The organism is Streptomyces capitiformicae (assembly GCF_002214185.1).
Classification (GTDB): Bacteria; Actinomycetota; Actinomycetes; order Streptomycetales; family Streptomycetaceae; genus Streptomyces; species Streptomyces capitiformicae.
The window spans coordinates 4206612-4264282 of the sequence record NZ_CP022161.1 but is presented as its reverse complement, the minus strand read 5'-3'; the positions used below and the strand labels follow the sequence as shown (position 1 = coordinate 4264282).

The 57671-nt window shown below is 70.5% G+C and carries 44 protein-coding genes and 7 pseudogenes (2 of these 51 cut by a window edge); 32 read left to right on the top strand and 19 right to left on the bottom strand.

Features of this window, described 5'->3' with window-relative positions:
• The 4 genes in view from narI to CES90_RS18960 are tightly spaced (at most 1 nt apart) and all read right to left on the bottom strand, a layout consistent with a single transcriptional unit that may run on beyond the window.
• Window positions 1–587, bottom strand: the 5' portion of a protein-coding gene (narI, locus tag CES90_RS18975; protein WP_189786041.1) for a respiratory nitrate reductase subunit gamma. The gene continues 163 nt to the left of window position 1, outside the view; only the first 587 of its 750 coding nucleotides appear in the window; its start codon is at window positions 585–587; its stop codon lies beyond the left edge, outside the window.
• Entirely contained in the window at window positions 587–1420 is an 834-nt protein-coding gene (gene narJ, locus CES90_RS18970; RefSeq protein ID WP_229914172.1) for a nitrate reductase molybdenum cofactor assembly chaperone, read from the bottom strand. The genes narI and narJ overlap by 1 nt, the downstream gene beginning before the upstream one ends.
• Entirely contained in the window at window positions 1417–2952 is a 1536-nt protein-coding gene (narH, locus tag CES90_RS18965; protein ID WP_189786042.1) for a nitrate reductase subunit beta, read from the bottom strand. The genes narJ and narH overlap by 4 nt, the downstream gene beginning before the upstream one ends.
• Window position 2953: 1 nt before the next feature.
• A complete protein-coding gene (locus CES90_RS18960) occupies window positions 2954–6658 on the bottom strand; it encodes a nitrate reductase subunit alpha (RefSeq protein ID WP_189786043.1) in 3705 nt (1234 codons plus the stop codon).
• Window positions 6659–7370: 712 nt separating this feature from the next.
• Between CES90_RS18960 and CES90_RS49705 the strand changes: the two genes are divergently transcribed.
• The 3 genes from CES90_RS49705 to CES90_RS18950 all read left to right on the top strand — a co-directional run bounded on the left by CES90_RS49705 (window position 7371) and on the right by CES90_RS18950 (window position 9699).
• Complete coding sequence (locus CES90_RS49705; RefSeq protein ID WP_229914173.1) at window positions 7371–7835, top strand: radical SAM protein; 465 nt, start codon at window positions 7371–7373, stop codon at window positions 7833–7835.
• A gap of 503 nt (window positions 7836–8338) precedes the next feature.
• Complete coding sequence (locus CES90_RS51280; RefSeq protein ID WP_268257039.1) at window positions 8339–8470, top strand: hypothetical protein; 132 nt, start codon at window positions 8339–8341, stop codon at window positions 8468–8470.
• Window positions 8471–8646: 176 nt separating this feature from the next.
• On the top strand, window positions 8647–9699 hold the full coding sequence (locus CES90_RS18950; protein ID WP_229914174.1) for an Acg family FMN-binding oxidoreductase: 1053 nt from the start codon (window positions 8647–8649) through the stop codon (window positions 9697–9699).
• Window positions 9700–10008: 309 nt separating this feature from the next.
• Here the strand turns inward: CES90_RS18950 and CES90_RS18945 are convergent, their stop codons facing one another.
• The gene (locus CES90_RS18945; protein ID WP_189786044.1) at window positions 10009–10434 is read right to left on the bottom strand and encodes a pyridoxamine 5'-phosphate oxidase family protein; all 426 of its coding nucleotides are present in this window, start codon (window positions 10432–10434) and stop codon (window positions 10009–10011) included.
• A gap of 297 nt (window positions 10435–10731) precedes the next feature.
• Here CES90_RS18945 and CES90_RS18940 point away from each other — a divergent pair, with 297 nt between their 5' ends.
• Together CES90_RS18940 and CES90_RS18935 are read left to right on the top strand one after the other, a co-directional pair.
• The gene (locus CES90_RS18940; protein WP_229914175.1) at window positions 10732–11970 is read left to right on the top strand and encodes a nitrate/nitrite transporter; all 1239 of its coding nucleotides are present in this window, start codon (window positions 10732–10734) and stop codon (window positions 11968–11970) included.
• 18 nt (window positions 11971–11988) lie between these two features.
• Window positions 11989–12468 carry a hemerythrin domain-containing protein gene (locus CES90_RS18935; RefSeq protein ID WP_189786045.1) on the top strand — a complete coding sequence of 160 codons (480 nt, stop codon included), beginning with the start codon at window positions 11989–11991 and terminating at the stop codon, window positions 12466–12468.
• A 933-nt stretch (window positions 12469–13401) separates the two neighbouring features.
• Here the strand turns inward: CES90_RS18935 and CES90_RS18930 are convergent.
• Together CES90_RS18930 and CES90_RS18925 are read right to left on the bottom strand one after the other, a co-directional pair.
• Window positions 13402–14178 carry a CBS domain-containing protein gene (locus tag CES90_RS18930; RefSeq protein WP_189786074.1) on the bottom strand — a complete coding sequence of 259 codons (777 nt, stop codon included), beginning with the start codon at window positions 14176–14178 and terminating at the stop codon, window positions 13402–13404.
• Between the two features lie 38 nt (window positions 14179–14216).
• Window positions 14217–14678: a cyclic nucleotide-binding domain-containing protein gene (locus CES90_RS18925; RefSeq protein ID WP_189786046.1), complete on the bottom strand. Its 462-nt coding sequence runs from the start codon at window positions 14676–14678 to the stop codon at window positions 14217–14219.
• Window positions 14679–14879: 201 nt separating this feature from the next.
• On the opposite strand from CES90_RS18925, the gene CES90_RS18920 reads away from it, so the two are divergent.
• The 6 genes and pseudogenes from CES90_RS18920 to CES90_RS18895 form a co-directional block, all read left to right on the top strand.
• The gene (locus CES90_RS18920) at window positions 14880–15791 is read left to right on the top strand and encodes a universal stress protein (protein WP_189786047.1); all 912 of its coding nucleotides are present in this window, start codon (window positions 14880–14882) and stop codon (window positions 15789–15791) included.
• Window positions 15792–15952: 161 nt separating this feature from the next.
• On the top strand, window positions 15953–17377 hold the full coding sequence (locus CES90_RS18915) for an APC family permease (protein ID WP_189786048.1): 1425 nt from the start codon (window positions 15953–15955) through the stop codon (window positions 17375–17377).
• Between the two features lie 110 nt (window positions 17378–17487).
• Window positions 17488–18702, top strand: a complete 1215-nt coding sequence (locus CES90_RS18910) for an arginine deiminase (RefSeq protein ID WP_189786049.1) — start codon at window positions 17488–17490, stop codon at window positions 18700–18702.
• A 17-nt stretch (window positions 18703–18719) separates the two neighbouring features.
• The gene (gene argF / locus CES90_RS18905) at window positions 18720–19760 is read left to right on the top strand and encodes an ornithine carbamoyltransferase (RefSeq protein ID WP_189786050.1); all 1041 of its coding nucleotides are present in this window, start codon (window positions 18720–18722) and stop codon (window positions 19758–19760) included.
• A gap of 3 nt (window positions 19761–19763) precedes the next feature.
• Complete coding sequence (locus CES90_RS18900) at window positions 19764–20687, top strand: carbamate kinase (RefSeq protein WP_189786051.1); 924 nt, start codon at window positions 19764–19766, stop codon at window positions 20685–20687.
• Between the two features lie 141 nt (window positions 20688–20828).
• Window positions 20829–21260: pseudogene (locus CES90_RS18895) on the top strand (pyridoxamine 5'-phosphate oxidase family protein); the annotation flags it as partial.
• Window positions 21261–21670: 410 nt separating this feature from the next.
• On the opposite strand, the gene ppdK reads toward CES90_RS18895, so the two are convergent.
• Window positions 21671–24358 carry a pyruvate, phosphate dikinase gene (gene ppdK, locus CES90_RS18890; RefSeq protein ID WP_189786052.1) on the bottom strand — a complete coding sequence of 896 codons (2688 nt, stop codon included), beginning with the start codon at window positions 24356–24358 and terminating at the stop codon, window positions 21671–21673.
• 318 nt (window positions 24359–24676) lie between these two features.
• On the opposite strand from ppdK, the gene CES90_RS18885 reads away from it, so the two are divergent.
• On the top strand, window positions 24677–25369 hold the full coding sequence (locus CES90_RS18885; protein WP_189786076.1) for a response regulator: 693 nt from the start codon (window positions 24677–24679) through the stop codon (window positions 25367–25369).
• Between the two features lie 18 nt (window positions 25370–25387).
• Here the strand turns inward: CES90_RS18885 and CES90_RS18880 are convergent, their stop codons facing one another.
• Window positions 25388–26077 (bottom strand): NADPH-dependent F420 reductase, encoded by a 690-nt coding sequence (locus CES90_RS18880; RefSeq protein WP_189786053.1) that lies wholly within the window; start codon window positions 26075–26077, stop codon window positions 25388–25390.
• A 266-nt stretch (window positions 26078–26343) separates the two neighbouring features.
• Window positions 26344–26928: an Rv1733c family protein gene (locus CES90_RS18875; protein WP_189786054.1), complete on the bottom strand. Its 585-nt coding sequence runs from the start codon at window positions 26926–26928 to the stop codon at window positions 26344–26346.
• A 445-nt stretch (window positions 26929–27373) separates the two neighbouring features.
• Here CES90_RS18875 and CES90_RS18870 point away from each other — a divergent pair, with 445 nt between their 5' ends.
• The 10 genes and pseudogenes from CES90_RS18870 to CES90_RS18825 all read left to right on the top strand — a co-directional run bounded on the left by CES90_RS18870 (window position 27374) and on the right by CES90_RS18825 (window position 37135).
• Window positions 27374–28756, top strand: a complete 1383-nt coding sequence (locus tag CES90_RS18870) for a sigma-54-dependent transcriptional regulator family protein (protein WP_189786055.1) — start codon at window positions 27374–27376, stop codon at window positions 28754–28756.
• 38 nt (window positions 28757–28794) lie between these two features.
• Window positions 28795–30318, top strand: a complete 1524-nt coding sequence (locus tag CES90_RS18865) for an aldehyde dehydrogenase family protein (RefSeq protein WP_373313527.1) — start codon at window positions 28795–28797, stop codon at window positions 30316–30318.
• A 71-nt stretch (window positions 30319–30389) separates the two neighbouring features.
• Window positions 30390–30716 (top strand): annotated as a pseudogene (locus CES90_RS51275) (DUF779 domain-containing protein); the annotation flags it as partial.
• 69 nt (window positions 30717–30785) lie between these two features.
• Entirely contained in the window at window positions 30786–31799 is a 1014-nt protein-coding gene (locus tag CES90_RS18855) for a zinc-dependent alcohol dehydrogenase (protein ID WP_208921876.1), read from the top strand.
• Between the two features lie 58 nt (window positions 31800–31857).
• Window positions 31858–32973 carry an NAD(P) transhydrogenase subunit alpha gene (locus CES90_RS18850; protein ID WP_189786058.1) on the top strand — a complete coding sequence of 372 codons (1116 nt, stop codon included), beginning with the start codon at window positions 31858–31860 and terminating at the stop codon, window positions 32971–32973.
• Window positions 32970–33305: an NAD(P) transhydrogenase subunit alpha gene (locus CES90_RS18845; protein WP_189786059.1), complete on the top strand. Its 336-nt coding sequence runs from the start codon at window positions 32970–32972 to the stop codon at window positions 33303–33305. Before CES90_RS18850 ends, CES90_RS18845 begins: the two co-directional genes overlap by 4 nt.
• A 5-nt stretch (window positions 33306–33310) precedes the next feature.
• Window positions 33311–34726, top strand: a complete 1416-nt coding sequence (locus CES90_RS18840) for an NAD(P)(+) transhydrogenase (Re/Si-specific) subunit beta (protein WP_189786077.1) — start codon at window positions 33311–33313, stop codon at window positions 34724–34726.
• A gap of 1342 nt (window positions 34727–36068) precedes the next feature.
• Window positions 36069–36449, top strand: a pseudogene (locus CES90_RS18835) (N-acetyltransferase family protein); the annotation flags it as partial.
• 17 nt (window positions 36450–36466) lie between these two features.
• Window positions 36467–36595, top strand: a complete 129-nt coding sequence (locus tag CES90_RS51270; protein WP_268257041.1) for a hypothetical protein — start codon at window positions 36467–36469, stop codon at window positions 36593–36595.
• Window positions 36596–36622: 27 nt separating this feature from the next.
• Window positions 36623–37135 carry a flavodoxin domain-containing protein gene (locus tag CES90_RS18825; RefSeq protein WP_189786060.1) on the top strand — a complete coding sequence of 171 codons (513 nt, stop codon included), beginning with the start codon at window positions 36623–36625 and terminating at the stop codon, window positions 37133–37135.
• A gap of 233 nt (window positions 37136–37368) precedes the next feature.
• On the opposite strand, the pseudogene CES90_RS18820 reads toward CES90_RS18825, so the two are convergent.
• Window positions 37369–37778 (bottom strand): annotated as a pseudogene (locus tag CES90_RS18820) (SulP family inorganic anion transporter); the annotation flags it as partial.
• 152 nt (window positions 37779–37930) lie between these two features.
• Here CES90_RS18820 and CES90_RS18815 point away from each other — a divergent pair.
• The 4 genes from CES90_RS18815 (at window position 37931) to CES90_RS18800 (ending at window position 42696) form a co-directional block, all read left to right on the top strand.
• Window positions 37931–38836, top strand: a complete 906-nt coding sequence (locus CES90_RS18815; RefSeq protein WP_189786061.1) for a universal stress protein — start codon at window positions 37931–37933, stop codon at window positions 38834–38836.
• 44 nt (window positions 38837–38880) lie between these two features.
• Window positions 38881–39903 (top strand): zinc-dependent alcohol dehydrogenase, encoded by a 1023-nt coding sequence (locus CES90_RS18810; protein WP_189786062.1) that lies wholly within the window; start codon window positions 38881–38883, stop codon window positions 39901–39903.
• The gene (locus tag CES90_RS18805) at window positions 39900–40799 is read left to right on the top strand and encodes a universal stress protein (protein WP_189786063.1); all 900 of its coding nucleotides are present in this window, start codon (window positions 39900–39902) and stop codon (window positions 40797–40799) included. Before CES90_RS18810 ends, CES90_RS18805 begins: the two co-directional genes overlap by 4 nt.
• Window positions 40800–40971: 172 nt before the next feature.
• Entirely contained in the window at window positions 40972–42696 is a 1725-nt protein-coding gene (locus tag CES90_RS18800) for a sensor histidine kinase (protein ID WP_189786064.1), read from the top strand.
• A gap of 320 nt (window positions 42697–43016) precedes the next feature.
• Here CES90_RS18800 and cydD read toward each other — a convergent pair.
• The 3 genes and pseudogenes from cydD to CES90_RS18785 form a co-directional block, all read right to left on the bottom strand.
• Window positions 43017–45604: pseudogene (gene cydD / locus CES90_RS18795) on the bottom strand (thiol reductant ABC exporter subunit CydD).
• A 42-nt stretch (window positions 45605–45646) separates the two neighbouring features.
• A complete protein-coding gene (gene cydB, locus CES90_RS18790) occupies window positions 45647–46642 on the bottom strand; it encodes a cytochrome d ubiquinol oxidase subunit II (protein WP_189786065.1) in 996 nt (331 codons plus the stop codon).
• Window positions 46643–46677: 35 nt separating this feature from the next.
• Window positions 46678–48222 carry a cytochrome ubiquinol oxidase subunit I gene (locus CES90_RS18785; RefSeq protein WP_189786066.1) on the bottom strand — a complete coding sequence of 515 codons (1545 nt, stop codon included), beginning with the start codon at window positions 48220–48222 and terminating at the stop codon, window positions 46678–46680.
• A 373-nt stretch (window positions 48223–48595) separates the two neighbouring features.
• Here CES90_RS18785 and CES90_RS18780 point away from each other — a divergent pair, with 373 nt between their 5' ends.
• The 3 genes from CES90_RS18780 (at window position 48596) to CES90_RS51265 (ending at window position 51605) form a co-directional block, all read left to right on the top strand.
• A complete protein-coding gene (locus CES90_RS18780) occupies window positions 48596–50167 on the top strand; it encodes an oleate hydratase (RefSeq protein ID WP_189786067.1) in 1572 nt (523 codons plus the stop codon).
• 241 nt (window positions 50168–50408) lie between these two features.
• A complete protein-coding gene (locus CES90_RS18775) occupies window positions 50409–51419 on the top strand; it encodes a Gmad2 immunoglobulin-like domain-containing protein (protein ID WP_229914177.1) in 1011 nt (336 codons plus the stop codon).
• A gap of 51 nt (window positions 51420–51470) precedes the next feature.
• Window positions 51471–51605: a hypothetical protein gene (locus CES90_RS51265; protein WP_268257040.1), complete on the top strand. Its 135-nt coding sequence runs from the start codon at window positions 51471–51473 to the stop codon at window positions 51603–51605.
• 370 nt (window positions 51606–51975) lie between these two features.
• On the opposite strand, the gene CES90_RS18770 is transcribed toward CES90_RS51265, so the two are convergent.
• Entirely contained in the window at window positions 51976–53076 is a 1101-nt protein-coding gene (locus CES90_RS18770) for an ABC transporter ATP-binding protein (protein ID WP_189786068.1), read from the bottom strand.
• Window positions 53077–53965: 889 nt separating this feature from the next.
• Between CES90_RS18770 and CES90_RS49695 the strand changes: the two are divergent.
• Window positions 53966–54229 (top strand): annotated as a pseudogene (locus tag CES90_RS49695) (MBL fold metallo-hydrolase); the annotation flags it as partial.
• Between the two features lie 330 nt (window positions 54230–54559).
• Window positions 54560–54913, top strand: a pseudogene (locus CES90_RS18760) (transposase); the annotation flags it as partial.
• Between the two features lie 313 nt (window positions 54914–55226).
• Here the strand turns inward: CES90_RS18760 and CES90_RS18755 are convergent.
• From CES90_RS18755 to CES90_RS18740, 4 genes are all read right to left on the bottom strand, one after another.
• Window positions 55227–55769: a hypothetical protein gene (locus tag CES90_RS18755; protein WP_189785333.1), complete on the bottom strand. Its 543-nt coding sequence runs from the start codon at window positions 55767–55769 to the stop codon at window positions 55227–55229.
• A gap of 255 nt (window positions 55770–56024) precedes the next feature.
• Window positions 56025–56273 (bottom strand): hypothetical protein, encoded by a 249-nt coding sequence (locus CES90_RS18750; RefSeq protein WP_189785332.1) that lies wholly within the window; start codon window positions 56271–56273, stop codon window positions 56025–56027.
• A 394-nt stretch (window positions 56274–56667) separates the two neighbouring features.
• A complete protein-coding gene (locus tag CES90_RS49690) occupies window positions 56668–56826 on the bottom strand; it encodes a hypothetical protein (protein WP_229914084.1) in 159 nt (52 codons plus the stop codon).
• Between the two features lie 41 nt (window positions 56827–56867).
• Entirely contained in the window at window positions 56868–57104 is a 237-nt protein-coding gene (locus CES90_RS18740) for a hypothetical protein (RefSeq protein WP_149825020.1), read from the bottom strand.
• Window positions 57105–57259: 155 nt separating this feature from the next.
• Between CES90_RS18740 and CES90_RS18735 the strand changes: the two genes are divergently transcribed.
• Window positions 57260–57671, top strand: the start of a protein-coding gene (locus tag CES90_RS18735) for a helix-turn-helix domain-containing protein (RefSeq protein ID WP_229914083.1). 758 nt of this gene lie beyond the right edge of the window; the window shows 412 of its 1170 coding nt (coding positions 1–412); the start codon lies at window positions 57260–57262; its stop codon lies off the right edge, out of view.

Sequence of the window (57671 nt, the reverse complement as noted above, 5' to 3'; positions counted from 1 at the left end):
AGGAAGGCGGTCAGGGCATGGGCCTGGAACAGCAGCGGGGCTCCGGCGATGGCCTCGGGCTTCGGCTGGAGGACGAACAGGCCGCGGAACCAGACGGAGACGGTCGAGCGGTAGTCGTAGCCGGCGCCGAAGACGTTGTGGGCGAAGGTGGCGGTGATGCCCAGCAGGACGGTGGCGGAGAGCAGGGGGAAGAGGAGTTTGTCGCTGCGGTCGGTGCCGAGGCGGATCTGGCGGGTCAGTAGCCGGCGGGCGCACAGCATGCCGAGCCCCGCGACCATGGCGACGCCCGCGACCGAGCCCGCCCAGACGGCCGTGGTGTGGTACGCGTGCTCGCTGATGCCCACGGCCTCCGTCCACGCGTCGGGAATGGCGAGCCCTACGACATGCCCGGCGATCACCATGAAGGCGCCCAGGTGGAACAAGGGGCTGCCCCAGCGCAGCCAGCGGTGTTCGAGGAGCTGGGTTGTGCGGGAGGTCCAGCCGAACTGGTCCTGCCGGTAGCGCCAGACGTGCCCCACGGCGAACACGGCAAGGCAGATGTAGGGAACGGCGACCCACAGGAGCAGGTCGGCTGTGGAGGCGTTCATCAGCGGTCCTCATGACGGTGCGCGGCGGGTGGGACAAGCGTGGGCGGGGCCTGCTCCGGCGGGACGAACGCACCGGGCGGCGCGAACTCGCCCGCTCCGTACGGGTCGAGGCCGACGACCTCATTGGGCGGGCCCTCGGCGGCCAGTTCGGCCACGGCCCGCAAGTCGGCTTCGGTCGGCGGTGGCAGAAGCGCGATCAGCGCGGCGATGACGTGCCGGTAGGGGGAGTCCGCGTCGGTCAGAGCACGGTGGATCAGCTCGATCCCGCGCCGGTGCTGGCGCAAAGGCGCTTCGCCCCGGCCCGGTCCGGCGAGGGCGGCGAACTCGAGGACGACCGGCAGGTGGTCGGGCAGTTCACCCCCGTCGATGTCCCAACCCGCGGCCCGGTAGCGCTGGTTCAGGGTGAGCAGGGCCATGCCGCGGCGGCGGGTGTCGCCGTGCAGGTAGTAGGTGAGGTAGAGGCTGCTCTTGCGGCGCAGGTCGAACATCTCGACGTAGTGCCGCTCCAGCGCCTCCGGTTCCTGTTCGGCGAACCAGGCTGTGAAGGCGGTCAGGTGCTCGGCGGCGGGTGAGGGCGGCAGTGCCACGACGGTGCTGATGAGCACCGGCCGGGTGGCGGCGAGATCGGCGTCCGGGTACTGCAACAGCAGGGACATCAGCCGCAGCAGCAGGGCGCGTGCCTCGGTCTCTTCGAGGGTGGGCAGGGTGGGGCGGGTCGGGCGGGCCGCACGGGCCGCGCGGCGCAGGGCCGCGCGGACGCGGGTGCGGACGAGGGCCGGGACGGAGGGGGGTCCCCCCAGGCGTTCAGCACGGGGGGAGGGCAGCGGGCTCACAGGTGGCCTCCGGCAGGGGTGTCGGTCGTACGGCGGCGCAGGGTGGGGATGCCGAGCATGATCTTGCGAGGCTCGGGGACGCCGGACGTCTCGACCGGGCAGCGGTTCTCCATCGCGGTGAGCGCGGCGGCGTCCTCCTTGTGTGCGGCGGGGACGACGTACCGGTCGGCGTACTTGGCGACCGCGAGCAGCCGGTGCAGGTCCTCCGCCTCGCGGGCGGTGAGGCCCACGGCTTTCAGCGTGGTCTCGTCGCCCGGCTCGCCGAGGGTGCGTTCGCGCATGTACGAGCGGAGCGCGGTGAGTTTCATCAGCACCCCGGCGACCACATCGGTGTCTCCGGCGGTGAACAGTTCCGCCAGGTACTCCAGCGGGATGCGCAGCCGGGTGACGGCGGCGAAGACGTGGTCGGGGTCGTCCTGGTTGCCGCCCGCCGCGTCGACGGCGTCCAGGACGGGGGAGAGCGGAGGCACGTACCAGACCATCGGCATCGTCCGGTACTCGGGGTGCAGCGGCAGCGCCACCTTGTAGCGCATGACGAGGTCGTACACGGGGGAGCGGCGGGCGGCGTCCAGCCAGTCCTCAGGGATGCCGGACTCCCGTGCCGCAGCGGCGACTTCGGGGGCGTGCGGGTCGAGGAAGACGCCGCGCTGGGCGTCGAGCAGGTCCTTCTCGTCCGTGGTGGCGGCGGCCTCGCCGACGCGGTCGGCGTCGTAGAGCAGCAGGCCGAGGTAGCGCAGGCGGCCGACGCAGGTCTCGGAGCAGACGGTGGGCTGGCCGGCCTCGATGCGCGGGAAGCAGAAGGTGCACTTCTCGGCCTTGCCGGTGGCGTGGTTGACGTACACCTTCTTGTACGGGCATGCCGTCACGCACATCCGCCAGCCGCGGCAGCGGTCCTGGTCGACGAGGACGATGCCGTCCTCGACGCGCTTGTGCAGGGCGCCGGACGGGCAGGCGGACACGCAGGCGGGGTTGAGGCAGTGCTCGCACAGGCGGGGCAGGTGGAAGAGGAAGGTCTGCTCGAACTCGAACCTCACCTTCTCCGCCCACGCGCCGGTGAGGTTCGGGTCGCCGCCCGCGTGCTCGGGTGCGCCGCCGAGGCCGTCCTCCCAGTTGGCGCCCCAGGTGATGGCGGTGGGCTTGCCGGTGAGGACCGAGCGGGGGCGGGCGACGGGGATGTCCTTGCCGGCGGGGGCGCTGACCAGGTTGTCGTAGTCGTAGGTGACCGGCTCGTAGTAGTCCTCGATGGACGGCAGGTCGGGGTTGGAGAACAGGGACAGCAGCCGCTTGACGCGGCCACCCGAGCGCAGGACAAGCCGGCCGCGCTTGTCGAGCATCCAGCCGCCTTTCCACTGCTCCTGGTCCTCGTAGCGGCGCGGGTAGCCGACGCCGGGCTTGGTCTCGACGTTGTTGAACCAGGCGTACTCGACGCCGGTGCGGTTGGTCCACGTCTGCTTGCAGGTGACCGAGCAGGTGTGGCAGCCGATGCACTTGTCGAGGTTCATCACCATCGCGATCTGGGCCATGACGCGCATGTCAGTACTCCACATCCTGCGAGCGGCGGCGGATGACGGTGACCTCGTCGCGCTGGTTGCCGGTCGGGCCGTAGTAGTTGAAGGCGTAGGTGAACTGTGCGTAGCCGCCCGCGAGGTGGGTGGGCTTGAGCAGCAGCCGGGTGAGGGAGTTGTGGATGCCGCCGCGCCTGCCGCTGACCTCGGTCTTCGGGACGTTCACGTTGCGGTCCTGGGCGTGGTACATGTACACGGTGCCCTCGGGCATGCGGTGGGTGACCACGGCCCGGGCGGCGACGACGCCGTTGCGGTTGTACGCCTCGATCCACTCGTTGTCCTTGACACCGATCTTCTCGGCGTCCTCCAAGGACATCCAGATCGTGGGTCCGCCGCGGGACAGGTCGAGCATGTACTTGTTGTCCTGGTAGTTGGAGTGGATGGACCACTTCGAGTGCGGGGTCAAATAGCGGACCGTCACTTCGGCGCGGTCGCCGCCGAGTTCCTCGTTGCCGTAGTGCCGGGGCGTATTCAACGGCGGCCGGTAGACAGGGAGTTGCTCACCGAGTTCGGCGATCCAGTCGTGCTGGACGAAGAAGTGCTGGCGGCCGGTGAGGGTGTGCCAGGGCTTCTTGTGCTCGGTGTTGATGACGAAGGGGGAGTAGCGACGGCCGCCCGTCTCGCTGCCCGACCACTCGTAGGAGGTCATCACGGACCGTGGCTGGGTGCGGGTGTCGGCGAAGGTGATCCGTTCGGCCTCGCGTTCGGAGGCGAGCTCGACCAGGCCCTCGCTGCCGGTCTGTCGCTCCATCGCGCGGAAGCCCTCGGTGGCCAGGCGGCCGTTGGTGGTGCCGGACAGGGCGAGGATCGCCTCGCACATGTCGGAGGCGGTGGCGAGCGAAGGCCGTCCGGCTGCGATGCCGTCCCGTACGGTCCCGTTGCGGCGGCGCAGGTCGTCGATTTCCTGGTTGGGGTGGACGGTGACGCCCTTGGTGGTGGTGCCAAGGGTGTCGAGCAGGGGGCCGACGGCGCGCATCTTCTGCGCGGTCGCGGCGTAGTCCCGTTCGATGACGACCAGCTTCGGCATGGTCCGCCCGGGGACCGGGTCGCACTCGCCGGCCTTCCAGTCCCGTACGACCCCGCCGGGCTGGGCGAGTTCGTCGGGGGTGTCGTGCAGCAGTGGCACGGCGAGAACGTCGGTGCGGGTGCCGAGGTGCTCGGCGGCCAGTTCGCTGAAGCGGTCGGCGATGGTCAGGAAGGTGTCGTAGTCGGTCCTGGCCTGCCAGGGCGGGGCGATGGCCGGGGTGAAGGCGTGCACGAAGGGGTGCATGTCCGTGCTGGACAGGTCGTCCTTCTCGTACCAGGTCGCCGCCGGCAGGACGATGTCGGCGAGCAGGCCGGTCGAGGTCATCCGGAAGTCCATGCAGACCAGTAGGTCGAGCTTGCCCTCGGGGGCCTCGTCCCGCCATACGACGTCCTTCGGCCGGTGTTCGGGCGGGGTCTCCTCGGAGCGGACCGCCGCGTCGGTGCCGAGCAGGTGGCGCAGGAAGTACTCGTTGCCCTTGCCGGAGGAGCCGAGCAGGTTGGCTCGCCATACGGTCAGTACGCGGGGGAAGTTGGCCGGGTCGTCGGGGTCCTCGGCGGCGAACCGCAGTCGGCCCGACTTGAGCTCGTCGACGATGTGCTCGGCGACCGGCCTGCCCGCGGCGGCCGCCTCGTCGGTCAGGTCGAGGGGGTTGCGGTTGAAGCCGGGGTGGCCGGGCGTCCAGCCCAGGCGTACGGCCTGCGCGAGGCAGTCGGCGAACCCCTTCCCCGCGAAGCGCCCTTCCCCGAGGGGGGAAGCCAACTCCTCGGGCCCGAACGCCTCGTACCGCCACTGGTCGGAGTTCAGGTACCAGTACGAGGTGCCCGCCATGTGCCGGGTGGGCCGCTGCCAGTCGAAGGCGAACGACAGGTGCTGCTGCCCGGTGACCGGACGGACCTTCTCCTGGCCGACGTAGTGCGCCCAGCCGCCGCCGTTGACGCCCTGGCAGCCGGTCATGGTCGTCAGGGCCAGGAAGGCGCGGTAGATGGTGTCGGAGTGGAACCAGTGGTTGGTGCCGGCGCCGAGGGCGATCATGGAACGGCCGCCTGTGCGCTCGGCGTTGCGGGCGAACTCCCGGGCGATCCGGGCCGCCTGCTCGGCCGGCACGGAGGTGATGGTCTCCTGCCAGGCCGGGGTGTACGGCTCCGACGCGTCTTCGTACGACTCCGGCCAGCTGCCCGGAAGGCCGGGACGGTGAATGCCGTACTGGGCCAGCATCAGGTCGAAGACGGTGGTCACCAGGCGCCCGCCGATGCGTCGCACGGGCACCCCGCGCACCATGAACGAGCCGCCTTCGGTCGCCCCCTCGTCGAATCGCGGAAGGGTGAGTTCCACCGTGTCCTCGGCCCGCTGCAGCAGGCTCAGCTCGGGCTCGACATCGCCGAGGTCCAGATTCCAGCGGCCTCGCCCGGCCTCCCCCCAGCGGAAGCCGAGCGAGCCGCCCGGGACCACCGGTTCTCCGCTGGCCCGGTCCAGAAGGACGGTCTTGAACGCCGCGTTCTCTTCGGTCTCCTCGTCCCGGCCGAGGTCGGCCGCGGTCAGGAACCCGTCCGGGACGAGACCGTGGGCCCCTTCGCGCAACGCCACCAGGAACGGCGCGTCGGTGAACGTCCGCAGGTAGTCCTGGAAGTACGGCACTTCACGGTCGACGAGGAACTCGCGCAGGATCACATGCCCCATGGCCATCGCGAGCGCGCCATCCGTGCCCGGGTGCGGGGCGAGCCACTCGTCGGCGTGCTTGACGTTGTCGGCGTAGTCGGGGCTGACCGCGACGACCTTGGTGCCGTTGTAGCGGGTCTCGGTCAGGAAGTGCGCGTCGGGCGTGCGGGTGACGGGGATGTTGGAACCCCACATGATCAGATAGCCGGCGTTCCACCAGTCGGCGGCCTCCGGGACGTCGGTCTGGTCGCCGAAAACCTGCGGCGAGGCGATCGGTAGGTCGGCGTACCAGTCGTAGAACGACAGCAGGGTGCCGCCGATCAGCGAGTGGAAGCGCGCCCCGGCCGCGAAGGACGCCATGGACATCGCCGGGATCGGGGAGAAGCCGGCGACGCGGTCCGGGCCGTACGACTTGACCGTGTGCACCTGCGCGGCGGCGATCAGCTCGCTCACCTCGTCCCAGCCGGCGCGTACCAGACCGCCCTTGCCGCGGGCCCGCTTGTACGCCCGCGCCTTCGCCGGGTCGGACGTGATCTCGGCCCACGCGGCCACAGGGTCACCCAGCCGCTTGCGGGCCTCCCGCCACAGCTTCAGCAACGCACCCCGCACATACGGGTAGCGGACCCGACTGGGCGAGTACGTGTACCAGGAGAACGACGCCCCGCGCGGGCAGCCGCGCGGCTCGTACTCGGGGCAGTCCGCGCCGATGGACGGGTAGTCGGTGGCCTGGTGCTCCCAGGTGATGATGCCGTCCTTGACGTACACCATCCACGAACACGAACCGGTGCAGTTCACTCCGTGCGTGGAGCGCACCACCTTGTCGTGCGCCCATCGGTCCCGGTAGAAGCCCTCCCACTTGCCGTCGGCCTCACCGAACACGGCACGTCCGTCAGCGGACACCTCGCGGCGCGTCAGCAGTCGCCGCGCGTCAAGCGGCCAGCCCTGGGTGACGCGCGACTGTCCCTGTCGTGCGTTCTGATCGTTCTCCATGGCCGAGAACGCTAGGCTTCCGCGGCGTGCCGAGCCTGGGGCCGAAGGTCCCTCTCCGTGTGTCCTTCCGGCCCGACCTTCTTACGCAACGGTGGGACCGAGGGCCCTGTTCGGGCAGGGCAGCGCCTTTCTCGGGATGGAGCGCGGGGCACGCGGGGACAGGGCCCCTGCCGAGGTACCGCCTGGCGGTTTCGGGCCCTAAGGCGACGATGAGCGCGCCGTGGAGCTGAGGACGGCGTGCGAGGGTGGCGGTAGAGGGTACGCGTCCAGCGCGCCTGGGCCGAAGTGCCCTCTCATGCCCGGCCGTTCGGCCCTGTTCGCGGCCGATCACCGAGGACCAGCAGACGCTCCCGCCAGGACCGCCCGGCCCAGGTGGCGGCGCATGCGGCGCGGTGATGCCGGGGCATGACCGGCCGGGAGACGCCGCGGACCGTGGCGTCCGGCCCCACCGCCACGTCTTCTCGGGCAGACGGGTCTACGTGGGCACGGCATACTCCCGGCCCGGTCGCCGTCCGGCCGGTTCTTCCGTCTGTCACCGGCCGGACACATGGTCCGCCACGTCCCGGAGCCGAACGCCCGGTTCCTCCATGCCGGTTGCGCAGCGCGCCGACGACGTGGCGGACCTGCCGCCCACCACCCGTACCGGTCGGCCGCGCGTCGGCCGTGAACCCGCTGGAGACTCCGCCCATGAGCGCGCTCACCCTCGATCTTCGTGATCACCGGCGGTGACCCGTTCCAGCGCCCCGACCTGACCGAGCTGATCGCCTGCGGGAAGGAGGCGGGGGTCCGGGTCGCCGTATCGCCCTCCGGCACCCCCACCCTCACTCCGGAGCGGCTGCGGGAGGTGCGCGATGCCGGTGCGGTGGGTCTCTCGCTCAGTCTGGACGGGTCCACCGCCGAGCTGCACGACGGCTTCCGCGGAGTGCCTGGCGTGTACCGGTGGACTCTGGACGCGTGGGACGCCGCCCGCGCCATGGGTATGAAGGTGCAGATCAACACCACGGTCGCCCGGCACAGTCTGCACGACCCGCCCGACATCGTCCGTCTCGTCCGCGACCACGGGGCAATGGTGTGGAGCGCCTTCTTCCTGGTGCCCACCGGACGCGGCCGCCAACTCGGCGTACTCACCCTCGCCGAGACCGAGGACGTACTGAACTTCGGTACGACGTGGGCCTGACCGTGCCAGCCAAGGCCACCGAGGCCCATCACGTCCGCCGGGTCGCGCTCCAGCGGAAGGCGCTGACGACCACCGGGGAAGACCACGTGGCGGTGCTCGGACTGGGGCCGCGCTACGAGGAGTTGCGCGGGCGGGCTGCCGAACTGGGCCTGGACGCGGGGGGCCGACGGGTCCGCCGACCCCGCTGGACGTCAACGCGGGCCGCGGCTTCGTCTTCGTGTCCCACACCGGCACCGTGCACCCCAGCGGGTTCCTGCCCCTGGGCGCCGGCAACGTACGCCAGACGCCACTGGCCGAGATCTACCGCGCTTCCGATCTCTTCACCGGCCTGCGGGAGGCCGACCGGCTGGGCGGCCGGTGCGGGGCGTGTGAGTTCCGCCGGGTCTGCGGCGGCTCGCGGTCCCGCGCGTACGGCGTCACCGGCGATCCGTACGCCGAGGAACCCTGGTGCGGCTACCGCTGCCCGGGCACCGTGCCGCCGTGCTTCACGCCGGGTGCGAGTGATGCTGGCCGCGGCCGGACACGGCATCGCCCACTCCAAGGGGCGCACCGATCTGGCACGCGCCCTGGCGGTGGTCTCCCTCGTCGGCTCACTCGGCGTCGTCCTGCTGGCCACCGCCCTGCCCGCCACCTAAGCCCTGTGAAGCCCTGTGAAGCCCTGTGAAGCCTTTGACGACCAGGGGCCCGGGCCGCCCGGTCCGCAACAGGGGCCGGGCGGCCCTCGCCGCAAGATCGGCTGTCGGCGGAAGGTGGAGGGCAGATGGGGAACCGCCCCACCCCGGCGGTGCCCCGGACGAGTGAGGAGCTCCCCATGCAGACCCGGGAGATCGACGCCACCGCGCTGGAAACGCTGATGGCGGCAGCGGTGGCCGCCCCGTCGATCCACAACACCCAGCCCTGGCGTTTCCGTCTGAACCCGGCCACCCGGTCCATCGAGGTCCGCGCCGACCGCAGGCGCGTCCTGCCGCTGGCCGATCCCGACGGGCGCGCCCAGCACCTGTCTGCGGGCGCTGCCGTCTTCAACCTGCGGGTCGCCGCAGCCCATCTGGGCTGGAATCCCCGGGTGCACCTGCTGCCGGACCCGGACGACCCCGATCTCCTGGCCGCCCTGCACCTGATGGCCACCGCCGACGCCCCACCCGACTACCGCGAGCTGTACGAGGCCGTCGAGCGCCGCCACACCAGCCGGATGCCTTTCACCGGCCGCACGGTGCCCGAGCCGATCGTCACCGAGATGGTCGCCGCCGCACGGGCCGAGGGCGCGCATATGTACGTCCCCGACATCCTCGGCACCCGTCGGCTGCTGCCGGTGACCTCCGCAGCCGAAATGCGCAACTCCACCGACGAGGCTCGCACGGCGGAGAGCCGCGCCTGGATCACTCTGCCGGGCTCCAGCCCGTATGGGATCCCGGTCACTGCGCCCCGACCATTGGACGCGGCCGGGAGGATGCCGATGCGGGACTTCACCGGTCGAGCGTGGTCGCGGCAGCGGCCGCCCGTGCGCTTCGAGCGGCACGCCCAAGTGGCCCTGCTGTGGACCGTCTGCGACAGGCAGGCGGACTGGCTGCGGGCGGGCCAGGCGCTGGAGCGCACACTGCTGGTGGCCACCGCCCACGGCGTGCGCACCTCGATGCTGCACCAGGCGATGGAGTGGCGGGACCTGCGCGAGGCGATGCGCGACCCTTCGGCCAAGCGGTGCCATCCGCAGCTGCTGATCCGCTTCGGCTACGGACCCGAGGGCGAGCGGACCCCGCGTGCGGCAGCACGTCCGAACGGCCGCGGTGCCAGGGAATGGGAGACGGCGACAACCGAGGATGCCCGATCCGGCCCTGGGGCCCCGGCGCGGACACCAGGGAGCTGGTGATCCGCTGTAGGTTCCGAAGGTCCCTCTCCGAAAAGCCCGGCGCGATATCCGTGCGGTGATCCCGGTGCCGGCCGACCAGCGCGCCCACCGCAATCCGACACGGCAGAGCGGGCGGCAGGCCACCGGCCTTCGACCGTAAGGCGTTACGGGCACTGCACTCGCCGGCAGGGACGAGTGCGGCTCTGGGATGCGGTGCTACGCCCGCCGGTACACCCTTGAGCGCACGATGGCCCTCCAGCTCCAGCGCGACCTGCTGTCCGAACCCGGGACCCCCGACCCGGACAGGGCTGGAGGCTCAGGCCGAGGCGCTCACGCGGTCCGTGCCCCGGCGCCCACGAGTTCCCGCCCGGTGACGAGTTCGGACTCGATCCGTACGAAGACGGGATCTGCGATGGGTGCCCATGAGCGGGGACCGGTGCGGGACAGCCGTTGCTGCTCGGCGGGGTCAGTGACGACGGTGGCCCGGCCGGTGACGATCACGCTCCACCCGGAGTGGTGGGCGGGGGCGAAGTCGTCGGCCTCGAAGGCGACGACCACGCCGTCGACGGCACGTACCAGGTCGGAACCCGCCGAGGTGCGCAGTACCACAGAGGAGTCGCCGTCGAGGCTGAAGTTCACCGGGAGGACCGCGGGCAGTGCCTGGCGGGTGTAGACGACGCGGCCCACGGGTGCCGTGGCCAGCAGACGCAGACACTCCTGCCGGTCGAGCCTGCGGAAGCCGTCGTTCTCGTGCATGTGGGTGGCTCCTCCACTCCCTGCGGACTGTCGGCCATCAGTGCCCGATGCATGGCCGTACGTCCACTGTCCTGGCGCCCAGCCGTGAAGACATGGGGCCATAGGTCCTTTCGCAGGCCGACCCGGCCCACCAGGCGGGGTCCGCTCGGCGTGCGGCGAGGGACTTTCGGCCCACCGCGCAGCGGCGCTTGTTCACCGACTCTGGCTGAGGGCCAACGCGGTACGTCGCGGATACGCGGCCCGGCCCGGGCCGGAGGAGCCGGCCGGACCAGATCTGTGAGCAGGAGGAGCGGCAGCATGCTGCAAGCACCGAGGAAGAACGACGACGGGCCGGCAACGGTGTCCGGCCGGGCGTGGCTGATGCTGGCGCTCGCCACGGTCGGCTTCGCCGTCAATTTCTGGGCGTGGGCGCTGCTCAGCCCGCTGGGCCCGCGCTTCAAGGACTCTTTGGAGCTGTCCGCGTTCGAGCAGTCGCTGCTGGTGGCGGTGCCGGTGGTGGTCGGTTCCCTGGGCCGGATCCCGGTCGGGGCACTGACGGACCGGTTCGGCGGGCGGGTGATGTTCCCGCTGGTCTCCGCCGCCACGATCATCCCGGTTCTCTACCTCGGTCTCGCCGGGCACTCCTCGCTGACCGCCCTGCTGGTGGGTGGGTTCTTCCTCGGTATCGGCGGCACCGCGTTCGCCGTCGGGGTGCCCTTCGTCAACGCGTGGTTCCCGCCCGAGCGGCGCGGGCTGGCGATCGGGATCTTCGGCATGGGCATGGGCGGCACCGCGATCAGCGCGCTGACCACGGTGAAGCTGGTGGACGCGTACGGCACGGCGAACCCGTTCCTGATCACCGCCGCCGTGCTCGCGGCGTACGCGGTGGTGGCGGCGCTGCTGCTGCGGGACGCGCCGGGACGAACGGTGCCGACCGAGCCGCTGGTCCGCCGGCTGGCCGCGACCTGCAAACTGGGTGTCACCTGGCAGGCGTCCGCGCTGTACGCGGTGGCCTTCGGCGGTTACGTCGCCTTCTCCGTCTACCTGCCCACCTACCTCAAGACCGGCTACGGCCTGACCCAGGCGGACGCGGCGAACCGTATGGCCGGCTTCGTGCTGTTGGCGGTGGCGATGCGCCCGATGGGCGGCTGGCTGTCCGACCGGCTGGGCCCTGTCCGGGTGCTGGGCGGATCGCTGGCCGTTGTCCTCGTGGGCGCCTTCGCACAGTCGCTGACTCCGTCCCTGGCACCGGTCGGCACGATCGCGTTCCTGTCGATGGCCGCCGCACTCGGCGCGGGCAGCGGTGCCGTCTTCGCCCTGGTGGCAATCATGGCCCCCGCGAACAAGGTCGGCTCGGTCACCGGCATCGTCGGCGCCGCGGGCGGTCTGGGCGGGTTCGTACCACCTCTGGTGATGGGCTCGCTGTACGGCGCCTACGGCAGTTACGCGATCGGGCTGATCCTGCTGGGCGTGGTCGCGGCGCTGGCGCTGGCCTTCACGGGCACGGGCGTTCGGCACGCGCTCACCCGCCGGTCGCCCGCCGTCCACTCGCACTGACCGGGAACGGAGCCTGACATGTGCGAGTACTGCGGATGCCGGTCCCTCACGGCGATCGACGAGTTGAACCGTGAGCATGACACGGTTGTCAACCTCGTCGGCCGCGTGTGCGACGCCCACCGCGACGGCAGCGTCACGCGCATGGCGGAACTGGCCCGGGAGATCGCCGCCGTGCTCGGTCCGCACACCCAGGTGGAGGAAGGCGGCCTGTTTCCCGAGATGGCCGCCGAGTTCCCCGAGAAAATCGCCGTGCTGGAGGCCGAGCACCGCCGCATCGAGGCCGTGCTGGCAGAAGCGGACGGACCGTTCCTGGCCGACCCCACCTGGCCGGAGCGCCTCATCAAGACCCTCGGCCTGCTGCGCGAGCACATCCTCAAGGAGCAGGATGGGGTCTTCCCCGCCGCACTGGCCGTACTCGACCCCGAGCAGTGGGAAGCCGTCGAGGCGGTACGCGCCCGCGTCGGCAGCCGCGTACCGGCGACGTCGCCCCTGACCTGATGCCCTGAAAGGGGCGCTGACCTCGATCGTCCGCCCGGCGTAGTCCGCTGCCGCCGGGCGGACGAATGTGCGGCCGGTCGCCACGGAAACGAACCCCACGGCGAAAGGGACACGCGGGGCGCGACGAGCGGGACTGGACGGCGAGGTGGCGAAGGCTCGCCTGAGTCGTCCGGTGGCGGCCTGGGCGGGCACCGCTTCCGACCCGGAGCGGGCACGGTCTACAAGTCGGTGCGCGGCAAGGGCGGTCAGGTGTGGGTGAGTTGGGGCGAGGCGGAGGAGATGGTCGCAGCCGTGCGCAGGTGCCCACCGAGGTCCTGAAACCGCTCGAGGAACGGCGGCCAGAGGCCGGCGCGTAGGGCAGTGCCGTGTACTCCGAAGAGCCCACTTGGCTGATCATCGTGTTGACGTACCGGTGTCCTTGGTCTTGCCGTGCCCGTTGAACCGGTGACACGGCACGTGCACGTGTCGGCGGCCTTGCCCTGCCTCCCCGGCGCGGGTCGGGCCGAATCCTTTCACCGGGCGCACCGGTCGGTGACGGCGGCCCCGGGACGTCATGGCCATGAGATCCGGGGCCGCCGGACAGCCGGCGACTGGCTTTGGTGTGGGCCGGCCGGGACTCCCGCTGCCGCGGTCTCCGCCGGGGCTCGGGCCACTGCCCGTCCAGAGCTCGCCGCACCGTCCGCCAGGCGACGTTGTACTTGCGCTGCAAAGCCCGCTGGGACAGCCCGTTTTCCGTTCCGTACTGCTGGATGCTCCATTCCCCGTGCAGCACTCGGCCGCCCCCGATCGGTGATGCGGGGACGGCGGCGAGCGTGTGCCTCCGCCGTCGCGGGCGGAGGCAGGGGTGGGGAGCGCGCGGTCGGCCTGATCGCGGGGCCGGTCGACCCGTCGGCACAGGACAGGGGCACCGTCTCGGCCGCTTGCGCCTCGGGTTCATGCGGGCGAAGCGCTCTCCTCGCGTCCCGGTGAAGGCATGGAGGGGGCGACGGAGAGGCCGGGATCGGAGAGGTCGAAGGTCACGTCCACGACCCCTTCGACGGCTCGGACCAGACGCGCCGCCACGGGTACCAGGGACGTGTCCCGGATGCGGCCGCTGAGCGTCACGATGCCGTCCCGCACCTCGACGCGTACGGCGGACGGCGGGGCGGGGAAGAGGTACGACACGACCTCGCGCCGTACCTGCTCGGCGATGTCCTCGTCGTCCCGCAGGAACACCTTGAGCAGGTCGGCGCGGCTGACGATGCCCTGCAGCATGCCCAACTCGTCGACGACGGGGAGCCGCTTGACCTTGGCACGGGCCAAGGTCCGCGCGGCCTGTGCGAGGGTCTCGTTCGCGCGGACGGTGAGGGCCGGTGAGGTCATCAGCTCCCCGGCGGTCACCGAGCCTGCCTTCGCGAGGTCGGACAGGCGCCGCAGTTGTGTGCTGGGGGTCTCCCCGGTCATGGGGGTCCCCTCGCTCGAGCGAAGCCGAGAGTGGGGGAGAAGCCGAGACTGGGGGAGGTCAGGGTCGCTGTCGCGGAACTCCTCCTTGGGCAGCAGGTCGGCCTCGGAGACGACGCCGACAACCCTGCCCTCGCCCTCCAGGACGGGCAGGGCACTGACCTTCCACTCCTGCATCAGCCGCACGATCTCCTTGAAGTTCGCGTCGCGGCCGACGGCGACGACCGTCTGCGTCATCACGTCGCTCACGATGTGAAGGGCGCCGTCCATCATGTCTCCCTGGTGGTGTCGGTTCGTGCGCGGGCCGGTCACCGGAGACTGCCGCTGCCATACGGTGCGTACAGGTCCAGCAACCTGGTACGGGCGGAGCGCAGCCGGTGGGCGAGCACGTCACCCACCCACATCGCGACCGTCCGCCCCAGGTCGGGGTCGTCCGCGCACATCGAGCGGACCGCGACGGCATCGAATTCGTACGCCCGCACCGGGGTCACGGCCTCCGCCCCCATGTGCCAGGAGTGCGGGGCGAACAGCCAGGACCAGCCGACGAGTTCGTTGTGCCCCAGGGACTCGATCACGGCCGGCTGACGGCCCGGCACACGCATGTCCAGCTCGATCGTGCCTGTACTGATCCAGAAGCGGTCTGCGCGTCCGCCCTCCTCGAAGAGCCGGGCTCCCTGGGGGAACGACACCTCATGGGGGAGCCGCATGAGCCGCTGCCGGTGTTCGGCGGGCAGGGCCCGCAGCATGGTGGCTGTGAGGGGACCGGTCATGACGTGCCTCCAATACGTGCTCAGGGACCTACCGCTTCCAGCCTGTTCGCGCCGCGCACCCCGAACCATGGGCCAGTGGGCCCTGGGATGGGGCCGGTCGGCAATCAGCGAGAGCCCTTCGGCGCACTGCGCCGGAGGCGGGCGCGGTGTTCGCTGGCCGTCGGAAAGAGCAGACAGGGCTGGATGCAGGAGGTGCCCACCATGGATCGACACGTCGTCGCTGGAGTCGATGGAACCGCGGCGAGTCTCGCGGCCGCACACTGGGCAGCGAGGGAAGCCCAGCGTCGCGGTGTGCCGCTGCGGCTCGTGCACGTATGGCAGTGGAGCCCGCGTCCCGCCGCCTCCGTACCGCTCGGCACCACTCAGGTCGGGTGGGCCGCGCGGACCCTGGACGGCGAGGTCGGCAGCGTCCGCGCCGCGCACCCCGGGCTGCAGATCGACGGTGAACTGGTGAAGGCCGACTCCACGGTCTCCGCGCTGGCCGAAGCGGCCGCGGACGCGGACCTGATGGTGCTCGGCTCCCATGGCCTCGGCGGCTTCACCGGGTTCGTGCTCGGCTCGGTTTCCCAGCGGGTTGTCGCCCGGTCTCCGCGTCCCGTGGTGCTCGTCCGCGCGGGCCAGGCGCCGGCGGGTGAACACCTGCCGGCCGTGGACGGCGTCTCACCCGAGGAGATCCCCGAAACGCCCTACCGTGACGTGGTCCTCGGACTGGATACCCGCCGCCCCTGCGACGAACTGATCGAGTTCGCCTTCGAGTCCGCCCGCCGCCGCGACGCCAGGCTGCACGTGATCCACGTCTTCAGCGCGTCGTCCGAACTCACCGAGGACAGTCGACCCGAGCCCGTGCCCGGACCGGAACTGCTCGCCGCGCAGGAACGCACCGTTGTCGCGACGCTGCGCCCGTGGTGCGAGAAGTTCCCCGGTGTCCCTGTCGTCGAGACCGTGGCCGAAGGCCGGGTCACCGCCGAACTCGTGCGCGCGTCCACCGGGGCCTCCCTCGTCGTCGTGGGCCGCCGGACGCGGGACGGCCGTCTGGGCAGTCACATCGGTCCCGTCACGCACGCGGTGCTGCACCACGTCGGCTGCCCGGTCGCCGTCGTCCCGCACAACTGAATCCACGCATCGACGCAACTCCGGAGGCGAGTGAGCCTCCGGCACTCGGGACCAACGGGCCAACAGGGGGACTTGTGGCCACTCACCCCCTGGTCGCCGTGGAGCAGCAGGATCAATCGTGGATCGACTCCCTCTCTGCGATCAACCCAAGGAGCACAGCCATGTCCGCGCCCCCCAAAGGATCCGAAGCCGCCGCCGACGACGACGCACCAGCCGCCCCGAAGGCGGCACTTGGCCTTCCCGCGGCCTCCGCGCTCGTGATCGGCAGCATCATCGGAACCGGGGTCTTCGCCCTGCCGTCGGCCCTCGCCCCGTACGGGCCCATCTCGCTCGTGGCGTTCGTCGCCGTCACGCTCGGCGCGCTCGCGCTGGCCGTGACGTTCGGGGCACTGTCGAAGCGGGTTCCGGCGAGCGGCGGGCCGTATGTCTACGCCCGTGAGGCCTTCGGGGAGTTCGCCGGGTTCCTCAACGCCTGGTCGTACTGGATCACCGCGTGGGCGGGGAACGCCGCGATCGTGGTGGCCTGGGTCGGCTATGTCGAGGTGTTCGTCAACACCGGGCACAGGACCGGGATCTCGGTGCTCATTGCCCTGATCGGCCTGTGGATCCCCGCTGCGATCAACCTCACCGGTGTGCGAAACACCGGCGCATTCCAAGTGATCACCACCGTGCTGAAGTTCGTGCCGCTGGTGTTCATGGCCACGATCGGGCTGTTGTTCATCGACCCGGACAACTTCGGCGCCTTCAACGCCAGTGGCCGGTCGGCGTTGGGTGCGATCTCCGCCGCCGCGGCCATCGCCCTGTTCAGCTATCTCGGGCTGGAGGCCGCTTCCGTGGTCGCGGGCCGCGTGCGCGAGCCGGGCCGGAACGTGCCACGGGCCACCGTGTACGGCACGCTCGTCTGCGCCGTCATCTACATCCTGGGCACCCTCGCCGTCTTCGGTACCGTCTCGCACGGCGAACTCGGCGCCTCCACCGCGCCGTTCACCGACGCCGCGAACAACATCTTCGGCGGCACCTGGGCGGGCGACGCGGTCGCCGTGGCCGCCATCGTCTCCGGTATCGGCGCCCTCAACGGCTGGACCATGCTGTGCGCGGAGATGCCCTACGCCGCCGCCCGCGACGGACTCTTCCCCGGGACCTTCGCCAAGCTGCGCGGAGAGAGCGGCGTCCCGGTCTTCGGCATCGTCGCCTCGACCCTGCTCGCCTCGCTGATCACCGTGTTCAGCTACACGCGCTTCGAGGACGTCTTCACCAAGATCGTCCTGCTGAGCGTGCTCACCGCCGTGATCCCGTACCTGTTCTCCGCCGCCGCCCAGCTGTACTGGCTGCTGGTACGTGGCCGGGAAAGCCTGAAGCCGAGGCAGCTGGCCCGGGACGTCACCGTCGCCGCGCTCGCGATGGCCTTCTCGTACTGGTCGATCCAGGGCAGCGGCTACCAGACCGTCTACTACGGGCTGTTCGTGCTGCTGCTCGGCCTGCCGGTCTACGTCTGGCTGAAGCGCGACCGCGGTGAGTACGGCGAGACGGTGCCCGCGCAGCCGGCGGCCACGGTCACTCGGGCAAGGGCGCCTGAGACGTCATAACGGCCAAGGGGAGCTCTCGGGGGAGGCGGAGGTACCGCACTGGCGGCTCCCCGAAGTACACGCCACGGCAGCACGACTGACCACGTCCGTACGGCCCGAGGAAGCTCGCCATGAACACCTTCCACGTCGACTCCGAGGTCGGCCGACTCCGCCAAGTGATCCTCCACCGCCCCGGTCTCGAACTGTCCCGGCTGACCCCGCGCAACGTCGACGCCCTGCTCTTCGACGACATCCTGTGGGCCAAGCGTGCCCGCGAGGAGCACGACGCCTTCGCGCAGGTCCTGCGCGACCACGGCGCTCGCGTGCACTACTTCGCCGACCTGCTGGCCGGGACACTGGACGTGCCGGAGGCCCGCGACTGGCTCCTGGACCGCGTCGTCACACCCGCGAGCGTTGGCCCCTCCCTGGTGGACCCGGTGCGTGAGCTGTGCGCCGAACTGGACGGGGAGACCCTCGCCGGCTACCTGATCGGTGGCCTGCTCAAGAGTGACCTGCCGCTCGCCACCCCGCACAGCCTGGTCTGGAGCGCCCTGGACGCCGAGGACTTCGCTCTCGCGCCGCTGCCCAACCACCTCTTCCCCCGCGACAACTCCTGCTGGGTGTACGACCAGGTGTCGGTCAACCCGATGGCCAAGCCGGCCCGGCGGCGCGAGAGCCTGCACGCCGAGGTCATCTACCGCTTCCACCCGAGGTTCGCCTCCGCCGCGCCCGCGCCGATCCTCGACGGCGCAGTGGGCACCCTCGAGGGTGGTGACGTCCACGTCCTCGGAAACGGTGCCGTCATGGTCGGCATGGGGGAGCGGACCACGGCCCAGGCCGTGGAGAACCTGGCCGCCCGGCTCTTCACCACCGGCACGGCGAACCGGCTGGTCGCGGTCCAACTCCCCGCCACACGCGCCTATATGCACCTGGACACCGTGCTCACCATGGTCGACCGCGACGCCTTCACCATCTATCCGGGCCTCGCGGACTCCCTGCGCTCCTGGACGCTCACCCCCAGCACCGTCCGTGAGGCCGGTTTCGACGTGATCCCCAACTCGGATCTGGCCTCCGCTCTGGCCGAGGCCCTCGACCTGGACAAGGTCCGGATGCTCTCCGCGCCGCAGGACACCCGGGGCGCCGAGCGTGAGCAGTGGGACGACGGCAGCAACTTCCTCGCTGTCGCCCCGGGCGTGGTCGTCGGCTACGAGCGCAACGTGACCACCAACACCTACCTACGCAAGCAGGGCATCGAGATCGTCACCATCGCCGGCGCCGAACTGGGCCGTGGCCGCGGCGGACCGCGCTGCATGAGCTGCCCGGTCCAACGCGACGCGGTTGCCTGACCGAACGGAGGGCCACCATGACCATAGACCTGCGAGGCCGCTCCTACCTGAGCGAACTCGACTTCACCGCCGCCGAGATCCACCACCTCCTCGACCTCGCCGCCGACCTCAAGGCCGCCCGGCGCGGCGGCACGGAGCGACCACGCCTGACCGGCAGACACCTCGCGCTGATTTTCGAGAAGACCTCCACCCGCACTCGCTGCGCCTTCGAGGTCACTGCCGCCGACCAGGGCGCCGCGACCACCTACCTCGGTCCGGGCGACACTCACATGGGAGCCAAGGAGTCCGTCGCCGACACGGCACGCGTGCTCGGCCGCATGTTTGATGCCATCGAGTACCGCGGCTCAGCCCAGTCGACCGTCACGGAACTCGCCGCCCACTCCGGTGTCCCCGTCTACAACGGTCTGACCGACACCGCGCACCCGACCCAGAGCCTGTGCGACGTCCTCACCATGCGCGAGCACACCCGCAAGCCTCTGCCCGAGATCGCCTACTGCTACCTCGGGGACGCCCGCAACAACATGGGCAATTCCCTCCTGGCCATGGGCGCCCTGCTCGGCATGGACGTACGCATCGCCGCGCCCGCCGGGCTGTGGCCGGAACCCGGGCTGGTCACTGCCTGCCGCTCGCTCGCCGAGCGGAGCGGGGCCCGGATCACCCTCACCGAGGACGTCGAAACGGGCGTACGTGAGGCCGACTTCCTCTACACCGATGTCTGGGTCTCCATGGGGGAGCCCCTCGAGACCTGGGGCGAGCGGAGCGAGATGGGGGTCCCCCCGGCCGAAGGCTGGGGGAGTATTGGCCTGTTGCTGCCGTACCAGGTCAACGACAAGACAGTCGCGGCCACCAGCAACCCGGACGTCAAGTTCATGCACTGCCTGCCGGCCCTCCACGACCACCACACCCGGCTCGGCGAGGAAGTACTCCACAACTACGGCCCGGACGCACTGGAAGTCACCGACGAGGTCTTCTCCTCATCCGCCTCCATCGTCTTCGACCAGGCGGAGAACCGGTTGCACACCATAAAGGCCGTGCTCGTCGCCACTCTGGAGGACTGAACCATGCGCATCGTCATAGCCCTCGGCGGCAACGCCCTGCTGCACCGGGGCGAACGCCCTGACGCGGCCGTGCAACAGGTGAACATCGACCGCGTCGCCACGGCCGTCGCCGCCCTCGCGCACGAGCACGAGGTCGTCCTCACCCACGGCAACGGCCCGCAGATCGGCCTGCTCGCCATGGAGAGCGCGTCTGATCCCGCGCTGAGTGCCCCCTACCCGCTGGACCTGCTCGGCGCCCAGACCGAGGGCATGATCGGCTCGCTGCTGGCCCGCAGCATGTACAACGCCCTGCCCGGCCGCAAGATCGCCGCACTGGTGACCCACACTCTCGTGCGGGCCGACGATCCGGCCTTCGCGCGCCCCACCAAGTTCGTCGGGCAGGTGTACCCCCGGGACATCGCCCGGTCACTCGCCCGGAAGCGCGGCTGGCACATCGCCCAGGACACCACCGGCTGGCGCCGGGTCGTCGCCTCCCCGTCACCTCAGGAGATCGTGGAGACCGACACCATCCATGACCTGCTCGCTTGCGGAGCGCTGGTCGTCTGCGCCGGCGGCGGAGGCATCCCCGTCACCGCCGACCTCGACACCGGCGCGCTGTACGGAGTTGACGCGGTGATCGACAAGGACCTCACCGCGGCCCTGCTCGCCGAGGACCTCAAGGCGGACTTCCTGCTCATCCTCACGGACGTTCCGAACGTCTACGCCGACTACGGCACCCCGGACCAGCAGCCCCTCCTCGACGCCACACCCGACGACCTGCGCCGTGGCAGGTTTCCCGACGGTTCGATGGGTCCCAAGACGGAGGCCGCGGCCCGGTTCGTCGAACGCACGGGTGGCCTGGCCGCGATCGGTGCACTCGATGCGGCGTACGAGATCGTCCATGGCAGGTCGGGCACGCTCGTCCGCCCCGATCTGACCGTCGGCTGACGGCCGGCGGAGCAGGGGGCCCGACAGAGGCCGTTCTCCGGCACGGTCGGGACCGATGGGCCCTCACGGTTCGTCCTCGTCCCGCCAAGGATGGACTCCTGCTGAAGGACTTGCTGCGTTGGGCGAAAGACGGACTGGATGATGTATCCGAACGACGGTTTCCGTGAACTGGAGCGGCAGGAGTGCCTCCGTCTGCTGGCGAAGGCGCCCGTCGGTCGTATCGTCCACACGCGCCGGGCCTTGCCCGCGGTACTGCCGGTCAACTTCTCGCTGGACACCGATGGTGCGGTGTTGCTGTGCACCTCGGCGACTTCGGAACTGGTCCGTGCGATCGTCGGCGCGGTGGTCGCCTTCGAAGCCGACGAGGTCGACGCGACCGCTCACTCGGGTTGGAGTGTCGTCGTCACCGGCACCGTCACGATGGTGACCGACCCGGCCGAGCACGAACGGCTGGCCCGGACCGGCCCGCGCCCCTGGGTGCCCTGGCCCGATCCGGTCTTCGTCCGCATCGAACCCGAACTGGTCACCGGGCGCGAGCTGATCGGCGGTCGCACCCTGTACGGAGTGGATCTCCGCTTCCTGGCGGCTCCGCCGAACGTTCGTGGACCACGAGCGGGCGGCTCCGCCGAACGTTCGTGGACCACGAGCATCCCGACGACGGTGACCGCTTGCCGTGGAGGGCGGAGCCGGAGCGCGAGTACACCGTCGTTCTGATCGCCCTCGCGGCCGGGGCGCCGGCGCCGGCTGGAGTCTGGGCAAGGCCTGGGCGCGGCTGTGGTTCGTCAGCCGAACCCGTTGGTGCAGTGACCTCTCAGTGCTTGTCGGAGCCCACCCGTGCCCCGATCCTCGCGTGAGGCGTGCCTCTCGGGCGGGGCTGTCGTCGATACGGCACTTCATCCCCCCCGTACGACCCCTGAGGGCTGTGGCACGGCCGGGTCCCGCCCCCAAGCCGCTGAGGCCAAGGGGCGGGGCCTGGACGCGCGTCACCGGCTGTCGCTGCCCCGGGTCCCCGACAGCGCGGCTCGTCCGGCCTCCAGGCGGGCCACCGGGACGCGGAACGGGGAGCAGGAGACGTAGTCCAGTCCCTCGCCGTGGAAGAAGTGGACCGAGTCGGGGTCGCCGCCGTGTTCGCCGCAGACGCCGATCTTCAGGTCCGGCCGCGTCGCGCGGCCCTCGGCGACCGCGATCTGGACCAGTCGGCCCACGCCCTCCCGGTCGAGGGTCTCGAACGGTGAGGTGCTGAAGATGCCCTTGTCCAGGTAGGCGGAGAAGAACTCGGCCTCGACGTCGTCGCGGGAGAAGCCCCAGGTGGTCTGGGTGAGGTCGTTCGTGCCGAAGGAGAAGAACTCCGCCTGCTCGGCGATCCGAGCCGCCGTGAGCGCGGCGCGGGGCAGCTCGATCATGGTGCCGACCGGGCATGTGACGGGAATACCGGTCTCTGCGGAGACCTCGGCCAGTACCCGTCGCACCTCGTCGCGCTCGATCCGCAGTTCCTCGACGGCGCCGACGAGCGGCACCATGATCTCGGCCTTGGGGGAGCCTCCGACCCTCGTGCGTTCGACCACGGCTTCGGCGATGGCCCTCACCTGCATGGCGACCAGACCGGGCACCACCAGGCCGAGGCGGACACCGCGCAGGCCGAGCATCGGGTTCTCCTCATGCATGTGGCTCACCGCGTCGAGCAACTCGGCGTCGTGCGGGTCCGGGAGGTCGCCCCGGGCCTCTGCGGTGGCGATGCGTACGGCGAGTTCGGTGCGGTCGGGCAGGAACTCGTGCAGGGGCGGGTCGAGGAGGCGGATGGTGACCGGCAGGCCGTCCATCGCCTCCAGGATGCCGATGAAGTCCTGCCGTTGCAGGGGGAGCAGGGCAGCGAGCGCACGCTCGCGCATGAAATCGTCGCGGGCGAGGATCATCTCCTCGACCAGCTTGCGGCGCTCGCCGAGGAACATGTGCTCGGTACGGCACAGACCGATGCCCTGCGCGCCGAACCGGCGGGCGCGCGCGGCGTCCTCGGGGGTGTCCGCGTTGGCCCGCACCTCCAACCGCCGTGCGCCGTCGGCCTGTTCCAGGGCGCGGGCGACCGCGGTCACCACGCCCTCCGACCGCTCACCGGTCTCCAGGTACCGCATGACCTCGGAGTCGACCAGCGGGGCCGCGCCCGGGTACACGGCCCCGGCGGAGCCGTCCACCGAGATGACCGTTCTTTCCTCGACGACAGTGCCGTCACGGGTGGTGAAACGCCGGCGCTCGAGGTCGACGGTGAGTTCCTCGGCGCCGCACACGCAGACCTTGCCCATGCCACGGGCGACCACAGCCGCGTGGCTGGTCTTGCCGCCCCGGCTGGTCAGCACAGCCTGGGCGGCGACCATGCCCGGCAGGTCGTCGGGGGTGGTCTCCTGGCGTACGAGGATCACCTTCTCGCCGGCCGCGGCGCGCCGTACGGCTGTGGCGGAGTCGAAGACGGCGGAGCCGACCGCGGCGCCCGGCGAGGCGGGCAGGCCGTGGGCGAGCGCCTCACCCGTGGCCGAGGCATCGAAGCGGGGGAACATCAGCCGGGCCAGTCCCTCCCCACTCACCCGTGCCAGCCCCTCGTCCGGGGTGATGAGCTGCTCGTCGACCAGCTCCGCTGCGATGGTGAACGCGGCTTCGGCGGTGCGCTTTCCCACTCGGGTCTGCAGCATCCAAAGGGTGCCGCGCTCGATGGTGAACTCGATGTCGCACAGGTCCCGGTAGTGGTTCTCCAGGCTGCGCATGTGGGTGAGCAGCTGTCGGTACGACCGTGTGTCGAGGCGTTCCAGTTCGGCCAGGGGCACGGTGCTGCGGATGCCGGCGACGACGTCCTCACCCTGGGCGTTGGGCAGGTAGTCGCCGTACAGGCCGGGGCGGCCGCTGGCCGGGTCGCGGGTGAAGGCGACGCCGCTGCCGGAGTCGGGGCCGAGGTTGCCGTACACCATGCGCTGGACGGTGACGGCGGTGCCCAGGTCGTCCGGGATGTGCTCGCGCCTGCGGTACAGGCGGGCGCGGTCGCCGTTCCAGGACTGGAAGACCGCGAGGATGGCCCGGCGCAGCTGCTCGGCGGGAGACTGTGGGAAGTCCTCGCCGGTCTCGTCGTGGATCAGGTTCTTGTACGTCTCTACCAGCTGGGCGAGATCGCCGGCGTCCAGGTGCACATCGTCCAGGACGCCCCGGAAGTCCTTCAGCAGCGTGATGGCCTGCTCGAACAGCGCGGAGTCGACCCCCATGACCGTACTGCCGAACATCTGGACCAGGCGGCGGTAGGAGTCCCAGGCGAACCGCTCGTTGCCGGACACCTTGGCCAGCCCCAGCACGGAGTCGTCGTTCAGGCCGATGTCCAGGACCGTCTCCATCATCCCGGGCATGGAGAACCGTGCCCCGGAGCGCACGGACAGCAGCAGCGGATCGTCGGGCTGACCCACACGGCGTCCGGCGGACTCCTCCAGCGCGGCCAGGTGGCGGGAGACCTCCCGGAACAGCCCCTCGGGCTCGGCACCCGTCGCCAGGAATGCCCGGCAGGCCTCGGTGGTGATGATGAAACCGGGCGGCACGGGCAGTCCGAGCCGGGTCATCTCGGCCAGGTTCGCTCCCTTGCCGCCGAGCAGGTCGGCCATGTCACGGCCGCCCTGGTGGAAGTCGTACACGTAACGGTCCATGGTGTCGCGCTCCTCAGCCTCATAGGGCAGTTCTGTGGCCTTCCAGCGTCGAACGGGTACCCACTGGGAGGGAGGTGCCGGATGTCCCGTCCGGTGGGCCGGTCGGCCCTCAGCCATCCCGAACCCGCTTCCGTAAAGCCCGGCAGCGGGGAATCGGGACTGCCCGGCCCGGGCCGTTACGCTCTGAAGCGGGAAGGATCCCCGACCGGATCCCCGACCGGATCCCCGACCGGATCCCCGACCGGATCCCCGACTGGTCATCGGCGCACGCCCGCATGACCCCAGGGCATGATCACGACGTACGACGAGGAGTATTCGATGGTGGACAGCGAGCAGCCCGGCGCCGAGAGCCCGATCCGGGTCTTCCTGCTGGACGACCACGAGGTGGTACGGCGTGGGGTTCGCGACCTGCTGAACGACGAGCCGGACATCACCGTGATCGGCGAGGCGGCCACTGCCGAGCAGGCCCTGGTGCGGGTTCCCGCCCTGCGTCCCCAGGTCGCGGTGCTCGATGTCCGACTGCCCGACGGGGACGGTGTGACCGTGTGCCGGGAGCTGCGCTCGCACATGCCGGAGCTGGCCTGTCTGATGCTGACCTCGTTCGATGACGAGGAGGCGCTGCTGGACTCGATCATGGCAGGGGCGTCCGGGTACGTGCTGAAGCAGATCCAGGGCTCCGACCTGGTGTCGGCAGTCCGTACGGTGGCCGCGGGCCAGTCCTTGCTCGACGCCAGCGCCACCACCAAGCTGATGGCCCGGCTGCGCGGTGAGCAGACCAAGGAACCGGAACAGGATGCTTTGCCGGACCTGACCGAGCGGGAGCGGGAGATTCTGGCACTGATCGGTAAGGGGCTGACCAACCGGCAGATCGGCCAGCGGCTCTATCTCGCGGAGAAGACGGTGAAGAACCACATCTCCCGTCTGCTGGCCAAGCTCGGCGTCGAGCGGCGCGTCCAGGCCGCCGTCATCGCCTCGCAGGTCCGGGGCCGGGCCAAGCAGGACGGGCACTGACACCTGCGTCGGGGCGTGCTAGCCGGCGCCCTGGATGTGGAAGTTGAAGTCGGTGTGGCCGAGGGTGCTGTAGAGGCGCAGCCAGATCGGCAGCAGCATCTCGGCGCCTCGGGCGGTCTCGATGCCGCCGAGGTCGATGACGCTGCTCTCGGGCCACCCGAAGGAGACCAGCATCTCGGTGACCTGCTTCTTGGCGCCGGTGTCCTCGCCGGAGACGAAGACGTTGTGGGTTCCGGAGACACGGTCGGGCTCGACCATGAGGCGGCAGTTCATGGTGTTGAGGGTCTTCACGACGCGGGCGTCGGGGAAGGCGCGCTGGACCTGTTCGCCGAGGCTGTCGGTGTTGACCGGATTCAGCGGGGGCGGCATCCCCCGGGAGGAGTCGAGCGGGTTGGCGATGTCGATGAGGACCTTTCCCGCCAGGTTCGCGCTGCCTGCGGCGTTCAGGGCTTCGAGCGTGACGGTGCCCGCGGTGGCGTTGACGACCCTCTCGCCGAGGGTGGCGGTTTCGGCGAAGGACCGCAGCTCCACGGTGGGGTGAGCCGCGTTCCAGGTGGCGAAGGGCGGGGTGCCCATGGCGTCCGGTTCGGTACGGGCGAGGGTCGCCGCGGGATCGCGGGTGCCGATGACGATCTCGTTGCCCAGGGAGGCGAGCTTGGCTGCGATGGTCCGGCCGACGATGCCGGTGCCGAGGACGGCGTAGCGCATGGGGGTGGGTCCTTCCCGGCCGGGCGGTCCATCGGATCGGTCAGGTGGCCCAGAGAAGCAGGTCACGATGCCGCTTCCGCTCCACTGGCCGGCGGACGATCGCGGTTTCACCCGGACGGCTTGGACGATGCATCCCGGGTGGAGGGGGGATGGGCCGATGCGTTCCTGGCCGCCCACGGCCATCCAAGGCGGGGAGCTTGAAGCAGAGCAGCGGCCCCGGCCGGGGCGGGTCCGGGTCGCGGCGAACACGCGTCACCGACGGGCCGTCATGCGTGCCGGTGGCCCCGGTGCGCGTCGAACGCGGCCCAGTCCCGTTCCCACTGCGCCCATCGGCGCCGGTCCAGCCGTGCCCGGGCGGCCCACCGGAGGCCCAGTACCAGGAGAGCCGCACCCACCGCGGCGGACGTACCGGTCACTACTCCTTGTGCCCTGGCTTGGGCGGGGGTGGGTGGCGCGGGGTGAACACGGTCGGATGCGTCGAGCCACACCGTCGTCCGTGAGCCGGCCTTGCGGTCCGCTGCCACCAGGGCCGTCCCGGTCCTGGAGGAGCCATCCGTCGTCCACCGCACGGTCGCACGGACGAGTTCGTCGTCCGCCACGCCCGAGAACCGCGCCACGGTCGCCGCGGGGGCGTCCTCGACGAGTTTCGCGGTGACGTGACGCAGTCCTTGGGACTCCGTGAGCGCGGAACGCTCGGCGACGACAGCCGCGGTCACACCCACCGTCGGCGCGGCGAACAGCACCGCCGTCACCGTAGCCAGGCCGACCCAGGCTTCGGTGAAGTCCGAGCGGCGCTTGAGCGGGTTGCGCCGCCAGCGCCACAGCAACACCTCGCGGAACCGTTTCAGCATGCGTGCATCCCTCCGTGCGCGACGGGCAAGAACTCCATGCCCGGTACGGTGACGGATCTGCGAACCGTGGGCACAGAGGCCAATGGGCCGTCGCGCTGAGGGCCGTTCGGCCCATGAGAGGCAACGGCACGCAGAGGAGCACGAGGCGCAAGACCCCAACGGGCCCTCATCCTCGTCCGGTTGTCCCTCCTGAATACGTTCCTGCCGACTGAACATGGAATCAGGTGCGGGCGTCGGCTTCGGGTAACTGTGAGGGGCTCCCCGTCCCCCCCAACCGGGACGGCGCTCGCGCCGTCGGTTCTTCCCAGGCCCGCTGACCCTTGGCGCTGGTCCGCGGCAGGCCGAACGGCCCCTGAGAAGGGGGCCATTCGGCCTCTACAACCCGCTGTTGACTGCCGGTGAGGTTGGTGTGACCCAACCGGAAGCAAGGCACGAGGGAGGTGCCATGGACACTTCCACCGCTGCCTCGACATCCGCCTCCAGCCCCATTTCCACCTCCACATCCGCCTCTGCGTCCGCGCTGCGCACCGTGCACGAGCAGTTCGTGACCTCGCTCGGCACGCCGTCACCGTCAGGAGTGCGGCGTCTGGTGGCCGACTCGTGGAGTCGCTGCACGGCGTGCGGCGTACGGCCCGACGGCAGTCGTCTGCCGCCCCTGTTCAGGACATCCGAGGAGCTGGCCGCGTACCGGCGGGGCCATCCGCTTGCCGCCGTACTGCACCTGTTGCGGGAGCTGTTGGGAGCCGGTGTCGCCGATGACGGGCACCTCTTCGCGGTCGGTGACGCCGACGGGACCCTGCTGTGGGTAGAGGGGGATTCCGCGGCCTTGCGGCGCGCCGAGCGGATGCACTTCGTGGCGGGGGCCGTGTGGTCCGAGGCGCAGGCCGGGACCAACGCCCCGGGCACGGCGCTGGAGGTCGGACAGCCCGTTCAGATCGTGGCCGGCGAGCACTACAACTCTGCCGTGCATGACTGGTCGTGCGCCGCTGCCCCCGTGCGCGACCCCGGCACCGGGCGCCTGCTCGGTGTGGTCGACCTTTCCGGGGGCCCCACCATCGCCACGCCACCCGCCCTCGCTGCGGTGCGCGGAGCCGCGCTGTTGGCCGAGGCGGAGCTCGCCCGTGCACTGCCAGTACCGCCGACTCCGCTCGGCCCGGACGGGTGGGTGCCGCACGCGTCCTCCGCCGGATGTGGGGCGGGTGTAGGGCTGGCCGCACTGGGCCGGGACTGTGCCCTGCTGGAGAGCGCCGGACGCGTCCACCGGCTGAGCCCGCGCCACAGCGAGATCGTGGTGGCGCTCGCCCTGGAGGGCCGGGGCGTGCACGGCGACCGGCTGGCTGTGGACCTGTCGGAGCGGGAGGTGCCTCCTTCGACCCTGCGGGCCGAGATGACCCGGCTGCGCGCGGTGCTCGGCCCGGCCCTGCTCGGCTCGCGACCGTACGCGCTCCTCTGCCCGGTGCGCACCGACTTCGGGGAGGTCTCGGCGCTGCTCGCCGAAGGGCGGGTGGACGAGGCGCTGGCCTGCTACCGCGGCCCGCTGCTGCCGCGCTCCGAGGCACCGGCCGTCGTCGAGCACCGGCGGGCCCTGGAGCAGCAGTTGCGCGGTGCCGTCCTCGGCAGTGACGATGCCGGGCTGCTGCGCCGCTGGGTGAACGCGGCCTGGGGCGCCGAGGACTCGCTCGCGTGGCTCACGCTCGCTCACAGACTGCCGGGCGGCTCGGCGCAGCGTGCTGCCGCGGCAGCACGGGCCCGCGGTCTGGATGCCGCATCAGCTCTTCAGCCGCAGGCCGGACGACATGCAGCGGTGTTGCAGCGTTCCCGCTCCTAGCGTGCTGAGCATCACCACAACCCTCGCGAAAGGTGACGATCATGACATACGAGCCTCCGGGTGCGACGGGCAGCCCCGTCGACGTCTCGCCCCGCTACGAGAACTTCATCGGCGGCAAGTGGCAGGCGCCCACCACCGGTGAGTACTCACCCGACCTGAGCCCCGCCACCGCCAAGCCGTTCTGCGAGGTCCCCAAGTCGGGCCCCCAGGACATCGAACTCGCCCTGGACGCCGCGCACGCCGCGAAGGACAAGTGGGGCGAGGCGTCCACCGCTCAGCGGGCCGCGGTGCTGAACAAGGTGGCCGACGCCATCGACGCCCACCGCGAGGAACTCGCCGTCGCCGAGAGCTGGGACAACGGCAAGCCCGTCCGTGAGACCCTCGCCGCCGACATCCCGCTCGCCGCCGACCACTTCCGCTACTTCGCGGCCGCGATACGCGCCGAGGAGAGCTCGATCACCGAGATCGACAAGGACCTGATCGCCTACCACTTCCACGAGCCGTTGGGCGTGGTCGGACAGATCATTCCGTTCAACTTCCCGCTGCTGATGGCCGCGTGGAAGCTGGCCCCGGCGCTCGCCGCGGGCAACGCCTCGGTCCTCAAGCCCGCCTCGCCGACCCCGTGGTCGATCCTGAAGCTGATGGAGGTCATCGGCGACATCCTCCCCGCCGGTGTCGTCAACGTCGTGAACGGCCCGGGCGCCGCCATCGGCAAGGCGCTGGCCACCAACAAGCGCATCGCCAAGGTCGCCTTCACCGGAGAGACCACCACCGGTCGGCTGATCATGCAGTACGCGTCCGAGAACATCATCCCGGTCACCCTGGAGCTGGGCGGCAAGTCGCCGAACATCTTCTTCAACGACGTGGCCGCCGAGGACGACGACTTCCTGAACAAGGCCGTCGAGGGACTCGTGCTGTACGCGTTCAACAAGGGCGAGGTCTGCACCTGCCCCTCGCGCGCCCTGATCCAGGAGGACATCTACGAGGAGTTCATGGGCCGTTGCCTGGAGCGGATCCGTGCCATCAAGCAGGGCAATCCGCTCGACCCGGCGACCATGATCGGCCCCCAGGTCTCCCGTCAGCAGGTCGAGAAGATCGGCTCCTACGTCGAGATCGGCCTGAAGGAGGGCGCCGAACTGCTCGCGGGCGGCCACCGTCCGTCCATCGGCGGGGAGTTCACGGACGGCTTCTTCTACGAGCCGACCGTCCTCAAGGGCCACAACAAGATGCGGGTCTTCCAGGAGGAGATCTTCGGTCCCGTCCTCGCGGTCACCACCTTCAAGGACGAGGCCGAGGCGCTCGAGATCGCCAACGACACGCTGTACGGCCTCGGGGCCGGCGTGTGGAGCCGCGACACCGGACGCACCTACCGGATGGGCCGCGCCATCAAGGCGGGCCGCGTCTGGACGAACTGCTACCACCAGTACCCCGCGGGTGCCGCGTTCGGTGGCTACAAGGTCTCCGGCATCGGCCGCGAGACGCACAAGATGATGCTCGAGCACTACAGCCAGACCAAGAACCTGCTGGTCAGCTACGGCACCAAGCCGCTCGGGCTGTTCTGAGCGGACCGCCAGGTCCACCAGTTCCTGCAGTTCCTGCACCAGTTCCTGCGGATCTGAAGAGGTGCACCGACATGCCCGCGACGCTTCACAACGGCAACGCCGGGCGCGTCACCGCCACCCGGGCGGCGCACAAGGCCATCGCGGCCCTGCGCGCCGCCCATGGCAGGCCGGTGATGTTCGTCCAGTCCGGCGGCTGCTGCGACGGCAGCGATCCGATGTGCTTCCCCGGCGACGAATTCGCCCTCGGCGAGGGCGACATGCTGCTCGGCGTCCTGGACGGCTGCACCTTCCACATCGACGCCGACCTGTACCAGGCACTCGGCCGCCCGCGCCTCGTCCTGGACGTCGAGGAGGGAACACCGGGCGGCTTCTCCCTCGCAGCAGGGGACGGGCTGCGCTTCGTCACCCACATACAGGACCCGGACGAGACCCGGGCCCGAACACACCCGCCATCCGAGGAGCTGATCATGAAGGCAGCAGTCGTCACCGACTTCGGCAAGCCCCTGGAGATCCAGGACCTGCCCGTCCCCGAGCCCGGCCCCGGCCAGGTGCTCGTCCGCATGGAGGCCTCCGGCCTCTGCCACACCGACATCCACGCCGCCCACGGCGACTGGCCCGTCAAGCCGCAGCCGCCGTTCATCCCCGGCCACGAGGGCATCGGCCCCGTCCAGGCCGTCGGCGACGGCGTCTCCGAGGACCTGATCGGCAAGCGGGTCGCCATCCCATGGCTCGGCTCGTCCTGCGGCACCTGCCGCTACTGCGTCTCCGGTTGGGAGACCCTCTGCCAGAGCCAGGTCAACTCCGGCTACTCCGTGGACGGTTGCTACGCCGAGTACGCCGTCGCAGACGCGGGCGCGGTCGTTCAGGTCCCCGACGGCGTGTCGTCCTTCGACGCGGCGCCGCTGACCTGCGCCGGCGTCACCACGTACAAGGCGATCAAGGTCGCGAACGTGGTCCCGGCCGAGCGGGTCGCCGTCTTCGGCATCGGCGGCCTCGGCCACCTGGCGGTGCAGTACGCGCGACTCGTCGGCGGCTTCGTCACCGCCGTCGACCTCGAACCGGACAAGCTGGGCCTCGCCCACAAGCTCGGCGCCGACCAGATCGTCAACGCCCGCACGCACGACCCGGTCGAGGAGATCAGGCAGGCCGGCGGAGCGGACGTGGCCGTGGTGTTGGCCGCGAGCGCCAAGGCCTTCGAGCAGGCCTACCGGTCCCTGAACCGCGGCGGGCGCCTGGTGATGGTCGGCCTGCCCGCCGACAACGCGTCGATCAACGTGCCGATCTTCGAGACCGTGCTCGGCGGGATCTCCGTCATCGGCTCCATCGTCGGCACCCGTCAGGACCTGGCCGAGGTGTTCGCGCTGCACGCGGCCGGACGCACCCAGGTGATCGCCGAGCAGCGGCGCCTGGAGCAGGTCAACGAGTCCTTCGACGAGGTCCTCGGCGGACGGGCCGAAGCCCGGCTCGTCTTCGAGTTCTGAGAGTTCTGCGGCCCGGCATCCACCAGATCGACCGGGCCACAGGGAGAGGCAACAGATCATGGGAACCGTCACCGTAGGTGCCGTACGGGAGCGGGCGCCCGGCGAACGCCGTGTCGCCCTCGTCCCCGAGGCCGTAACCCTCCTGCGCCGGGCCGGACTCGACGTCCTGATCGAGACCGGAGCCGGATCCGGCGCCTGGTTCACCGACGCCGAATACGCCGACGCCGGCGCGACCGTCGTCACCCCGGACGAGCTGTACGCACGCGCGGACGCCGTCCTGTGCGTCGGCCCGCCCGACCCGGAGGCCGCAGGGGCGCTGCGCGCCGGGCAGACCCTGATCGGTCTGCTCCAGCCGCTGCGGCACCCCGCCCTGGTCGAGGACCTGACCGGGCGCGGCGTGCGCACGGTGAGCCTCGATCTGCTGCCCCGCACCCTCAGCCGCGCCCAGTCCATGGACGCGCTCACCTCCCAGGCCGCCGTCGCCGGCTACAAGGCGGCCCTCCTCGCGGCCGACCTCTACGACCGGTTCTTCCCGATGCTGACCACCGCCGCGGGCACCACGCGTCCCGCCCAAGTCCTGATCCTCGGTGCCGGAGTGGCAGGACTGCAGGCGATCGCCACCGCCCGCCGCCTCGGCGCCGTCGTCTCGGCGTACGACGTACGCCCCGCATCCCGAGGGGAGGTGGAGTCGCTGGGCGCCCGGTTCCTCGACGTCCAGAGCCCGCCGGAAGGGGAACAGGGCACCGAACTCGGCGGCTACGCACGGGAGTTGACCGAACAGGAACAGCGGGCCCAGCGGGAGGCACTGGATACGCACATCGCTCGCTCAGACATCGTGATCACCACGGCGCAGGTGCCGGGCCGCAAGCCGCCCCTGCTGGTGACCGCGGCCGTGGTCGAGCGGATGAAGCCCGGCTCGGTCGTCGTTGACCTCGCCGCGAGCGAACTCGGCGGCAACGTCGAGGGCTCCGAACCCGACAAGACAGTCGTCCTGGACGGCGGAGTCACCCTCATCGGCGCCGGGCATCTGCCCTCCGCCATGGCGACCGCCGCCTCCACGGCGTACGCCCGCAACCTCGTCGCGCTGCTCGGGCACCTGGTGCGCGACGGGGAACTGAACCTCGACCCGGCCGACGAGATCACGGCCGCACTCATGGGAGGAGGCCCCTCATGAACAACCTCGATCTCCTCACCGCGATCACCGTGTTCGTCCTGAGCGTGCTGGTCGGCATCGAGGTCATCAGCAAGGTCCCGGCGACCCTGCACACCCCGCTGATGTCCGGCTCCAACTCGGTCCACGGCATCGTCGTCATCGGCGCGATGCTGATCGCGGCCGAGTCCCACACCTGGCTCGGCTACGTCCTCGCCTTCGTGGCCATGGCCTTCGGCGCCATGAATGTCGTCGGCGGCTACGTCGTCACGGACCGGATGCTGGAGATGTTCAAGGCGAAGCCGGCCGCCGAGAAGAACCAGTCCGCCGAACAGAACCAGAAGGCGGGGGTGTGACCGTCATGGACACCGTCTCCAACGCCGTCCACTACATCTTCCTGGCCGCGGCCGCCTGCTTCGTGATGGGCCTGCACCTGATGAACCACCCGCGGACGGCCCGCCGCGGCAACACTCTCTCCGCCGGGGCCATGGCCGTCGCCATCGCCGCCACCGCGTGGCTGATCCTGGACGAGAACGTGATCAGCACCACCGGATGGCTCGTCCTGACCTCGGGTGGCGTCCTCGGGGCGGCCCTGGGCCTGTGGGCCGCCCGCGAGGTCCAGATGACAGCGATGCCCCAACTGGTCAGCCTCTTCAACGCCGTCGGCGGCGGAGCGGCCGCGCTCATCGCGGTGGGCGAACTGCTCCAGACCGAGCACCCGGCCGCCCTGGGCGCACGCGTCTCCCTGCCCGGCGCGCTGGACATCGTCATCGGCGCGGTCACGTTCTCCGGGTCGCTGATCGCGGCGGGCAAGCTGCAGGGCGTCGTGTCCGGGGCACCCGTGGTCTTCCCGGGCGCACGGCTGCTCAACGTTCTGCTGCCGGCCTCCTTCGTCGCCGGCACGGTCTGGCTGGTGCTGGCACCGGACAGCCGGGTCGCGCTGTACGGGCTTGTGGCGGTCGCGCTGCTCTTCGGCGTGACGATGGTCCTGCCGATCGGCGGCGCCGACATGCCGGTGGTCATCTCCCTGCTGAACGCCTTCACCGGGTCGGCGGTCGCGATGGCCGGCTTCGTGCTCGACGAGACCGCGCTGATCATCGCCGGCATGCTCGTCAGCGCCTCGGGCGGCATCCTCACCAAGCTGATGGCCGACGCCATGAACCGCTCCATCGCCAACATCGTGATCGGCGGCTTCGGCACCGGCGACAGCGCACCGGCGGCGACCGGATCCGGTGCGCCGGCCCAGGTGCGGTCGATCTCCGCGGACGACGTCGCGATCCAGCTGGCGTACGCGAGCAAGGTCATCTTCGTCCCGGGCTACGGTCTGGCCGCCGCCCAGGCCCAGCACGAACTCGGCGACCTGGCCAAGGTGCTGACGGACCACGGCATCGACGTCAGCTACGCGGTCCACCCGGTCGCGGGCCGCATGCCGGGCCACATGAATGTGCTCTTGGCGGAGGCCAACGTCCCCTACACCCAGCTGAAGGAGATGGACGACGTCAATCCCGAGTTCCCGCAGGCCGACGTCGCCCTGGTCATCGGCGCCAACGACGTCACCAACCCGATCGCGCGCCGCCCCGGCAACGCGATCTCCGGTATGCCGATCCTCGATGTCGACCAGGCGAAGAGCGTCGTGGTCATCAAGCGCTCGATGGGACATGGCTACGCGGGCGTCGACAACGAGCTCTACACCAACCCCAAGGCCGGCATGTTCTTCGCCGACGCGAAGAAGGGCCTGTCCGAACTCAAGGCGGCCGTGGGGGAGTTCGTCGGCTGACAGCAATGCGCACGCGGTCGGTGCAGGACCACAGGACCACAGGACCACAGGACCACAGGACCACAGGACCGCCAGGGCCGCAGGACCGGGGCCACGCTTTGGGGCGTGGCCCCAGCGCGTTGTCGTGGGCCGCGTGACGGCCGGGTTGAGGTTGAAGGGGCCCAAGGTCCCGTCTGAGGGACCAGAAGGCTCCGCCAGCGCCCTGCTGGCACCTGTGGCGATGCATCTGCACCTGATGGGCCGTCCGGCCCGGGGTGCCTGCCGGACCGGGGGACTGTCGGCCCACGGTAGAAAGGCCGTTCGGCCGCAGCGTCGGCCTGTCCTGATGCCGGATGCTGATCAGCGACCGATCCGGTGTATCCCGTGCCACCGCACCGAGCACCCGTGCGGCGGCCGTTCTCCACCGCTGTCCACCGCCGTGGGTGCTGCGCACGGCCGGCCCGGTCACCGTCCGGCCGCTCGCCACGTCCGTCCCGGCTCCCGGGCGGCCGGACGCACCATGCGTACGTGCAGGACGCTGAGGCCCCGGCGAGCGGCGCCCGAATGATCCGCCAACCACGCTGGCAGCCGGGATGATGGACGCGCGCGCCGTCATCCTCGCGTGTTGCCCTGCCGCGGCACCGAAGGCTCCATGCCAGGTGCAGGCTCCTGCCATGCCCTGAGTACCGACAATCGCCGGCCCCGCGATGAGCCCGGACTCGATCCGCGGGAAGAGAAGACCCCATCGCAGGCGACCACCCAGGGCGGGGGCCGGTGCGCACCAGCAAGTCGTGATCGGCTGGGTCGGTCACCACCGTGGCCCGGCTGATGACTGCTGGCCTCGAACCGTTCCTGTGGACTGAGTGGGAGTGAGTCCGATCAGCCGCGCGCCCCGAACGGTCTTGGGCGTACTGGTCCCCGGCGTACTCGACCCCGGGGCGGCGACACGGATCCTGTCCGTGGTCCGATCCCGGGAGGCCCCCGCGGCCGGAGGCCGCTGATGAACGCTGCCCTACGCGACCTGGCCAGGTGGGTACGGCCAGAGGCGACGGGGAGGCCCCGAACCATCACTCCGGTGGAGCGGGGGCCCCGCACGCCGGCGCCGTACCCGGCGTCCCGGATCGCACGATCGCCGTAGCCCGAACGGCCGAGGACACCGCAAGCACAGAAGCCGACCATCACGCGATGGTGTGATGCCGCCCTCGTACACGCTCCCCGGCGAGCAGCTGACAACCCCGAACCCACGAGCGGGCCGCCGCTTTTAGGGCCGATCGGCCCTCCAAGCCTCCCCGGACAGCCCATGGGGTGGCCGTGCGAACCCGCTGGATGCTCGAAGGGCCCAAACGGCTGGAGGAGACCCGCGATGACGGACGACGCACACAGCGAGCCCATGGTCCATGCCCTGCTCGCGGACGGCACCACCGTGTGCATCCGCCCCGTGGCAGCGGGCGATCACGAGCAGGTGCAAGGGCTCTGCGAGGAGATGTCGCCGGAGAACCTGCGACTGCGGTTCTTCGCAGCGAGCCAGCGCTCGGCCGCGTTGGCCGCGGACCGAGCCTGCGCCCCGCCCTGCCCCGGTTACCGGGCTCTACTGGCCGAGAAGCAGGGCCAGGTGATCGGCCTGGCCGAGTACGACACCGGCGGCGGCAAGGAGGAGGCCGAGATCTCCATCGCCGTCGCCGACGGACTGCACCACCGCGGCGTCGGCACCCTCCTCGTCGACACATGGAACGCAAGAGCGAGACGGAGATCGCCGTCTCGATGACACGCCGGATCGACGGCGTGGTCGCGGTTGTCGACAAGCTCACCTATCGGCTGGACGACGCGCGTCCTTCGACGGGCGAGCCGGCGCTGCGGGGCTTCGCCGACGACTGGCTGCGAAGGATCTGAGACCGACTTGAGAGGAGGCGGACCACCATGCCCGACAGCGTGCTGGTCGCCTACGGAACGACGAACGGATCGACCGCGGAGATCGCAGAAGCCATCGCCGCGGTCCTGGGCAAGGAAGGCCTCACGGCCGAGGCCCTGCCGGCCCGGTCCGTGGACAGCGTGACGTCGTACGACGCCGTGGTGGTCGGTGGCGGACTGTACGCCGGGCGCTGGCAGAAGGACGCCCGCCGCTTCGTCCGCCGCCACCGCCGCGAACTTGCCGAACGCCCCCTGTGGCTGTTCAGCAGCGGCCCGCTCGACGCCTCGGCCTCGGAGCGGGACATCCCGCCCGTGCCGGGCGTGAAGAAGACGATGGACCGACTGGACGCCAGGGACCATGTCACCTTCGGCGGCTGCCTGGAGGAAGGCGCGAAGGGATGGGTCGCCCGGATGATCCTCCGCTTAGGCAAGGGCGGGGACTTTCGCGACTTCACCGCGATCGAGGCGTGGGCGGCCCGCGTCGGCGCGGAGCTCGTGGGCGAGTCGGAAAGGAGTCGCTGAGCCAGGTCCTTGCGGCTCGCGTCGGTGGGCACGCTCCCCGCATGCCCTATGAAGCCGCAAGGGTTCCCGCGCGAGCTCTCACGCCAGGGGGGACGCGAGAACTCGCGCAGCGGCCGCCGCCCTCACCGACACACAGGGCGGCGGCCGCCCACGCGGTGGAGTGAAATCCCGAGAGTCGACGAGCCACCCGGAAACGGCCGGGGCCGCTGCAGGGACTACCGGCCCCCAGCCCGGGCCGCACAGCACCAACCGACCGTCACCGCGAGGGCCGCCGTCAGGGTGGCGTACCGGGCCGGGTCACCGGCGGCCAGCGGGGCGACGACCGTCGCCGTCATCAGCGCGGTCATCGACTCCGGGCCGACCGACAGCAGCCGTGAGGAGCCGAGCAGGGCGTAGAGGGCCAGTGCGGGCAGGATCGCCCACAGCCCGGCGACCGGCGGCAGCCCGTCCACACCCGCGTACGCCATCACCTGCGGGACCAGATACGCCGCCACCGTGACACCGGCCAGCAGGTCGCCCCTGAGCCACGCACGCCGCGCTAGCCGACGAGCACTCCGAGCCCGGGCGTCAGACGGCGCCACCGGGGGGCGTGCTCGCCCGGGTTCCGCACCCTGGGTCTCCTCACGCCGCGCAGCCTGCCCATGACCCGAGTACGTGAGACATCAGGATCGCGGGTGGGACCGTTCGGCCCTCTGCTCTGGACCCTGCGGCCTCTCCGCGCTGCCTTCCCGGGCGGCCATGCTGACAACGGATCCCCCGCCCGTAGCGCTTGAAGCGCCCGTAGGAGGTACGACCATGTCCCGCACTGTCACCGTGGGTCTCGACGGCTCGCGCGAGAGCCTGGCCGCCGCCGAGTGGGCGGCCCGCGAGGCGAAGCTGCGCGAGCTGCCGCTGCGGCTCGTCAACGTCTGGGAGCCGGTCCCCGAGCCCATGGCGCAGGCGCCGCTCCTCGGGGCCGAGACGCAAACGCACTGGAGCGAGAGGATTCCCCGGGAGGCGGCCGCCGGTCTCCGGCTGCGTCATCCGGGCGTCGAGATCACCGTCGAGCAGCTGACGGGCCGGGCGAGCGAGGTACTGGTGGCGGCGGCGAAGGACTCCGAGCTGCTGGTTCTCGGCTCCCGCGGGCTGAGCGGGCTCGGCGGCTTCCTGGTCGGCTCCATCGGACAGGCCGTCGTCGCGCACGCCGAGACCCCTGTGGTCCTCGTACGGGCCTGGGAGCAGGCCGCCGACGAGCGCGAGATGGACCCGGCGGGAATCCCCTCCGCCGCGACCGGGTTCCGACCCGTCGTGCTCGGCCTCGACACCGACCGGCCGGACGACGCGGTGATCACCTTCGCCTTCGAGGAAGCCGCCCGACGGCAGACCTCCCTGCGGGTCGTCCACGGCTGGAACCTGCCGCCCCACTATGTCTCCAGCCTGCCCGCCGCTCCCCAAATCGGCGTGGAGCTGGGCCGTCAGGACGCCGCCGCGCTGGCCGCGGTGCTGCACCCGTGGAAGGAGAAATTCCCCCACGTGGAAGTCGTCGAGGAGTCCCGCTTCGGCAGCCCCGCGAACCACCTGGTCGACGCCTCCCGCGAGGCTTCCCTGGTCGTCGTGGGCCGCCGGATCCGCCGCAGCCCCTTCGGCATCCACATCGGCTCCGTCACCCACGCCGTCCTGCACCACGCCACCGCCCCCGTCGCCGTCGTCGCGCACGACTGACCACCCGCGAGAACCACCCCAGAGCACCGAGGAGAGCAGAGATCATGAAGGCAGCGGTCGTACGAGCGTTCGGCGAGCCCCTGGTCATCGAGGAGCGCCCCGACCCCGAGCCCGGCCCCGGTCAGGTCCGCATCCGGGTGGAGGCCTCCGGGCTGTGCCACACCGACATTCACGCCGCGCACGGCGACTGGCCGGTCAAGCCCAACCCGCCGTTCGTCCCCGGCCACGAAGGCGTAGGCCTGATCGAGGCCCTCGGCGACGGCGTCACCCACCTGTCCGTCGGGCAGCGGGTCGCGGTGCCGTGGCTGGGCAAGGCGTGCGGGCGGTGCGAGCACTGCCTGTCCGGCTGGGAGACGCTGTGCGAGCAGCAGGTCAACACCGGCTACGGGTGCGACGGCGGGTACGCGGAGAAGATGCTCGCCTGGGCCGATTTCGCGCAGCCGGTGCCCGCGGGGATCACCGCCGTGGAGGCCGCCCCGCTGACCTGCGCGGGCGTGACCACATACAAGGCGCTCAAGGTCGCAGGCGTTCAGCCCACCCAGCTGGTGGCGATCTCCGGCGTCGGCGGGCTCGGCCACCTCGCCGTGCAGTACGCGAAGATCGCCGGCGCCACCGTCGCGGCCATCGACGTCACCGACGACAAGCTCGAACTCGCCCGGGAACTCGGCGCCGACCTGACCATCGACGCCCGCAAGGAGGACGTGGGCGAGGTGCTCAAGCGGTGTGGCGGGGCGCATGCCGCCATCGCGCTCGCAGTGAACGAAGCGGCGTTCACCGCGGTCAACTCCGGGCTGCGGCGCGGTGGAAAGCTCGTCATGGTCGCCCTGCCGGCGCACGGCACGATTCAGGTCCCGATCTTCGACACCGTCCTGAACGGCACCTCGGTGATCGGCTCGATCGTCGGCACGCGGCAGGACCTCGCGGAGGTCTTCCAACTCCACGCGGCCGGACGCACCAAGGTCATCTACGAGACTTGCCCGCTCGCCTCCGTCAACGAGTCGATCGACGCGGTGCTGCGTGGCGAGATCAAGGCCCGGATCGTCTTCGATCTCGGCACGGGACGGTGAGAACGATCGAACAGACAGAGCTCCCCCTGGTTGTCGGAGTCGACGGCTCCGAGCCCAGCCTGCGGGCCGTCGACTGGGCGGCCGACGAGGCCGCCCTGCGCGGGGTGCCGCTGCGGCTCGTGCATGCCTCGCTGTGGGAGTGGTACGAGGGCGCGGCGCTGGCCGAGGACCTCGGCAAGCCATCCGAGCAGGTCCTCGCCGACAAGATCGTCGACGGCGCCGCCCGACGGGCGCACAGCCGCCAACCGGACCTGAAAGTGTTCACCGAGGTGGTCCCGGAGGAGCCGGAGTACGCGCTGGTGCGGGAGGGCCGACGCGCCTCCGCACTGGTCGTCGGCAACCGCGGGCGCGGCGACATCGCCGAGTTCCTGCTCGGTTCCGTCAGCCTGACCGTGGCCGCCCACGCCTCCTGCCCGGTGATCGTGCTGCGCGGCCGCCACGACAAGCAGACACAGCCTGCGACCCACGGGCGCGTCCTGCTCGGTGTCGGCAAGCAGGCACACGACTCGGCGGCCGTGCGCTTCGCCTTCGAGGAAGCGGAGCGACGCGGAGCCGTCCTCGAAGCCGTACGGGCCTGGCGGTGCCCCGCGCACGAGACCACCGACCATCCCCTGCTGGCAGGCGAACCCGCCCGCCTGCACGAACAGCGAGCAGCCGAGACGCTGGAGGCCGCGCTGAACCAGGTGGCCGAGGAACACCCGTCCGTGCAACTGCACCGGCGCACCGCCGAGGGCCCCGCCCGTAAGATCCTGCTCGACGCGTCGGCCACCGCCGACCTGCTGGTCGTCGGCGCCCGACGCAACAAGGGCACCTTCGGACTCCAGCTCGGCCGCGTCGCCCACACCCTGCTGCACCACTCCGCCTCCCCGGTCGCCGTCGTCCCCCACACGGCATGACCATGCGCCGGGCAGCCCGAGGCTCGGCGGCAGGCGTCGAGGAGGCCTTGACCTGCGGAGCCGTTGCGACCCGGCTTGATCCTGTACCGTCCCCGGCGGTGGGCCGTACCGTGGCACATGAACAGTCACGGTCGGTTGTCGGCACGGTTGATGGGGACCTGGAGGATCAGGGGTGGGAAGTTCCGAGGAGCCTCGGGAGGCCCGCGTACGGTTGCCCCAGCTGAGGCTGGACGAGCTGCTGGAGGAGCTGCAGGCCCGCCTGGACGCGGCCCGCGGCACCCGAGACCGCGTGCACAGCCTGCTGGAGGCGGTGCTCTCGGTCGGCCGGGAGCTGGACCTCGAACAGGCGCTGCGTAGCATCGTGGAGGCCGCGGCAGTGCTGGTGGACGCCGAGTACGCCGCCCTGGGTGTGATCGGTCCGGACGGCAAACGGCTGTCGGACTTCCTCACGGTCGGCGTCAGCGACGAGCAGGTCGTACAGATCGGCAACTACCCGGAGGGCCACGGCATCCTCGGTGAACTCATCCGCCACCCGGAGCCGCTGCGGCTGACGAAGCTCTCCGAGCATCCCGCTTCGTACGGCTTCCCGCCCCACCACCCGCCGATGAACACCTTCCTGGGCGTTCCGATCCGGGTGCGCGACCAGGTCTTCGGCAACCTCTACCTGACCGAGAAGCGCGGTGGGCAGCAGTTCGACGACGAGGACGAGTCGGTGCTGTCGACGCTGGCCGTGGCGGCCGGTGTGGCCATCGACAACGCCCGGCTGTACGAGGAGTCCAGGCTGCGCGAGCGGTGGCTGCAGGCCAGCGCGGAGATCACACACAGCCTGATGTCCGGAAGCGAGCGCGGCGAGGTCCTCGCCCTCATCGCCGAACGGGCCCGGGAGATCACCGGCGCGGCCCTGGCGGTGGTCGCGTTGCCGATGCCGGACACAGACTCGCTGACGGTGGAGTTGGCCATCGGCCAGAAGGCGGAGGCACACCGCGGACTGGTGCTGCCCATGAACGGCAGCCTGATCGGCCAGGCCTTCGCGGACGCCACTCCCGTCTCCAGCCCTGACATCTCCCAAGACGAGCGCGTTTCGACGGACCTCCAGCGTTTCACCGGCCTCGGTCCGGCCGTGGCCGTCCCCATCGGCTCGGGCGACGGGCTGCGAGGCGTCGTGCTGCTGGTCCGTGAGGCGGGCCGGAAGGTGTTCGCGGACCAGGAAACCGAACCACTGCAAGGTTTCGCGGCACAGGCCGCAGTGGCGATGGAACTGGCCGAACGCCGCAGGGACGCAGAGCAGATCGCGATGCTCGAGGACCGCGATCGGATCGCCCGGGACCTGCACGACCTGGCGATCCAGAGACTGTTCGCCACCGGCATGACACTGCAGAGCGCCGGCCGCTTCATCGAGCACGCGGAGGCCTCGGAGCGCGTGGTGCGGGCGGTGGAAGACCTGGACGAGACCATCAAGATCATCAGGTCCACGATCTTCGGTCTGAGGGCGCATGACGAAGCAGCCGGGCCCGGCCTGAGGGCACGGGCGGTGCGTGTGGTCGGCGAGACCGCGCCGGTGATGGGATTCGCGCCAAGCCTGCGGATGGAGGGCCTGCTGGACACCCACGTGCCCAAGGAGATCGCCGACCACGTGGTGGCCGTCCTCTCCGAGTCCCTGACCAACATCGCCCGGCACGCGCGGGCCAACCGTGCCGAGGTGGTGCTGGAGACCGACGGGCGCGAAGTGCGGCTGGAGGTCTCCGACGACGGCGTGGGTATCCCGGCCGAGGGCCGGCGCAGCGGCTTGCGCAACATGGCGGAACGTGCTCAGCAGTTGGGCGGGGACCTGGAGTGGACCAGCCCGGCCACCGGCGGCACCGTCCTGCGCTGGCGGGTGCCGGTGACGGACCAGTAGCCCTCACCGCCTGAGCGCGAACCCGGCGGTCTTGCCCTCGCCGGTGGGGCGGCCTCCTCAGCTGTCGAGGCTGCGTACCGGTCTCGGCGAGCGCGTGGTCCGCCGAGCGCAACTGGCCCATGACGGCGGCCGCTTCGAGTCCGCGGACCGCCAGGGACGACGCGGCTGCGGAGTACGAGAACGATGTCCTGACGATCAGGGTCGCAGTGCCGGAGACGAAGACGCACATGAGGACCGTGCCTGTGCTCCGCCGCTGAACGAGGGCTCCCCGAGCGACGGGCAAGAGGCGTGTAACGGGTGGCCGCACCCGTCCTCCCCCGTCACACGGACACGGCGATCGGGGAGAGGGCGGCGGCGCGCTCGCGCTCCACCGTGCGCAGCAGCGGTCCGGGCACTGTCGTCAGTTCCTCCCAGCTGCCGCGCTGGACGATGCGGCCGTGGTCGAGGACCAGGATCTCGTCGACCTGATCCAGGCCGGTGAGCCGATGGGTGATCAGCACGGTGGCGCGTCCGCGTGTGGCGGCGAGCAGGTCGGTTGTCAGGGCGTCGGCGGTGGGCAGGTCCAGGTGTTCGGTGGGTTCGTCGAGGACGAGGACGGGGAAGTCGGCGAGCAACGCGCGGGCCAGGGCGAGGCGTTGGCGCTGGCCACCGGAGAGGCGGGCGCCGTGCTCGCCGACGGGGGTGTCGAGCCCGGCGGGCAGCGCGCGCCGTGCGAGGCCGCCGTCCCCACCAGGGCCGCGGCGGTGGCAGGGAGGCGGAAACGCAGCACATGGTCCTGAACAGAGTCGATGTCGGCGACGAAGCGTGAGAGCAGATCGCCCTTCCGGTACAGCCGCAGCCCGGCGGGCGCGAGCCGTTCCAGGCGGGCGTAGACGGCTGTCCGCAGGGTGCCGAGGCCGCGCAGCACGGCATCGTGGGCCACCAGTCGCTCGGCGTAGCGCAGCACGCTGCGGCCGATGCCGAAGGCCCGTACGCAGGTGACGGCCACCATGAGGTGGAGCACCGGGGGTTGCTGCGCGGCCCGTGAGATCAGCCAGCCGGACGTTCCCATCAGCGCGACGGCGCAGGCGAGGGCGAGCGCTCCGAGGAGCGCGGCCAGGGCAAGTCGCCCTCTGGTGCGGCTGGTGACGGCCATCCGGGTCAGGCGCCGCAGCGGTCCGCCTGCGGTTCGGACCTTGGGCCACCCGGCCCCGTGCCGCCCGTCGACGATCCCCTGCGTACGGTTCGCGGGCCCGGCAGGCTCGGCCATCGGGCGACCCGGCGACGGCTGCGCGTGGTCGTCGGTGACCGGGGCGCTCAGGTGCACCCTTCGGTCGGCCAGGGCCACCAGGGCGGGGCGGTGGGCTGTGAGGACCACCGTACGGGTGGCGGACAGGCGACGGACGGCGTCGGCGACGGCGCCCTCGTTCTCGGCGTCGAGGTGGGCCGTGGGCTCGTCGAGGAGGACGAGGGGACGGTCGCTGACGAAGGCGCGTGCGAGGGCGAGGCGTTGGCGCTGGCCGGCGGAGAGGCCGGCGCCACCCTCGCCGAGGCAGAGGTCGGTGGGGAGGTCCAGGGCGTGGGCGTCGGCGAGGGCGCGCCGTACCTCGGCGTCGGTGGCTTCCGGGCGGGCGAGGCGGACGTTGTCGGCCACGGTCCCCGTGACGAGGTGGGGGTGCTGCGGGACCCAGGCAATGTGGCGGTGCCATTGCTCTGGATCGATGTCGGCCAGGTTCCGGTCGCCGATGGTCACCGTTCCGGCGGTGGCGGAGGTGAAGCCGAGCAGAACGGACAGGACTGTGGTCTTGCCCGCTCCGGAGGGGCCGGTGAGGGCGAGTGTCTCGCCGGGCCGGATGGTCAGGGACAGGTCGTCCACGGCGGGAGCGGAGCGGCCCGTGCGGGTCACGGTGAGACCGGTGATCGTGATGGGGGCCGAGGAGAGGTCGGGGACGTCTGCGGTGCCGCGCCGGGGGAGGGGGGTCTCCAGAACGTCGAAGATCTTCCCGGCGGCCGTGAGGCCCTCGACGCTCGCGTGGTAGTGGACGCCCACGGCCCGGATCGGCGCGTACGCCTCCGGGGCGAGGACGAGTACCAGCAGCCCGGTGTGCAGATCGAGCCCGCCCTCGACCAGCCGCAGACCGATGCTCACCGCGACCAGGGCCACGGACAGCGTGGACAGCAGTTCCAGGGCGAAGGACGAGACGAAGGCGATCCGCAGCGTGCGCAGCGTGGCCCGGCGGTACTCGTCCGTGATCCGCCGGATCGCCGTCGCCTGCGCCCGGGCCCGGCCGAAGATCTTCAGCGTGGGCAGGCCTGCCACCACGTCGAGGAAGTGGTGCGAGAGCCGGGACAAGGTCCGCCACTGACGGTCCATCCGGTGCTGGGTGGCGAGCCCGATGAGCACCATGAACAAGGGGATCAGCGGCAGTGTCGCCGCGATGATCGCCGCCGAGAGCCAGTCGGCGGTCACGATCCGGGCCAGGACGACGACCGGGACCACCACCGACAGCGCCAACTGCGGTACGTAGCGCCCGAAATAGTCGTCGAGCGCGTCCACACCCCGCGTGGCCAGCGTGGTCAGTTCACCGCTGCGCTGGGCGGCCACGTAGTCCGGGCCGAGCGCGGTCGCGTGCGCCAGCAGCCGCTCGCGCAGCTGCGACTTCACCGCCGCGGAGGCCCGATGGGCCGCGGTCTCGGTGAGCCAGGCGACCGCCGCCCGGCCGGCCGAAACACCGACCAGCAGGAGCAGCGGATCGCGCAGGGACGCAAGGTCCCGCCCGTCCTGGAACGCCCCCACCACCACGTCGGCGATGGCGACGGCCTGCAGGACGAGCAGCGCGGCACCGATCGTGCCCAGAACCACGGATGCTGCGAGGAAGAGCCGGGTGGCGCGTGCATAGCGCAGCAGCCGCGGGTCTACGGGCTTCATAGGTGACCGCCTCTCAGTCTCTCGGTGGCTTTCGAGCCGGGATCAGGCGGGGATGTGCTCGACGCCGATGCGCCCCCGGAACACCCAGTACGTCCAGCCCTGGTAGAGCAGCACGAGCGGTGTCATGATCGCGGCGACCCAGGTCATGACCTTCAGCGTGTACGCCGAGGAGGAGGCGTTGGAGACGGTCAGGCTCCAGGCCGTGTTCAGGCTGGAGGGCATGACATCCGGGTACAGCGTGAGGAAGAGCATCGCGACGGCCGCGGCGACCGTCACGCCGGACAGGGTGAACGCCCAGCCCTCGCGCGCCCGCTGGTTCGCCGCGAGGGCGCCGAGCAGCGCGACCACGGCGACGGCGAGCGCCGCCAGGCTGCGCACGTTGCCGCCCTCGCTCTGAGTCCACAACAGGAAGACCAGCGCGAGACCGGCGGTGGCCGAACCCGCCCACCGGGCCGCCGACCGGGCCCGCTCACGAATGCCGCCCCGAGTCTTGAGGGACACGAACACCGCGCCGTGGAAGGTGAACAGGGTCAGCGTGACCAGGCCGCCCAGGAGCGCGTACGGGTTCAGCAGGTCCAGGACCGTGCCGACGTACTCGCCCTCAGAATCGATCTTGACGCCCCGGACGATGTTCGCGAAGGCCACGCCCCACAGGAACGCGGGCAGCAGCGAGGTCCAGAACAGCGCGTGTTCCCAGGCGCGCTTCCAGCGGGCGTCGTCACGCTTGCCGCGGTACTCGAAGGCGACGACCCGCACGATGAGGCAGACCAGGATGGCCAGCAGCGGGAGGTAGAAGCCGCTGAACAGGGTGGCGTACCAGGCGGGGAAGGCGGCGAAGGTGGCGCCGCCGGCGGTGAGCAGCCACACCTCGTTGCCGTCCCAGACCGGGCCGACGGTATTGATGAGGACGCGCCGCTCGGATTCGTCGCGGGCGAGAAGTCCGCTGAGGACGCCGACTCCGAAGTCGAAGCCTTCGAGGAAGAAGTAGCCGATCCACAGGACGGCGATGAGGGCGAACCAGACGTCGTGAAGCTGCATGGCCGTGTCTCTTTCCGAAAGGACCCAGTAGGTCCTCAGTAGGCGAAGCTCATCGGGCGGTCGGTGTCCTCACCGGCGGCGGGGCCGCGCAGCGAGGGGATTTCCGGCGGTGGCTGCTCGTCGACAACTCCGGCCTTGACGTACTTGACGAGCAGCTTCACCTCGACGACGGCCAGTACCGCGTACAGGGCGGTGAACACGCTCAGCGAGGTGATCTGCTCGGCCACGGTCACCCCGGGCGAGACGGCGTCGGCGGTGGTCATGAGCCCGTAGACGGTCCAGGGCTGACGGCCCATCTCGGTGAAGATCCAGCCGAAGGAGTTGGCGACGAGCGGGAAGCCGGCGGTGAGGAGAGGCAGCTGCCAGGCCCAGCGGCCCGTGGCCGGACCCAGTTCACGGGTGGGGGTGAGCATCAGCAGCGGCACCTCGTCCTCACCGCGCTGCTTCTCCGCCGCCAGCCACCGCTTCTTCCGGGTCAGCCACAGTCCGGCGAGGCCGATCGCGAAGGACGTCATGCCGAAACCGATCATCAGGCGGAACGACCAGTAGGTGGTGGGGATGGACGGCTTGTAGTCCTGGGCCAGATCGCCGTACTTGGCCTGCTCCAGCGCCTCGACGGAGCTGATGCCGGGCACGACGGAGCTGAGGTCGCCCTTGGCCAGATAGGAGAGCAGACCCGGGATCTCGATCTCCACGGTGTTGCGGCCCTCGGAGACGTCGCCGTACGCGAACAGCGAGAACGGCGCGGAGTCCTCGCTCTCCCACAGGGCTTCGGCGGCGGCCATCTTCATCGGCTGCTGCTCGTACATCACCTTGGCGAGCGCGTCGCCGCTGACCGCCGTGCCGAGGCCCGCGATGACGACGGTGACGAGGCCGAGCCGCAGCGAGGTGCGCATCGCGGCGATCCGACCCGGCGTACGGTCTACGGCCTTGGCCTTCGACGCGCGGCGCAGCTGATAAACGGCGATACCGATCATGAAGGCGCCGCCGGTGAGGAAGCAGGCGGTGAGCGTGTGGAAGACAACGGTCAGGGCGGTCTTCTGGAACAGCACCGCCGCGATGTCGTTGAGCTGGGCGCGCCCGGTGGTCTCGTTGATCTCGTACCCCACCGGGTGCTGCATCCAGGAGTTGGCGGCCAGGATGAAGTACGCCGACAGGAACGTGCCCACCGCGACCAGCCAGATACAGGCCAGGTGGATCTTCCGGGGCAGCTTGTCCCAGCCGAAGATCCACAGGCCGATGAAGGTGGACTCGAAGAAGAAGGCGAGCAGTGCCTCCATGGCCAGCGGGGCGCCGAAGACGTCACCGACGAACTTCGAGTAGTCGGACCAGTTCATGCCGAACTGGAACTCCTGCACGATGCCGGTGGCCACGCCCATCGCGATGTTGATCAGGAAGAGCTTGCCCCAGAACCGGGTGGCCTTGAAGTACCTGTCCTTCCCGGTACGTACCCAGGCGGTCTGCAGTCCGGCGATCAGGAAGGCCAGGGTGATGGTGATCGGGACGAACAGGAAGTGGTAGACGGTCGTGATGCCGAACTGCCATCGCGCCACGGTTTCCTGAGCCAGCGCCAGTTCCACGGCGGGCCTCCTCGCGTACGGGCCGAGCGCCTCCGAGGGGCGGGGGTCGGCAGGGGGACATGCGGGGCCGACCGGACAAGCCCCGGCTCATGGAGGACACCTTCGGGTGTGGGGGAGTGGCCGGGACAGCACCCGACCGGGCCGCGTCATGGGGCCGAACGGCCCTCATGCCCAGGCCTCGCGCTGGGCCGAACGGTTCCACCGGCTGCCCTGGCCGTCAGCAGCCGGTGTCACCGCATCCATGACTGGGGCCGACCGGACCGGCCCCGGTGCCCGAAGGCCCCTGATGCCGACCGGGCCCCGCGAGAAACCGTGAGCACACCGGTTGCCGTGCTACGGCAGGGCGGGAGAGTACCGAGAACGAGGAGCAGTGATGGCGAAGGCATATCTGGTGGGCAGCGGCATCGCGGCGCTGGCCGCGGCGGCGTTCCTGATCCGTGACGGCGGCTTCGACGGGACGGACATCCACCTCTTCGAGGAGCAGGAGCGGATTGGCGGCAGTCTGGACGCGGGCGGCACTCCCGAGACCGGCTACTCCATGCGCGGCGGCCGGATGTTCGAGGCCGAGTTCCGCTGCACCTACGACCTGCTGTCCGCCATCCCCTCCCTCGACGATCCGTCGGTGTCGGTCACGCAGGAGATCCTCGCCGGGCACGAGACGTTCGCCTGGGACGACATCTCACGCCTCGTCGACGGGGACGGGAAGATCGTCGACGTGACCTCGATGGGGTTCTCCGAGCGCGACCGGCTGGACCTGATGCGGTGCCTGGCCACGCCCGAGGGGCGGTTGGACGGCAAGCGCATCACCGACTGCTTCACGGACCACTTCTTCACCACGAACTTCTGGTACATGTGGTGCACCACGTTCGCCTTCCAGCCGTGGCACAGCGCGATCGAGTTCCGCCGCTACCTCAAGCGGTTCATCCATCTGTTCCCCGAGTTCGCCACCATGTCGGGGATCCACCGCACCCGCTACAACCAGTACGACTCCATCGTCCGCCCTCTGCGGGCCTGGCTGGCCGAGCGGGGCGTGACCATCCACACCGGCTGCCGGGTACGAGACCTCGTGTTCGCGCCGGGGCCGCGTACGACGGTCGAGCGGATCCTGCTCTTCCGAGACGGGCACGACGACGCGATCCAGGTCGCCCCCGAGGACCTCGTCCTGGTCACCAACGGCGCGATGACGGACGCTTCCTGCCTCGGCTCCTACACCGAGGCACCCGACCCCCGCGGCGCACGCCGCTCCGACGCCTGGCTGCTGTGGCACCGCCTGTCCCGGGGCAGGGACGACTTCGGCGACCCCGACGTCTTCGACAAGAACATCCCGGAATCCAGGTGGGAGTCCTTCACGGTCACCGCCCAGGGCCGGGCGTTCCTCGACGCGATGGAGAAGTTCAGCGGGCGAGAGACGGGCAGGGGCGGGCTGATGACCTTCACCGCCTCCAACTGGCTGCTCACGATCGTTGTCAACCGCCAGCCCGTCTACCGAGACCAGCCCGAGGGCGTGTCGGTGTGGTGGGGCTATGGGCTCTTCCCCGACCGGCCCGGCAACCACACCGGCAAGCCGATGACCGAGTGCTCAGGACGCGAGATCCTCGAAGAGGTACTGCACCACCTGCGGTTCGACGAGGACCTGACGCAACGTGTCCTGGCGGGCTCGACCGTCATACCGTGCCTGATGCCCTATATCACCAGCCAGTTCCTGGTCCGCCGGCACGGGGACCGGCCCCGGGTGGTGCCCCGGGGGTCGGTGAACCTCGCGTTCATCGGGCAGTTCGCCGAGGTGCCGGACGACGTGGTGTTCACCGTCGAGTACTCCGTGCGCACCGGGTGGACGGCGGTCGCCGAACTGCTCGGCCTCGACCGGCGGCCGCCCGAGGTCTACAAGGGGCACCACGACCCGCACGTGCTGAAAGAGGCCTTGGAGACCATGCACCGCCACTAGATGGGTCGTGCCGTTCCTCGGTGCCGTCCTGGGCTGGAGCTGACGGGGGTAGCCACGGCCGCGTTCATGGGTGGCAGCCACGGCCGCGTCTGTGGGTGCGGTCGGCCGCCTGCCTGAGGCGGCTCATATGCCGCCGAATGGCCCGGAATGAGTACACCAGAAGGCCCACCTACGTGGGCCCGTACGGCACTTGGGGCGGCTCCGCCGGAGGCGTTGGCTGGAAGGTGTGGAGGAGGCTGCCATGAACACCGAGATTCCCACCAGGTGCACGCACCACCGGCTGAGTCGGCCGATGGTGCTGGCCACGGCTGTCGTACTGGTCTCGTCCGTGGCGACGGCATGCGGCAGCGACACCGGCTCCCCGGGCACGTCCGCCGGAGGCGACCGGCTGAGCACACCGAGCGCCGGGGGCACCACCGGAGGGACGACCGGGAACGAGAGCGCCACCCCCGGTCAGGGCGCGTCCACCACGCCCACCACCTCCGGTAGGCCGACCAAGCCCGGCACACCGGCGCCGCCGGTGACGTCCGGCGGCGCATCCAAGGTGCGTACGTCGGTGTACTTCCTGCACGGGGAGAAGGTCTCGCCCACCCCGCGCACCGTGACCGCGCCCACCACCGCGGCCGGAGCCCTGCTCGCCCTGCTGGCGGGGCCCAACCGGTACGAACGCCGCCACGGCCGTACCACGGCCATTCCCTCGGGAACGACGCTCCGCTCGGTCGTGGTCCGCCACCACGTGGCGACAATCGATCTGTCCGGACGGTACGACGACGGTGGCGGAAGCCTGTCGATGCAGGCCCGGCTCGCCCAGGTCGTCTTCACCGCGACCCGCTTCCCGTCCATCCACAAGGTTCAGTTCGAGCTGGACGGCAAGCCGGTGACGTCCTTCGGCGGTGAGGGCATCGTCCTCAACGGGCCCGTGACCCGCGCCGACTTCGAGGATCTGGCACCGCTCGTCCTCGTGGAGTCGCCACTGATCGGCGACAGCATCCGCACCCCGGTCCGGGTCTGGGGTAGCGCCAACACGTTCGAGGCGACGCTCAAGTTGAAGATCACCGACGTCACTGGGCGCACCGCGGCCGACGTCTACGTCACAGCCACCTCCGGTACCGGGACCCGCGGCACGTTCGACGTGACGATCCCCTACAAGGCGGCCCGCTCGGGCGCCGGCAAGCTCACGGCGTACTGGGAGTCACCGGAGGACGGCCGGGCGGTGATCGAGGACACGGTGCCACTGACCGTCCGCCGGTGACGGCGGGCCACCGGGTGCGGTCCGCCTGGTCGGCAAGCCGGCTTTGCGTCGATGGCCGTTCAGGTATCCGTCGGCCAGGGGAGAGACGAGGCGACGGCGGAGTACAAGGAAGGAGTCCCGATCACGACGGTCCCGGTGCAGGAGGCGAAGGCGCGCACCAGGACCATCCCTGTGCGGCACATCTGAGCGCCATTGCGCGCTGAAGCCGCACCACAGGTGCGCGGCCGGAGGCAGGACCGGCCGCGCACCTTCGCCTCTCTGCCGGGTGGATCGGACTCAATGGTGAGCAGTTCAGTGGGAGTTGTGGCCCCGCAGGCATGTCCACCACTGGCCGGGCTGCCGACCAGAGCTGCGGTGTCACGCGCCGGCCTTGGCGGGCGTCGAGACTGTCCCCGTTCCTGCCGAGGACGGCGGTCATGCTCCTGTCGGTCTCGTTCCCCTCCGGGTCCGGCCCTGAGGCTTCTCAACGCAGCCTGTGCCGGGCGGGCGCGGGATCACCACGGGCCGCCCAGGCCTGACAGGGGGGCGTCCGGCCCCACCGGTGGGCAGGGGCGCCTCAGCTCCCGTCGGTCGGCAGCCGCAGCTCTGTCCGGGCCGAGAAGAGGTGGACGGCCTCCGGACGGACGGTGACGCGCAGCTGCTCCCCCTTGCCGTGAACCGGCCGCCCGGGGAGGCGGACTACCACCGGGACGGCTTCCTGCCCGGCCTTGGCGGTCGCGTGGACGTAGGCGACGGCACCGGTGTCCTCGACCGCGTCGACCACGAGATCCAGTGCCGGAGTCTCCAGGTCCTCGGGCGAGAGGATCTCGAACTGCTCGGGCCGTACACCCAGCAGGATCTCCGTGGCGTCCTCCTCACGGGCGGTCCGCGGCACGGGCACGATCAGGCCGCCCAGCTCGGTACCGTCCGTGGTGAGGGGGAGGCGGAAGAGGTTCATCGCGGGCGAGCCGATGAAACCGCCCACGAAGGCGTTGGCGGGGCGCTGGAAGACCTCCTTCGGCGTCCCCACCTGCTGCAGCACGCCGTCCTTCATAACCGCCACGCGGTCGCCCATGGTCAGGGCCTCCACCTGGTCGTGGGTGACGTACACCGTCGTCGTGCCGAGTCGCCGTTGCAGCGAGGCGATCTGCGTCCGGGTCTGTACGCGCAGCTTGGCGTCCAGGTTGGACAGCGGCTCGTCCATGAGGAACACCTGTGGCTCGCGGACGATGGCCCGCCCCATCGCAACCCTCTGGCGCTGGCCGCCGGAGAGCGACTTGGGCTTGCGGTCCAGGTAGTCGCCGAGGCCGAGGACGCCGGCAGCCTCCGTGACACGGCGATGGATGTCGTCCTTGTGCTTCTTGGCGATCTTCAGGGCGAAGCCCATGTTGTCCGCCGTCGTCATGTGCGGGTAGAGAGCGTAGTTCTGGAACACCATCGCGATGTCGCGGTCCTTGGGCGGCAGGTGGGTCACGTCCCGGTCGCCGATGCGGATGGCACCGGAGTCGACGTCCTCCAGCCCGGCGAGCATGCGCAACGCCGTGGACTTCCCGCAGCCGGAGGGTCCCACCAGCACCATGAACTCGCCGTCGGCGATCTCCAGATCGAACGCGTCGACGGCTGGGTGGTCCATCCCCGGGAATCTCCGTGTGGCCTTGTCGAAAATGACGGTCGCCATGATCTCTCCCCTCCCCGATGCTCCCTTTGCATGCCCAGACTGCGCGCCGGCGCAGGGCGGTGACAGGTCCTCCAGGTCCTTGCCACACGGGCCGAGCGCCCCCGCAGCCAAGACCGCGCGGACCCGTAGCGGGGCCTTTTGACCCATGGCATGGCTGGCTGCCGTGTCCCCGCAGGCTGGAGGCACGACCAGGGGAGGGAGGGAAAGTAGCCCTGCGCCGTTCCTCCACACCGTGGGCAGGTCGGACCAGGCCGTGCCGGCCCGCGCAAGGGCCGTTCCAGGCCTCTGTTTCGGACCGGACGGCTCATGTGCCGTCACCTGTACGGGAGTTGGCTGGAAGTAAGGAGAAGGACGCCGACACGAAGGGGGAGTGAGGGCAGTGGGTACGAGTCTCACGCCGGAGTTCTGGGAGCGGTTTGCGGTTCTGCTGGTCGCGGCGACAGCCGTGACGATGGTTCTCACGGCGAGCTTTGATGCGCTCGCCGTCCGCCTGCTGCGCCGTCGTGCGCACAGGCCGCCGTCGACCTACGCACCGCACCGACCTGAGCCGACCGACCGACGCACGTCAGTCCACAGTTGAGGGGACCAGCCGCCCTGTCCTCGACACCACGCTGGGCACGAGGCCGTCCACACACGTCGCGGAAGCCGCCGACGTCCTCGTCGACCTCGTCGAGGGCCGGAGTCGTCCGGCATCGGGGGCGCAGCGGCGTACGACGTGATCGACAAGGCGACAGCATGACAGGGCGGAAGGCCACCCGCTTCTCGCGGATCTCGATTGCGCGGTGCGCGGCCCAGAACGGCCTTGCCGCGTCCGTCCCGAGTCTTTCCCACCGCTTCTGCCACGAAGCCGCCAGGGCCGATCGGCCGCATCCCGGAGGAGACCCGCGCCATGACCACTGAGGCACTGCATCCCTCGCCTTCCCGGCCCGCGCTGCTGACGTCCGTGGGCGGTGTCGGGACGGTCACCGGCAGCAAGTTCCTCGTGGAGAGCGAATACGCACGCGTTCTGATCGACTGCGGGCTCTTCCAGGGCCTTGCCGATCTGCGCAGGCGCAACTGGCGCGGCCTGCCCTGCGACGCCGCGGACATCGAGGCGGTGGTGGTCACCCACGCTCACCTGGACCACTGCGGATACCTGCCCCGACTGGTGCGGCACGGCTTCAGGGGACGGATCGTGACCACCGAGTTCACCGCCCGGCTCATGGAGATCGTGCTGCGGGACAGCGCGAAGCTGCAGATGGAGACGGCCCAGCACGCCAACGAGCACGGCTGGTCCAAACACCGGCCTGCCCGGCCGCTGTACGACGACTCGGACGTGGACCGCACCCTGAAGCTCCTCGACCCTGTGCCCACCTGCACGCCGACCGACATCGCCGCGGGCACCCGGCTGACCCTGCACCCCGCCGGGCACATCCTCGGCTCGGCCTGGGCAGCCTGGCTCACCCTGGCCGTCAGCGGCGACCTCGGCCGGCCGGGCCATCCCCTGCTGCTCCGTATCCGCGTGCCCCGGCTCGGGCCAGGCCGTCCGCGGACCCGACCGGACAAGGTTCGCGCCGACAAGGCGTACGGCTCCCGTGCGAACCGCGCCTACCTGCGCAAGCGCGGTATCCGCTGCACGATCCCGGAGAAACGCGACCAGATCGCCAACCGCAAGAAGCGCGGTTCCTGCGGTGGCCGGCCGGTGAAGTTCGACGCGGCCGATTACAACGAGCGCCACGCGGTGGAGTGCGGAATCAACCGCCTCAAGCGCCACCGCGCGGTGGCGACGCGGTACGACAAACTCGCCGTCCGCTACGAGGCGACCGTGCTGGTCGCAGCCATCAACGAGTGGCTGTGACCAGCACTTTTGAAACACGCCCTAGTGCTCTTGGGTTCTGGCTGGTGGTGGATGTTCTGGGCAGGGGGCGGTGGCAGGTGGCGCAGGTGCCGGTCCAGCAGTTCAGCAGGTCCTGGATGGTGTCGAGGATCTGGTAGTGGGTGAGTCCGCTGTATCGGCTTTTGGCAGAAATCCGTCACCACACCCAACGACCACCACCGGCAAAGGTCACACATTCGATGCAAGAACTCCCGTTCCCCACCCGGGGGGGATGTGCGCCTGCCACGCCCGGAGACTCACTCATTCGCCCCAGAACACACTCAACTACCGTCAATCACCATCTGTTCACACCCCCCACCAGCACACCCACCACCAGCACACCCACCACGGCCACCGCCCCCCACGTCAGGATCGCCGCGCAGGGCTGGACCGGGCGGCCCGCGTCGGCGCGTACGACGGTGAAGTGCGCGGCGAGGGCCGGGGGCAGGGCGACGGCGTAGACGGCGAAGGCCGCGAGTTGCCAGGACGGGACGGCCAGGGCCGGGAGCACCCACAGGGTGCAGGCGGGCGGGATCCACCACCAGGCGACACGGCCGGTCAGCTGCCGTGCGGTCCAGTGGGCGAGGACCATGGCCGGGAGGACGTACGCCGTGGTCAGTAGGGCGGCCGCGAACAGGACGAGCAGGAACAGCAGCGGGCTGAGCGCGAAGATCGAGAAGACCTCGCCGCCGACGGGCCCCGAGGGCAGGTTCAGCGCCACCAGGCAGAGCGCGGCGCACAGCAGCGCGCCCTCCACGCCCAGTACGGCCATGGAGACCGCCGCCGGCTCGGCGCTCTTGCGGGTCGCGCCCTCGCCCGCCACCCCAGCCGTTGCCATGAACATCACCAGCACCCCTCCCGTCTACAGGGAGTGTGCCCACGCCGAAACGGTTGCGCTCCAGGCGCCCCCGCACCTCTTTCCGAGGGTGCCGCTCTGGCTCCGATCCGGTTCCGAGTGGCCGTGGCCGGCTGAGTCATCCGGTCACGAAGCACGAGGCCACGGGCTGTATCTCCCGTGGCCTCTCGTGTACCTGCCGGGCCTGGTGCCCCGGGACGGGGTCTCGTACGCTCACCTACGGAAGGGCGGGACGACCTATGCGGCGGCAGGCGGCTCCTCGCTGATGGCCGGGGAGACCGCCGGGGGCGGCTGTTCCTCGGTCGGGTCGGGCTGGGGAGCCTGGTCGTTCTTCTTGGTCAGCCGATCCCACGCATCGCGTGCGCGTCCGGCGGAGTCGAAGACGTCCGGGAGTTGGTCCAACAACCCCTTCAAGGCGAAGAGGAAGATGGCCGCCACGCCAGCGATGGCGATGGCGAGAATGAAGAGGATGGCAGTGCCGTCCACCGATCCTTAACCTTCCCTGTCATGGGTCGGATCGGTGGTCTGCGCGCAGGCAGCCTCGATCCGAACCCTACGGTTCGGACCGAGACACCCGCGCTTGACGCACGAACACGCAAATGTTCTCGGGTGGGCTGTTCGTCAGCCCGGGTCGTGCAACAACCTTCCTTGTCTGCGGCCCCGTCTTCGAGCTTGTGCGTCAGGCCCCCTGTCGGACTTGAAAAGGGGGCCCCGAGCTCTAACGGGGCAGCGTCCTGGTCCGACACCGAGTGTCAGCGCCCAGGTGCGAGGGGCCGCAGGGCGGCCCTCTGCGCACGATGGTAGCGCAGACCGATAAGCAATGTGCCAGGGCACAACTGAGCCCCACCCCGGTTGAGTTGGGGTGGGGCTCAAGTGCCGGTCAGGCGGAATCCGGCTCTCCGAGGAGGAGTTCGTCCCCGGCTGGGAAGCGCGCCGAACCGCCTTCCTCCCAGGTGACCACGACGGCTAACCCGCCCATCCGACCGCGTGCGGTGGTCGCCTCCTTGACGGTGCGCCACTCGCCCTCGTAGCCGATCACGTCGCCCGGGGTGACGAGGGCCGCGCGCTTCGTGAGAACGCTTAAGGGTTCTCGACGGGCCGGACGTGCTTCAAAGGGACGTCCCATTCCGTGCCACCGCCCTCCGGCCGCAGGAACGCCGTCTGGCTGATGAGCTTGTTGCCCTCCTTGGTGCGTTCCTCGATCACGCCGTGAAGCTCGCCCGTGCGCTTCGAGAGCGTGTCTTCAACGAGCGTCCCCGCCGGGTAAGGCAGGTCGCCGTGACTCAGCATCGTTGGTGGCTTTTCTGTCTGTGCCATGACCCCTCGTCCCACCTGGGCATACGTGTGTCACCCAAGAGAACTGCCGCCGGGCAAGCCGAACTTGCACACCTCTTGCACAACACCAGGGCGCGCGACTGGTCACGGTGGGACGATGGGACGTAACGGAAGTCGAGCGGGGAAGACGCACAGGTATGAGCGCGACCAAGATTCCCGGACCCGGTGCGAACGTGGCCGTCTGTCGTAAGGCGCGTGGCCTGAGCCAGGTCGCCCTTGCCCGGCGGGCGGGTGTGTCGGTCTCGCTGCTCAGCAAGATCGAGGTGGGCGACCGCGCACTCACGCAGGGCATCGCCGCAGCCCTCGCACAAGCCATGCGGATGACCCTTGACGAGCTGCTCGGTACGGCCCCGGTCGAGGGTGCCGACGAGAACAGCCTGACCGCGTTGAACTTCGCCATTCGTCGGTTCGACATCCCCGACGGCCCTCCGCCTCACCCCGAGGACCTGCCGCGCGAGCTGGCCGAGCTGAACGAACACCGCTACCGGACCGAGCTGTCGGCGGTGTTGCAGAAGACCCCGGGCGTGTTGACCCGGACGACCAACTTCG

Excerpts from the sequence above, each read along its gene's own strand:
- narH (WP_189786042.1), bottom strand. The coding sequence starts at position 2,952 with ATGCGCGTCATGGCCCAGATCGCGATGGTGATGAACCTCGACAAGTGC.
- CES90_RS18960 (WP_189786043.1), bottom strand. The coding sequence starts at position 6,658 with ATGGAGAACGATCAGAACGCACGACAGGGACAGTCGCGCGTCACCCAG.
- CES90_RS51280 (WP_268257039.1), top strand. The coding sequence starts at position 8,339 with ATGCTGGCCGCGGCCGGACACGGCATCGCCCACTCCAAGGGGCGCACC.
- CES90_RS18950 (WP_229914174.1), top strand. The coding sequence starts at position 8,647 with ATGCAGACCCGGGAGATCGACGCCACCGCGCTGGAAACGCTGATGGCG.
- CES90_RS18945 (WP_189786044.1), bottom strand. The coding sequence starts at position 10,434 with ATGCACGAGAACGACGGCTTCCGCAGGCTCGACCGGCAGGAGTGTCTG.
- CES90_RS18940 (WP_229914175.1), top strand. The coding sequence starts at position 10,732 with ATGCTGCAAGCACCGAGGAAGAACGACGACGGGCCGGCAACGGTGTCC.
- CES90_RS18935 (WP_189786045.1), top strand. The coding sequence starts at position 11,989 with ATGTGCGAGTACTGCGGATGCCGGTCCCTCACGGCGATCGACGAGTTG.
- CES90_RS18930 (WP_189786074.1), bottom strand. The coding sequence starts at position 14,178 with ATGGACGGCGCCCTTCACATCGTGAGCGACGTGATGACGCAGACGGTC.
- CES90_RS18925 (WP_189786046.1), bottom strand. The coding sequence starts at position 14,678 with ATGACCGGTCCCCTCACAGCCACCATGCTGCGGGCCCTGCCCGCCGAA.
- CES90_RS18920 (WP_189786047.1), top strand. The coding sequence starts at position 14,880 with ATGGATCGACACGTCGTCGCTGGAGTCGATGGAACCGCGGCGAGTCTC.
- CES90_RS18915 (WP_189786048.1), top strand. The coding sequence starts at position 15,953 with ATGTCCGCGCCCCCCAAAGGATCCGAAGCCGCCGCCGACGACGACGCA.
- CES90_RS18910 (WP_189786049.1), top strand. The coding sequence starts at position 17,488 with ATGAACACCTTCCACGTCGACTCCGAGGTCGGCCGACTCCGCCAAGTG.
- argF (WP_189786050.1), top strand. The coding sequence starts at position 18,720 with ATGACCATAGACCTGCGAGGCCGCTCCTACCTGAGCGAACTCGACTTC.
- CES90_RS18900 (WP_189786051.1), top strand. The coding sequence starts at position 19,764 with ATGCGCATCGTCATAGCCCTCGGCGGCAACGCCCTGCTGCACCGGGGC.
- ppdK (WP_189786052.1), bottom strand. The coding sequence starts at position 24,358 with ATGGACCGTTACGTGTACGACTTCCACCAGGGCGGCCGTGACATGGCC.
- CES90_RS18885 (WP_189786076.1), top strand. The coding sequence starts at position 24,677 with ATGGTGGACAGCGAGCAGCCCGGCGCCGAGAGCCCGATCCGGGTCTTC.
- CES90_RS18880 (WP_189786053.1), bottom strand. The coding sequence starts at position 26,077 with ATGCGCTACGCCGTCCTCGGCACCGGCATCGTCGGCCGGACCATCGCA.
- CES90_RS18875 (WP_189786054.1), bottom strand. The coding sequence starts at position 26,928 with ATGCTGAAACGGTTCCGCGAGGTGTTGCTGTGGCGCTGGCGGCGCAAC.
- CES90_RS18870 (WP_189786055.1), top strand. The coding sequence starts at position 27,374 with ATGGACACTTCCACCGCTGCCTCGACATCCGCCTCCAGCCCCATTTCC.
- CES90_RS18855 (WP_208921876.1), top strand. The coding sequence starts at position 30,786 with ATGAAGGCAGCAGTCGTCACCGACTTCGGCAAGCCCCTGGAGATCCAG.
- CES90_RS18850 (WP_189786058.1), top strand. The coding sequence starts at position 31,858 with ATGGGAACCGTCACCGTAGGTGCCGTACGGGAGCGGGCGCCCGGCGAA.
- CES90_RS18845 (WP_189786059.1), top strand. The coding sequence starts at position 32,970 with ATGAACAACCTCGATCTCCTCACCGCGATCACCGTGTTCGTCCTGAGC.
- CES90_RS18840 (WP_189786077.1), top strand. The coding sequence starts at position 33,311 with ATGGACACCGTCTCCAACGCCGTCCACTACATCTTCCTGGCCGCGGCC.
- CES90_RS51270 (WP_268257041.1), top strand. The coding sequence starts at position 36,467 with ATGACACGCCGGATCGACGGCGTGGTCGCGGTTGTCGACAAGCTCACC.
- CES90_RS18825 (WP_189786060.1), top strand. The coding sequence starts at position 36,623 with ATGCCCGACAGCGTGCTGGTCGCCTACGGAACGACGAACGGATCGACC.
- CES90_RS18815 (WP_189786061.1), top strand. The coding sequence starts at position 37,931 with ATGTCCCGCACTGTCACCGTGGGTCTCGACGGCTCGCGCGAGAGCCTG.
- CES90_RS18810 (WP_189786062.1), top strand. The coding sequence starts at position 38,881 with ATGAAGGCAGCGGTCGTACGAGCGTTCGGCGAGCCCCTGGTCATCGAG.
- cydB (WP_189786065.1), bottom strand. The coding sequence starts at position 46,642 with ATGCAGCTTCACGACGTCTGGTTCGCCCTCATCGCCGTCCTGTGGATC.
- CES90_RS18780 (WP_189786067.1), top strand. The coding sequence starts at position 48,596 with ATGGCGAAGGCATATCTGGTGGGCAGCGGCATCGCGGCGCTGGCCGCG.
- CES90_RS18775 (WP_229914177.1), top strand. The coding sequence starts at position 50,409 with ATGAACACCGAGATTCCCACCAGGTGCACGCACCACCGGCTGAGTCGG.
- CES90_RS51265 (WP_268257040.1), top strand. The coding sequence starts at position 51,471 with ATGGCCGTTCAGGTATCCGTCGGCCAGGGGAGAGACGAGGCGACGGCG.
- CES90_RS18770 (WP_189786068.1), bottom strand. The coding sequence starts at position 53,076 with ATGGCGACCGTCATTTTCGACAAGGCCACACGGAGATTCCCGGGGATG.
- CES90_RS18755 (WP_189785333.1), bottom strand. The coding sequence starts at position 55,769 with ATGGCAACGGCTGGGGTGGCGGGCGAGGGCGCGACCCGCAAGAGCGCC.
- CES90_RS18740 (WP_149825020.1), bottom strand. The coding sequence starts at position 57,104 with ATGGCACAGACAGAAAAGCCACCAACGATGCTGAGTCACGGCGACCTG.